This is a genomic window from Runella sp. MFBS21 (genome assembly GCF_029433105.1).
Lineage (GTDB): Bacteria > Bacteroidota > Bacteroidia > Cytophagales > Spirosomataceae > Runella.
In genome coordinates this window covers 173015-230685 of the sequence record NZ_JARNTW010000007.1, presented here as the reverse complement: position 1 = coordinate 230685, position 57671 = coordinate 173015, and the positions used below count along the sequence as shown (strand labels likewise).

The following is a 57671-nucleotide window of genomic DNA, read 5'->3' as shown; positions in this document are numbered from 1 at the left end:
TCGCGGGTCATAAGCGGCCACCATTCCCCCAACTCATGATTAATCATTTTGTCAAATACAAAACGATGAACGTTTTCGTAGGCTTCTAGGTATTTTTCATCTTTCAAAAAGCGATAAGCATCGAGCATTCCGATGAGCATCTCGGCTTGTTGCCAAAACTCTTTTTCGCGGTCATATACCTCACCCGCATGAGAACCTTCTACATACACGCCGCCAAACTCCCAATCAACACCATACTTTAAAGCATGACTGTATGATTTCGTAATTTGCTCACCATAAGTATCATACGGAAGACCTAGAATATCCAAAGCGTGCATCAACAACCACGCAAATTCGGCATTGTGACCATAGCTTGTATTATCTTCAGCGGCGGCTTTTAGACCATCTTCGGTGAAGCGATCCCAGCCCCATACGATGTCAAATTTAATCTGAGGAGCTACGCGCCAATCGGCCCAAAACTGCGGAACACCCGTGCCATACTCAGGATGCATAATACGCGAAACCAGCAACTCAATGATTTCGAGAAGCTTGCGGCGATGAATTTCTTTGCCCGTACACTCATACAAAGTCGTGAATGCCTCCATAAGGTGCATATGCGCATCGAGGGTTTTGCGGTCGCCGCCAGCGGAGCCGGGTCCTTTGAGGGTCCAGTCGCGAGTAAACATCTCAAAATACCCTCCATAGTGGGTATCTACAGCGTATTTTTGTAATAGGTCAAAGCATTTTTCGGCGTATTCTTGGCCCCGTGGGTCGCCAAGGGCGAGGGTGTATTCGCTCAATGAATAAATACAGAAACTCAACCCATAAACGATTTTTTCGTCAATCGTAACTTCTCCCTTGCGGTTGGTCATCCAAAAAAATCCGCCGTATTCATTGTCCCACATTTTATCAATGAGATAATCTACCCCTTGGCGTGCCATCTCTGCGAGGGTGCCGTCGGTATCATAGCCTGCTCGCACCGCCGACGAATACGTAAATACTGACCGAGATTGCGCAATCAAAGATTTTTCGTCTTCGCCCGAATCCTTGCCAAATTGGTCAAAATGAGTAATGAAGCCGCCATTTTCCTTATCAACGGTACGTTGAATCCAAAAAGGAAGTAAGCTACCCGAAAGATACGTCTGAATTTCTTGGCGGAGTGCCGTAAGTTTTTCCGAGGTCATGGTCTAAGATAAATGATATATATTGAATGGTTTGAAAATACGATTCCTTACAAGCGAGCTTTCAAGGCTACTATTTCTTCCAAACAAGCCGTACCCGTTTGGTTTAATTTCTGAACCGTAACGGCAGCGGCATAGTTGGCAATTTGTAAAGCCGCAAAGTCACTACATCTAACGCCCTTTGCCAACGCAAATGCCGCTACTACTGTATCTCCTGCTCCCACAGTATCAAGAGGGCCTTGTAGCGGAATACCTTTTACTTGGCAAGTTTCGTCTTTGTCCACGTACAGTATGCCCTGCTCTCCACGGGTAATAAGCACGGGTGCTTTGGTGATAGCTTGGAGCTGACGACTTTGGGTGATACAGCTTCCTAAATCATTAGAGACGGCGCAAGACAGGATTCGGGCTATTTCGTCGGTATTTACTTTTAAAGTAGCTCCCCTGATACTCCCCCCGAAGTCGCGGGAGTCGGCCAAGATAAAACACTTCGGAAAGCGAGCAATGAGCCTGTTGAGCATCGTCAATCTTTGAGCGTTTAGGAGAGGGTTCGTAAATTGCTGATTGATGATGAGTACGTCAAGCTCAGGAAGACTTGATTCTAAATCACTGACAATCTGTTCGAAATGAGTTTCAGAAAGTTGATTGTTGGTTCCAAAATCAAGGCGATTGGCTTCACCGCTACTCGTCATGGGCTTGGTATAAGTGCAAGTATCCCAGCCTTGTTCGATTATTTGTAAAGCTTGCGTATCTACCCGAAGATTTTGAAAGAGATGCAGCATTTCACGTCCAAAAATATCGTTTCCGATACAACCAAAAACTTTTATCGATTGAGCCCCCAAAGCGGCGATGTTCTGTACTACGTTGCCTGCACCTCCCAAAGAAGCGATAGGTTTTTGAGCCCAAAATACTTCTTTTTGGGTTTCGACCGACAGCTCTCCCGTGTGGGTTTGAAGTTGATAGTAGAAATCTACGGCAAAATCGCCAATCACTCCTACCCGTAAATGTTTGATATGGTTGAAAATAGAAGTTAATTCAGAGAGATTCATGGAAAAGTGGTGCTTCTGCACCGTTAATCGTTATGGGTGTTGTTTTCTGAAACAGGTTGATTTTTTCAGAACGGCCTACCGTCAAAAATTATGATTTGGGTCTAAAGATTTTGATAACGGCATCGTTGGTTTCTAAATACGGTCCCCCAATCAAATCAATGCAATAAGGAATCGCTGGAAAAACAGCATCGAGGCATTGACGAATAGCAGAAGGCTTTCCGGGAAGATTGACAATCAGGGTTTTGTGACGGATACCAGCGGTTTGGCGCGACAAAATCGCCGTGGGTACATATTGCAAACTTACTTGTCGCATGAGTTCACCAAAACCGGGCATCATTTTCTGACAAACAGCTTCGGTAGCTTCAGGAGTGACATCACGCGGGGCAGGGCCTGTACCGCCGCTCGTGACTACCAAGCAGCAGCCTTCTTTGTCGGCCATTTCGACAAGGGCTTGACTGATAAGGTGTTGCTCGTCTGGAATGACTCGATATACGGGTTCCCATTCGCTGATGAGGTACTCTTGAAGGGTAGAAACAATGGCCTTGCCCGGAATATCTTCATAGATACCGGCACTAGCGCGGTCGGAGACGTTGATGATACCAATTTTAATCATAGTAACGCTGAAACGTTGGATTTTAAATTTGATAATTTTGATAACTTGTCGAAAGTCTCGAACTTTCGCGAAGTTTAAAGCATTTTAACAGTAACAGATAACATCTCGAAAGTTAACTGATACCGATTATGAATACATTCGCCAAAGATACACTACGTTTGCACGAATTGCGTCATACTAGCTGTCGTGAAGACATTTTAGATATACTTCATCATCAAGATTCTGCCCTCTCGCACGGTGATTTGGAAAGTGGCTTACAAGAGCGATACGACCGTGTTACGATTTACCGTACCCTCAAAACTTTTGTTGATAAAGGCATCATCCATAAGGTATTAGACGAAGAAGGGCTTCGTTATGCGTTGTGTAAAGACGTATGCCATAGCCATGATCATCACCACGACCATGTACATTTTAAATGTCAAATGTGCGGTAAAACTACTTGTCTGGACGATATACACATTCCGGCCGTCAAGTTACCTCAAGGTTTTTCTTCTACCGAAATGAACTTACTCATTCAAGGTACTTGCCCGCTGTGTAGCAAATAAAAAAAGCGCTTCAAGAGCGCTTTTAATCATTTATCTTTTTCTTGCGTACCAAGGTCGCTTGCTTCGTTCAGGTTTTGGAGCCGAGGAGTCTGCTGCTTGAGGTTTTGGTTTAGAAGGACGGTTACCACGCGCAGGAGTGTTATTACGTGATTTAGAAGCTTCATTTCCGGGGATTTGAGTCAGTGGAAAAGGATGCTCTTCAATGACTGGTATCACCTTCGCAATGAGTTTTTGGATGTCTTTCAAATTGGCTCTTTCTTCCGTATCGCAGAAAGAATAAGCCGTCCCTTTGGCTCCTGCTCTACCCGTCCGACCGATGCGGTGAACATAAGTTTCTGGAATATCGGGTATTTCGAAATTGATAACGTACGCTAATTCTTCTACATCGATACCACGCGCTGCGATGTCGGTAGCCACCAATACACGTGTACTTTTGGTTTTGAAATTGTTCAACGCATTTTGGCGAGCATTCTGGGATTTATTGCCGTGAATAGCCTCCGCTTTGATATTATTTTTCAATAACATTTTCATTACTTTATCAGCGCCGTGCTTGGTACGGGTAAATACCAAAACGGTTTCCATGGCTTTGTCTTGAAGAAGATGCAACAACAAAGCGTTTTTATTTTCTTTATCTACAAAAAATACCGACTGCTGGATAATATCTACCGTAGAAGACACGGGGGTTACCTCTACTTTAGCAGGATTTTGGAGAATAGAATCGGCAAGTTTGGTGATTTCGGGGGGCATGGTCGCCGAAAAAAACAAAGATTGCCGTTCGGGAGGAAGGACGGCGATGATTCTTCGTACGTCATGTACAAAACCCATGTCGAGCATCCGGTCGGCTTCGTCGAGCACAAAAATCTCTAAATGTTTTAAACTCACAAAACGCTGCGCCATGAGGTCGATAAGCCGCCCCGGAGTGGCAATCAAAATATCCACGCCATTTTGGAGGGCGTTGGTCTGCTGATGCTGTTTTACGCCACCAAAAATAACGGTATGCCTAAGGTTAGTATAGCGGCCATAGGCAGCAAAGCTCTCCCCAATCTGTATGGCAAGCTCACGAGTTGGGGTCAAAATCAATGCTTTTATATTGCGTCGTTCGCGTCGTTGGGAAGGCTTTTGAGCCAATAATTGTAAAATCGGAATCGCAAAAGCGGCTGTTTTACCCGTACCTGTTTGGGCACAGCCCAGCAAGTCTTTTCCTTCGAGTACCACCGGAATCGCCTGGGCTTGAATGGGAGTGGGAGTACTATATCCCTCCGCTTGTAGAGCCTTGCGAATGGGGTCAATAAGATTTAATGAATCAAATGTCATAAAATAAAAATAGATATTCTGATTCTTAGCGAATTAGCTTATCTAGCATTAATTAAAATGTTATAAAAAAACCTTCCAATTCGCCAAGAACTGGAAGGTCAAACTCCACCAATGGAGCCTAAAGATACTGCTTTTTTGTGGAGATTAAATTTTTGCGAACCAACTAATCTACAAAGGTTTGATTACTAGGTTTTTCCAATTGACTTTGATGCCTCCTCCGTCGTGGATTTGGAGAGCGATGGAGCCATTTCCGGCACCGATTTTTTCGTCAGTAAGGTCTACCATTTCATGTCCATTGAGCCAAGTTTGCACCCGAGAGCCTTCTGCTCTGATTTTGAGGGTATTCCACTCTCCAAACTTCAAAAACCCTTCTTTATCATCAGGGATTTGAATAAGCCATCCGCGTCCATAAGACTCATAAATACCGCCTGTATCGTGGTTTGGCGGAGCTACTTCTACCTGCCAGCCACTGATTTTGGTGCTACCTTCGGCGATGTTAGAACGGATAAAAACGCCACTGTTACCGTTGGCTCCTTGTTTGAAATCTACGCTAAGTTCAAAGTTTTTATACGTTTTTTCGGTAGCCAAATAGCCGTACCCTTTATCGGGGCCGCTTTCGCATACCAACTCTCCCTTTTCGACATACCACTTTTCGGTACCGTATATTTTCCAGCCTTTCAGGTCTTTGCCATTAAATAGTTTTTCTTTCTTTTGGGCGAAACTTGAAAAGGCAAAAAAAGCACAACAGACAGTAATGAAGAATAGATTGCGTAGTTTGATGGTGTTCATTGCTTTTAAATATGAAAGTGTTTAATTCGACAAATTAAGTAATTCTTAACTATTTTTTACCGTGAAAACTTCTTTTTTTCTTGCATCGGCTCTCCTCATGGGAGGCTTAACGGCTGTCTATTCGCAAGATAGCTCACCTCTATCGCTCACCCAAGTGTGGCAATCTGACACCACTTTGCGCACGCCCGAATCGGTATATTATGATGCTCAAAACAAACGCCTACTGGTGGCTAACATCAACAAGATGAACGCAGACGCCCCGGACGGTGACGGGTTTATTTCGGTACTGACTACCGACGGCAAAATCAAAACCTTGGACTGGACAAAGGGACTCAATGACCCCAAAGGAATGGGTGTAGTGAAAAACTCATTGTTTGTAGCGGATTTGAAAGATTTAGTAGAAATAGATTTGAAGTCAGGAAAAATTATCAAACGACATGCGGCGCCCAATGCCGTCATGCTCAATGATGTAAGTGTAAGTCCAAAGGGAGAAGTATTTGCGAGCGATTCACGTGGGCATAAGTTGTATCGCTATGCAGATGGTAAATTGGAGTTGTTTTTGGATGACCCCAACCTGCAAGCCCCCAACGGAGTTTTTGCCGAGAAAGATTATCTCATAGTAGCTTCAGCAGGCACTGGCAATCTCTGGAAGTTGGATTACAATACCAAAAAATACGAATCTTGGGCCATAACTAATAAAACCGCCGACGGGATTTTGAAACATGGCGACAATTATTTGATTTCGTGCTGGCATGGTGAAATCTATTGCGTATCTCCTTCAGGAAAAACCTGGAAACTCATCGACAGCAAAGAGGCCAAAGTCAACACGGCTGATTTTGGGTACATTCCTCAGCAAAAGAAAGTGCTTGTTCCCAATTTCTACAAGAATATGGTAACTGCGTATGAAATAAAATAAATGATAAATCTCTGAAAGTTAACCATTTAAATCTTATTGATACTTAGTGCCTTAGTGTTTAAAATTTTGGCTTTATTAACGGTTAACAAATAACTGTGCGAAAGCACTTAAGCATGGAGTTTTTTCTAAGTTTATGTCTGGGGATAGGCTTGGCGGCCTGTTCGGGATTTAGGGTATTTGTACCTTTACTACTAAGTAGCATTGCGGTTCATTTTGGCTGGGTCAATGTAGCCACTGGCTTCGAATGGATGGGGACGTGGACGGCCATCACGCTGCTTGGCACGGCTACGGTTCTCGAAATCGGTGGTTATTATATTCCTTGGGTTGACAATCTCCTAGACACTATCGCCATGCCTACGGCCTTTGCAGCAGGTACTTTGTTGACGACCTCTTTTATTGAAATCAATAACCCTATGCTTCAGTGGGGATTGGGACTGATGGTAGGAGGTGGAACGGCGGGTTTTATTCAAGCAGGTACGAGTATGGTGCGGCTTGCTTCTACCAAACTGAGCGGAGGTGTGGCCAATCCTGTGGTGGCTACTGTCGAAAATATAGTATCTATTGGACTTAGTTTTATCACTTTTTGGTTTCCGATTATTGCGTTTTCGTTGGTAGTGATTTTTATTTTTTGGTTGATTCGGAAAATCCTCCAGCGACAAAGTAAGACTAACTCTTAGTTGCCTTTAAGACATTAGAACAAACACTTCATTTTATTACTACCAAAGACTCACCTGTACATGCAAGAAATGAAAACCAATCGCCGTGACTTCGTCAAAAAGCTAGGAGTAGTGACGGCCTCAACGGCTGTAGCGCCCTCTTTTAATATTATCAGAAGTCTTAACGACAACAAAATCCGTATTGCGACCATTGGCATGGGCATACAGGGATTTTCGGATACCAACGCAGCCCTTCGGACAGGTATGTGTGAACTGGTAGCCGTGGCAGATTTGTATGATGGTCGATTGGCTCATGCTAAAGAAGTTTTTGGCAGTCATGTGTTTACTACTCGTGATTATCGTGAGGTACTAGAGCGCAAAGATGTGGATGCGGTTTTGATTGTCACTCCTGACCACTGGCATGATCGTATATCGATTGCCGCTCTCAAAAAGGGCAAGCACGTATATTGTGAAAAACCAATGGTTCAAAACATAGAAGAAGGTGCGGCGGTGATTGCGGCGGCCAAGGCTTCGGGCAAAGTAATGCAAGTAGGAAGTCAGCGTATCAGTGGGGCGGCTTTCAAAGAAGCAAAGAGATTGGTAGAAGCAGGTGATATAGGAATGATTAATTTTATCGAATCTACCAACGACCGCTTCAATGCTATTGGAGCATGGCAGTACTCGATTCCGACGGATGCTTCTCCCAAAACGATTGATTGGGAGACTTTTTTAGGAGATGCTCCCAAACGGGCTTTTGACCCGGTTCGTTTTTTCCGTTGGCGCAATTATCGCGACTACGGTACGGGTGTCGCAGGAGATTTGTTCGTACACTTGATTACGGGAGTTCATTTTGTGACAGGTTCATTGGGGCCCAATCGTATTTTTTCTTCGGGACAACTTGCCTACTGGAAAGACGGGCGCGATGTGCCCGATGTCATGGTAGCTACCATGGAGTACCCTGCGATGGGCAAGTTAGATTCTTTTCAGATGGTATTGAGGGTCAATTTTGCCAATGCAGGTGCCATCAAAAACGTGACGCGTATTGTGGGAAATGAAGGTGAAATCACCTTTGGAGGAAATTCACTGACCTTGACTAAACGCAAGCTATCGGCAGCTCCGGGTTATAGCAACGGAGAGAGTTTTGGAACTTTTACGGAAGCCCAACAAAAAGAATACCTCGCTGCTTATGATGCTAAGTACCCTGCCGATACACGTACGGTAGAGCCAGTACAAGAAATTAAATTTGAAGCGCCTGCCGATGATGATGCACACAAAAACCACTTTGCTAACTTTTTTGAAGGAATACTCACCGGAAAACCCGTGATTGAAGACCCTCTTTTTGGTTTTAGGGCTGCGGCGCCAGTATTGGCTTGCAACAAAAGCTATTTTGAGAAAAAAGTGGTCGCTTGGGATCCGAAAAACCTAAAACTGATGTAACAAACTAGGTGCTGTTACTGATTCTTAGTACTACGACATTGGCGATTGGGGTTAGGATTTTGGTAAACCCTTTATCAAACGTTTTCCAAAAATACCTAACCCAGCGCCAATCCAACCCATTGTTGGTGGTGATGATTACCTACGCGTTACTTAGCGTAGGTTGTGTTGGGTATATTCTCATTCACCCCTTGCCTCAGCTATCGGCTGATTTTTGGTACAATTCACTCATTTTTAATTTATTGGCGGTAACCGGAAACTTCTTTCTTGTCAAATCGCTCCAAGAAGGTGACCTGTCGGTACTAGGCCCTATCAATGCCTATAAGTCATTGGTAAGCTTAGTGTTTGGCATTTTTTTATTAGGTGAGATACCCAACCTTTGGGGGATTATCGGAATGATATTGATTGTGTCAGGAAGTTATTTTGTATTGAGCCAATCGGGTTCTTCTGAGCGGTTTAGTTGGGATATTTTTCAAAAAAAGGAAGTTCAATATCGGTTTTTGGCATTGATTTTTTCGGCGATTGATGCCTTATTTCTCAAAAAAATCATCTTGCTTACCGATGCCAATGTGGCTTTTGTTTCGTGGTGTGTGGGAGGATTTATAATATCTATTTTGCTGCTTCTATTGACTGCACGAAAGCTCCAATTACGACTACAATTAGGCGTCGTCAGAGCCTATAAATGGCATTTTTTTGCCTTAGCCATTTCGACAGGGCTGATGCAATTATCAACCAATTACGCTTTTGAGGGAATTCAGGTGAGTTATGCGTTGGCATTGTTCCAAATCTCGGCATTGGTGAGTGTATTACTAGGGGTACACTTTTTCAAAGAAACTAAGCTTTGGCGCAAACTTGGAGGGGCGGCTATTATGGTGGCAGGAGCTGCTTTGATTATTTTATTCAGATAAAAAATGAGATACAACACAAAAAAGCTGCAAAGAATATTTGCAGCTTTTGCGATATATCATGCAAGATAAAATGCTTCTTGCGCTTATTTTTTGAGCGCTTTAGGCGTTAAAATAATACTCATACGTTTGCCTTCCAATTTAGGCTCTAATTCGATTTTACCTACTTCATCGAGTCCTTTGGCAAAACGCTCAAGCAATTTATAGCCTTGTTCTTTAAATACAATTTCCCGACCAGAAAACTGTACATAAGCTTTCACCTTTGCTCCTTCTTTTAGGAAGTTGAGCGCGTGTTTTAGCTTAAATTCATAATCGTGATCGTCGGTAGTGGGACTAAACCGGATTTCTTTAATGACTACTTTTTGGGCGTTTGCTTTAATCTCTTTTTGCTTTTTCTTTTGTTCGTATTTGAACTTAGAATAATCAATCACTTTGCAAACAGGCGGAACGGCATTAGGAGAAATCTCTACCAAATCAAGGTTTTGCTCTTCAGCCATGCGCAATGCTTGCTGAATATCATAGATGCCAGGAGCAATGTTTTCACCTACGAGGCGTACTTGAGGTACACGGATACGATCATTGATACGGTACGGTTCTTCTTGTCTTACTGGGCGGAAAGGTTTGCGTTGTTGTTGAGCCATTCAGTACTTAAAATTATAGTAACATTTTGTTTACTGCGAAAACTAATCAATAGTTGAGTTTTCTACAAAAAAACGTGGAAAAAAGTTTATTTTTATTTACAAATAACAAAAAAAGAGAGGGTTAGAGGTTCATTTTTGGGTAAAAACTTTTATTTATTTCCCAAAAACAACTCTAATCCTCTCTATCACAGCCATAAAGGAATTATTTGACTTTAAATACCGTAGACCCAATACGGAACCCTTGGCAGTAAAGTTCAATAGTATGTTCGCCTTTTTTGAGTGGTATACCACCTCTTGAATAAATAATAGAGCCTTGTGAGCCTTCGTTGCTATAGTCTAGCGTTTGTTTGGCGGTATAAACAGTCTCTCTGCCTTGATACACAAAAGTACCTGAGCCAGTAGCCATATCAGCCATCACTGCTCCTTCTGGATCCAAGATACGGAGATAAATTTCGCGTTCGCCATTGGGAGAGATAGGGTTGGCGGCTAAGTCAAAATCTACTTTAAGTTTGTCAATACGTTTGGCACGGTAGCTACCACCATCACGTTCTTTCCCTTTAGCCGATACGGCATTTACGGCGATTTTTTCGGCCTTTAAGGCAGAGGCAATCGTAACTTTCTCGGCCAATTCCCGGTTTTTGTTGCTCAAAGTTCCGACCGAATCTTCAAAGCTTTTTTGCAAGGTTTGTTTTTCGCCTTCTAAGCCAGTTACTTTGCTGGCAAGTTCTTGGTTTTGGGCCGTCACAATTCCCAATTCTTCCTTGAGTTTAGCGATATCTTGGTCTTTTTGATTTAAAATCGCTTCATATTCACGAATCTTTTGTTTGTATCTAGAGACATCGACCGAGGCAGCTGTTGAAGCACTTTTAAGGGCCGCTTTATCTCGTTCAATTTGTTGTTTCAAAGCAATAAGAGAATCAACCTGACCACCTAGTTGTTGGATTTCAGCAATTTTAGCATCCAACTGAGCAGAAATAGAATCTAATTTCATCTTGGTAGAGACAAGCTCTTCCGTTTTAGCTGCAATTACTGTTTCTTGTTCTTTATTCTTTTCTCGTTCTTTGTAGAAAAAATAAATTAGCACCACGTTGAGGAGCGCTAAAATAGCCAATGCAGCAAGGAGAAGGCTTTTACGGTCATTCTTTTGTCCTTGATTGTAGTCCATAAGATTTTTATAATTGTTAGGATTAGTTATTAGCCCAAGAAACGCAATCTTAAAAATTTTATTGCGAAATTTAAAAAATATTTCAATGCAAGAAAACAACCCATACTTGACAGAAGAAGATGAAGAGCTTTATGAGCATCATAGAATAGTAGCCGATAAGGGCCAAACCCTTATGCGTATAGACCATTATTTGAAACATCATCTTTCTGGTGTCACTCGTACTAAGCTTCAGAATGCGATTGAGACTGAATCGGTCAAAGTTAATAATAAAGCTATAAAATCAAGCTATAAGGTCAAACCATTTGATGTGATTACGATTTCGCTGCCTCACCCCCCCCGCGAAACTGAGATTATCCCCGAAAATATTCCGCTTGACATTGTCTACGAAGATGAAGAAGTACTTGTCCTCAACAAGCCCGCTGGTATGGTAGTGCATCCTGCCTATGGCAATTGGAGCGGGACGGTCGTCAATGCGCTAGTTTATCATTTTCAGCATTTGCCCACAGGACGCAACGGAGAAGCCCGCCCTGGTTTGATTCATCGTATCGACAAAGATACTTCAGGACTCTTAGTGATTGCCAAAACCGAATATTCTATGGCGCATATTGCACGTCAGTTTTTTGAGCATACTACTGAGCGTACCTATTATGCTTTGGTATGGGGAGAACCAAAAGAAAGCAAAGGAACGATAGTAGGGCACATCGGAAGAAGTGCTCGTGATCGTAAAGTGATGTCGGTGTATGTGGATGGTAGTCAAGGAAAGCATGCCGTAACGCATTACGAAGTATTGCAATCTTACAAGTATGTATCGCTCGTAAAATGTAATTTAGAGACTGGACGAACTCACCAGATTAGGGCGCATTTTCAGCACTTGGGGCATCCGCTGTTTAGTGACTCGGTATACGGTGGTGACAAAATACTCCGTGGAACCACAAGCGGTAGCTATCGGGCTTTTGTTGAAAATTGTTTTGAGCTTATGCCTCGGCAAGCCCTTCATGCTAAGTCGATTGGGTTTCAGCACCCACGCACCAAACAATGGCTTCAGTTCGATTCCGAATTGCCGGTTGACTTTAAAGCTGTCATAGAAAAATGGGAAAAGTACGCATCCTCTTAGGCTAGGACTCGACCACACCCGTAAACAGATAAAGCCATATCAGGCGAGCCATCCGGAAATTGAAAGGAAATAAAAAGATAACAACGGCGATACAAATCCCCAAATTGACAAAATCGAAAGGACTTGCCCCCAACAATAAGGCTGTAACGTAGGCTAGGGCCATTTCGGCGGTAGCCAAGGCATAGCTTACGTACATTGCTCCCCAATAAAACCCTGGCTCTTTGACAAAGTTTTGATGGCAATGCGGACACACATCTTCCATTTTGGTAGGACGAAAGCTGAAGAGATTATTGGTTTTAAAAACTTGTCCCTGATGACATTTAGGACATCTATTGTGAATCATATGATAGAGTGCCATTGCTTTATTGAAAATGTTTACAATGCAAAAATAGGGCCCTATTGCTTGACAAAACAGAGCATTTAGTGCCAAAAAATAGTACTAAACGGACATTAGCGTGTATCATGAAAAATTTCCCTATTTATGGCATAGCCGAATTTGCCGAAGATAGCATGGCTCATGCTTTGTATGCCAATGCGCTTCGGCCACATTTGGAGGAGCATCAATTTGTAAATACCCCTCACAAGCATAGTACTTATATCGCGGTACTTTTTACGAGGGGTAGCGGTACTCATTACATAGATTTTGATACTTATGATGTTCGACCGGGTAGTGTATTTTTGCTGACTCCCGGCCAAGTACATAGCTGGGTGCTTTCTGAAGATGTAGACGGCTATGTATTTTTTCATACCGAAGCCTTCTATAATCAGACTTACCTTTCAAAACGGCTCAGTGATTTTCCTTTTTATTATTTGGAAATAAATTACCCGGCGATATACCTCACTGAAACTCAGCTCCAAGAAATCATCCCTTTGTTCAAAGCTATCTATGACGAATATCAGCAGCTGTTGCCACTCAAATACCCCAAACTCACGTCTTTGATTGATTTGGTTTATATTCATCTGACGCGGATTTATCAGGAAGAAAGGGTACCGTCTTCGCACCTTAATTTTTTGAGAGTGAAAAAATTAGAACGATTGATAGAAGAAAATTTTAGGGTCAAAAAGCTTCCTAAAGATTATGCGGATTTGATGCATATGACTCCCCGACACCTCAACCGTATCTGCCAAGAAATCCAACACCAAACAACTGGTGCATTGATTTTGAAAAGAGTAATGATTGAAGCAAAGCGTTTGTTACTCCAAAAAGAAAACACCATTGCCGAAGTTGCCGAGCAGCTAGGATATGATGATGATGCGTATTTTGTGCGTATTTTCAAAAAACAAGTAGGTCAGTCTCCGAAACAATTTCAGAAGCAGATGACCCAAAATCAACATACTATGCACGTTGTTTTTTAGGGGCTTTAGTCTTCTCTCTCAAAGTTTCGTAGAAAATCATAAAATTCAATTTTGCTTTTTAAGTTGAGTTTTTGATTAATGTTTTTGCGGTGTGTTTCTACAGTATAATAACTAAGGTTTAGTTCGTGGGCTACTTGCTCAGTAGTAATTCCTTTTTTTAGGGCTCTTAAAATATCTATTTCTCGCTTGGTGAGTTTATATTCTGATACTTCTTTGATAGAGCGTTTTTTTTGAAGATTAAGAGATTCATAGATACGTTCATTAGCCATGATTTTTTTTAGTACCTTAATTAACTCAGAAGCAGGAGTAGTTTTGGGGAGATATCCGTCTATGCCCAATTGTTTGAATATGGCGATTTCTTTGGCATCGGCATACATACTGATTACTACTATTTTACCCTTAAAACCTTGCGCTTTGAGGGCATTCACAACGCCTAGCCCGTCCAAATGAGGCATATTGAAATCAACCAATACGAGTTTGGGGTTGAGAGTCTGGCATTGATATACAGCTTGCCTACTATCATATACTTGACCTATTACTTGAAAAAAGGCAGATTCTTTCAAAATCAAGCTTAAACCGTCATTGAAAAGCTGGTGATCGTCAATAATGAGTACTGTTGTGGGCATGGTTTGTTTCGATGATTACACTAGTTCCGTCATTTGTTGAGTCTATCAGAACACGAAGGGAGCTTAATTCGGCTCTTTTATAGATGTTTTGAAGTCCAATCCCCTGATAGGTCTGATTAGTGTCAAACCCCATACCATCGTCTTCGATGCTTACTTGCCATTGAGAATCATTGGCAAAAAACTGAATATGTGCTTCAGTAGCTTGAGCGTGTTTGATGATGTTTGTCATCAATTCTTCGATGATATTATAAACATTTTGCTGGGTTAGCTGAGGAAGTTCATCAATTTTTTTTTCGCTATAATCTTGAAAATAAAAGTTGGTAGTAGAGAAATCATTGAATCGACTTATCAAAGATTCTACTTTTTCGGACAATGGCCGGTCATCATCTTTGACAAGATTATGGCTAATAAACCGCAACTCAGTAAGAGCATTCATTATTTGTGTTTTGGCCGTAGCAACGTTGACTTTTTTCATATTCAAATAGCCAAGTGCTGAGGCTAGGGTATTGCCTACTTGGTCGTGAAGATTGCGCCCAATTGCCTCAATTTCTGATTTTCTCTGCGCTTCAGTATTTTGCCGAAGTTGATCTAAACGCTCCAAAAGATTCTGTTTAAGGATAAGTTCGTTTTTGAGTTCTTCGAGGGCAAGATAGGCTACCAGAAGAATCACAGCTGAGGCGTTGAAAAAGATTTCACTAAATGGAGATGGGGAACTGGAAAACTTAAAATAGCGAAGCGATAACTCTACCAACGGAGGGACAAACACAAAGGCTTCTACAAGCAAATAATAAGAAATATTGGCTCTAATATAAGCTAAATACGCATGATAAAGCGCCCATAACATATTTGCAAGGATAAGTAGCTGAAGTGCATTGGTATATACCAGATTTGCCCATGAGGCATCAGTAGCTACGATCAAAAACATCATAGAAATATTACAACAAGCCAAAAACCACGCCCAAATACGATAACGTCGAAGATTAATGGGGAGGTGAATCATCATTTGATAAGCAAAAGGATGAAACAAGGCGTTGGTCAGAAATATCGAAAAACTGCCTGCGTTAGAAGGCCCTAAGGCCGATTGCGAAGCAAAGGGAAAGGTATCTACAAAGTAGCCACTATTGAGATAAATAATACAAAGCCCGAAAAGAAAGCCACCTAAATAAATCAGTTTTTTTTGGCGAAAGATTCCTCCAACTACCCACATAAAAACAGCGAAGGCAAAAAACCAATAAACTGTAAATGTATTTTTAAGATTTTTGGTAAGGGCATATTCTTTAAATTTTTTTTCGGTCGAAAGTTGTAAATCCAATTCATGAAGTCCAGTAAATCTACTCGAACGAAGTATCACTCCCACAGTATCATGCGGTGGGCTTGATATAGGGAGCGCAAACTCATAGAACGGATAGGGCCGCTCTGATAGAGGAGTAGCACGCTCAATACTTCCCATAAGAGAAGGGATTCCTTTCTGTAATGTATAAATCTGTAGTGCATCGCACCGTAAGTGACTCGCATCTACAACCAGCTTTTGGGACAAGGCCGTAGGATTGATGATTTCAAAATAAATCCATGCTTCGGATTGATGGTAAGATTTACCTAATACAAGTATTTCAGAAGATGATTTTTCTGTAAAATTTTGATTAATAAACTGTTGAGTGTGCTTTTGTCGAAGCAAATGCTCGTTAAAATGAAGGCTATAACGTACATTTAGTCCTATGTTTTGTCGTTCAAATTTTTCTGAAAGTATAATATTTGGAGTATAGGTGACGCTTTTAAAAGAAGGTAGTCTTTGATAAAGTACAAACAGAATGAGGGCGATTGTCCAGAAGAAGCCACGATACTTCTCGCCCCATTTTGTCCAGTTTCTCCATTTGTTTTTCATAATCATTGAGACCTATCAATACACAAAGCAAAGACTAAAATGCATGCCAAAATATACCTGATGTCAGGTATATTTTATTTAGAAAATAATCAATTCCTTTGTGATGTAATATTGATAATCAAAGTTACTTGAAAGACATTTATTGTACTTTGTTAGTAATCAGAGAATTGATAGAATTTTACCCTACTTTAAAAGTTATGATTCCAACGCCCAATTAAAGTCATGTTGCTTTAATTGGGCGTATTAGTATTTCGATAGTATCTCTTCTCCTACTCTTCAATCCTTTGGCAATAAAGTTTTACACATTTTACTTTGCCACTACTACATGTTGGCTCAAACGATAAGCACCCGCTTGCACTTGCAAAACATACATACCTGAGGGCAAAAAATTAGCTTTCAAGAAGCGTTCTTGTTTACCCACATTTACATTGAGGGGCTCTTGCTGAAGTACTCTTCCTGTCAAATCAACCAACGATACAGTCCCTGTCATACTAGTTAGGCTTTCAAACTGATACGTAATTAAGCTGTTTTGAACTGGATTAGGAGCCACTTGAAGATTAGTAAGAGATGGTGGCTTTACCGACGAAATGGTGTTGTATTCAAATTTACATAGAAAAACTTCTCTACCTTTTAGCGTAATCGTTTTTTGCCAGTTTTGGTACGAAAGCTTCAGTTCAGTAACTTGGGTATCGGAGGTGGCATAAGGGTTTTGGGCCGCAATCAAAATTTCATTTCCTTTGATAGCGCCCCGCCATAGAGGTGATTTGGTACGTGCCGACTCCACCGCTGGTTGGGGAATGACTAATTCGTAATTTCCTTCAAAAAATCCTTTAAACTGAGACAAGCGATGCAGTCCCGCAATAAAATGTTCGTAAACTGCATAATTATCTTGGCGGCTTGCCACAGGACCTTCCCAAAGCCATAGTCCTTTGGCTCCTGAGAAAAAAGGAAATATAGCCGTAGCTTCTGCCACAAAGCTAGGTACAAACGGAATAGTAGGATTGAAAGCATCGTGATAACGAAGCCACACAAAGGGAATCACGGGCTTGTCGGACCAAGCACGATTGGCTTCTACCACAAAGAGCAGATAGGATAAATAATCTTTTCCCAAGGGTGAAGTATTGTAATCATAATAATAATAGCAAGAAGGCGTCAGGAAATTGAGCTGATTATAAAACGGCCCTCCTACTTTTCCTGTGATTGTATCGCGCATCACATGGAGTACCAAATTGGGGTCGGTCGTCCAATCTTTCCAAGGAGTGAGCGTCATTCCAAGCCAATTATTAAAACTCCCCCGAATCAATACATCGCTGTAGCTACCCAATTTGGTAGAAGCAGGTGCGAGGGTTCGGAAGTACTCACCTGGTGCAGCATAGAGCTTTTGAATGTCTTTTTTGTACCTATCCACAAACTGATTGTCAGACAGATTTCGATAATTAGCAGGTACACGAGCATTGGTTTTAATGCCTAGTATTTCGCGGTCGGTATCATGGATTCGTTCAATGTCAAAGGCCACAATATCGTAGGCAGGACGGTCAGAGCCTCGTGTATCATTAAAAATATTAGCATAGCCACGTAATTGGCTATTCCACGAGTTTCGGTATTGAGCCAAATCGTTTCCCCAAGGACTTTCTAGGGTACGTTCTGCCCACGGTTGGCTACTGACATCGGTTGCAATATGATACCATGTAATCGCCCTTTTTCCAATGGGCAAGGTGGCTCCTTCATTTCCCGAAAAAGTAGCTAAATGACTAAATCCACGACTCAAAGGCAGCGAGCGACTATCACCGAAGCGGGGGCCTTCATAGACAAGCGTAAAAGGAAGCGAAAATTCAGGAAATTTTTCCCATTCAATAACGTTATTACTTTCAACAGGCTTCCAAGTCAAAGGTGATGGACAATCTTGCGCAAAAGAAGTGGAAAAACACATCAAACCCGCCGCAACCAAGCCACATAAACTATATCGCATATCTAAAAATTTATTGATAACATTAAACAACCTAAGCCCTTATTTATCAGAACCATAAACCACAATCAACGAAAAGATTTACGCTTTTGAATTAAACAATAATCAGAGAAAAGTGCTAAATTTGGTACCAAATATAACCTGTAAATAAAAGCTATGAAAAAACTAATGTCCATTTGTGCGGTATTGCTCGCGTTTGCTTTGGGGGGGTGCAACCGCCAAAGTAGCGACGTTACGCCCACAGATACCGAAACTACGATAAGAGTTTTAACGACCAATCCGTGGAAATTAGACAAAATTACGGATTTGAATGGCAATGTCATCAACCCAAATTTACTTCCACCCGAAGGAAAAAGCTTTTTTGGGGTAAATATCTTATTTAGTGAAGATAAGACCGTTCGCGCTATTGACCCTATCGCCCGCACGGTAGTCAACGGAGGTTCTTGGGATTTCTTGGACGATGCTAAAGCACTTAATATAGACTTAGGAAAAGATTTTAAAGGTAAATACCCTATCAATAAATTGGAACGCTCTACCATGAGTCTCCGCAATACGATGGAATTCAACGGAATAAAGTTTGAAGTAAACCTTGAGCTAGTACCTGCTCTCTAGTTTCCTGAATCACCTCACAAAAATAGGGACGGTCAAAGCGACCGTCCCTATTTTTGTGAAATGTATCTCACCAATAATTAATCTTTCACTTTACTCCACCCAAGCGTAGCGACCATCCAATCGGGCAAATGCGTTTGTTTTTTGCGCTTTTTGAGATTCAAATAAATACCAAATTTTTTTAGGATAGGCACACGGTGGGTTTCTACAAACTCGATCAACGTGCCATCGGGATCTTCTACATACGAAAACCTTCCTGCTGCCTCTCCCATATCAAACGAATCGGCGCTATCGACAGTAAAAGGGAATCCATTTTTTTCACAACGAGTTTTGAGAGCATCCATATCAAGAGCGTCAAAACACAAATGTATGAATCCGGCATCGCCCCAATCACGGTTTTCGAAAATTTTGCGGGGTTTGCGGTCAAGAGCCTGAATTAATTCAATTTCAATTCCTCCCAATAGCTTTCCAAAGGCTCCGTCTTTACCCAAATCTTTACGCAACAACACCCTACGGAAACGTTGCTGATGAGCATTCAAAAATTTGAAATCTTCAAAAGCTCCTGTTTTATCATAAACGATTTGGTCAATCTGCAAGGTATTGGCATAAAACTTTATGGCTTTGTCAATATCACTCACGCCAATTACCGCTCCACATACACCCCCCGTCAAAAAACCGTTGGGTTTAAACCACGACTCGTTGGGCACGATTTGCAGGGGATTGCTGCGGCAGTCGTTTAGCCAAAAATAAGGATGGTTTTCGGGCGAATTCACCAGTGACGATTTGGCCTCAGAAGGCATCAATTGCCCATGAAATTTTGTCACATCAAGACTTTTAATTTTGATTGAAAAAATCCCAAGGTCACCCAATTCAGGCACGAAAGAAGGTTCGACTGGAATGCGATTTTTGTACTGCCAAATTTCTACTCCCCCACCTCCTGCCATATTTAGGGCCATAATGGCATGACGACGGCGTACCTCTCCCGATGTATAGTTGGTCATGAGTTTGGCATCCGCTTCATCATTAAAAATTGGCACATTCAATCCCAGCGTTTTTCGATACCATTTCCACACTTCATTGGCATTCGGTACTCCAATCCCCACTTGCTGGATTCCACTAATTAACTTATTCATAGAGGTTAGATGTAAGAAAGTTTGTTAAGTACAAATTATGTTATTCGATATAAAGAAATATTGTGATTGTTTCGGCACAGCAACCACCTTTCTTTTATTTAAAATCAGAAGACAATTCAGCAGCGTTACTCCCCCATGCGGCATTGGGAGATGATTGCATTTTTAGGATCAACTCGCCTCCTTGTTCTATTTGCTGATGTGAAATATAAGCTTTATCGTACGTTTTTCCATTCAAAATCGCAGATCCAATATAACAATTTTCGGGAGTGTTGTCTAACGCCTTTATTTTAAAGGTTTTGCCTGAGCGAGTTTTAACCGAAACTTCATCAAAACTAGGGCTGCCTATGATATAGTAAGGTTTTCCAGGGCATACTGGATAAAATCCCATCATACTAAATACCAACCATGCCGACATTTGCCCACCGTCTTCGTTGCCACTCAAGCCTCCTGCACCAGTAGTATACTCATCGTTGATGAGCTGTCTTACCCACCGTTGGGTTTTCCAAGGCATGCCCGCAAAAGCATACAAATACACGGTATGATTGCCCGGCTCATTGCCATGCCAATATTTCCCTTGCTCAAACATCGTATCTAGTTTTGCCACAAAACGCTCTTTTCCACCCATTTGCTTCATAAGCCCTGCTACATCATGTGGCACAAACCAAGTGTATTGCGCAGGCGACCCCTCCGTAATGTAAGAAGTACGAAGCGCAAAGGGATCTGAGTTTTGACTCCAACGCCCGTCGGCATACCTACCGCGTGCCCAGCCTGTAGAAGGATTTATTACATTCTGATAATTCAACGCTCTTTTGCTCAACAAAGTATAATCTTGTTTTTTGCCCAGTGCTTTGGCCAACTGTCCCACACAAAAATCATCATAGGCATATTCTAGGGTGCGGGAGGTTTGTTCGCGTTTATGAAACGCCTGCCACACCGAGTCTTCAAGAGGTACATAGTTGTATTTCAAGTAACTATCCAAAGCGCGGCGGCCTTTTCCTGCTTCATAGCTTTTTGGGTCGGGATTAGGCACAAAAGCATTTTTACGAAGATACAAATAAGCTTTTTCTACGTCAAATTTTCTGACTCCTTTCACATATGCATCGGCCATTACGGCACCCACATGATCGCCAATCATAGCAGCTGTATAGTGATTCCAACATGGGAAGATAGGCATCCAACCACCCTGCTCTGCTTTGACTACGAGCGATTGCATAAAACTAGCCGAGCGCTCTGGCTGCAGTAGTACATGTAAAGGCATGGCTGCACGGAAAGTATCCCAAAGACTAAAATCACAATAGTAATCAAAGCCGTTGGTCTTCTGAATTTGGTCATTTTCTGCAAAGCCAGGATAACTCCCATCCACATCCGAAAAGAGGCGGGGAGTTTGTTTGGTATGATAGAGGGCAGTATAAAATTTTACTTTGTCGGCCTCATTTCCTTGCACTGAAATTTTGTCTAACTCCTGATTCCAAGCTTTTTCGGCTCGTTGTTGGGTCGAGCCAAAATCCCAATCTTTTATTTCAGCCATTAGATTTTTCCTTGCTCCTTCAATATGGGCAAAAGAAGAGCCTACTTTCACCTTTACTACCCGATTGGAATTGAGATCTATTTCCACAAAACCACCTACATTTTCACCTTTTTTAGTCCCTTTGGCTACCGTTTGCCCTTTTTTTACATCGTTAGATTTCCAGACACCATATGATTTGAAAGGTTTTTCGAAGGTAATCACATAATACCCACTAAAACCAGCCGATTGGCCATTGCCTTGATAAATACGGTGTACGGGATTAGTAACGATGATTTCTTGGCGCTCTGGATTGATTTCTACAGTTCCTTCTCCTTCATCGCTGTTAGGTTCAATGAGAATATAAGCCGGTTCATTTTTACGAAAAGTAAATTGAAGAAAACCCGTCCGCTGTGCCCCTGTCAATTCTGCTTTGATGTCTAAATCTTGTAATTCGACACTATAATAGGCAGGATTAACTACTTCTTGACTATGCGAATAAGTCGAAGCCCTTTCAGCTGGAGTGACTTGAAGATTGCCAGAAAAAGGCATGATTGTCAGACTACCATAGTCTTGTACACAACTGCCATTGAGCCAATGGGTTCCTCTAAATCCATTGATTTTGGCGTCATTATAATAATAGGGAGCAATGCACTTTGTTTCGGTAGCTCGGGTCTGTGGTGTCCAAGTAGTCATGCCATGAGGCCACCCGATAGCTGGCGAAATTTGGCCTCTTAGCTCACTTGCCGCTTCACTATGTCGGCGAGCACTTTCGGTAGCTGCTGGTGCCGAGCCTATCAGAGGATTGACATATTGAATAGGCGTTTTTTGGGCAAAACAAGGAAGGGTAACAAACAAAAAGTAACAAAAACGGTTCATGAAAATGGCTTTAACCATAAAAACAACAAGATTCGGTTTCTTTACTGCAAAGGAAATCAATTTGAAACATGAATTGTCTCAAATGTAGATGATTCCTCTAAAAACCTTCTAATTTGTATGTAAGTAATGTTTTTTGATTCTCTCCTCTATCAAGCTTAGGTTTGTCGTTTGTTTTTTACAGGGTACTGCCACAAACCTTGAGCCTCTCTAAAGCAGAAAGCAACAATGCTGTTAGTAAAATAATAACTTCGGAGAAGTCAAATTTAGTTTTCGCCTATGGCCTTCATAAAATCTTCTACGTATTGCTCTCCTACTGGAATAATGGCCTCTCCGATATGAATTTTAAGATTACGAACCGATTGGATTTTGTCCAGAGATACAATATATGATTTATGAATCCGCATAAAATCTTGAGAAGGCAATTTTTGTTCTATTCCTTTCAGAGTCATGCGGGTAATCACCGGATGCCTCGCCGACGTCACGTATATCTTCACATAATCTTTAAGACCTTCGATATACATAATTTCATCATATCTAATCTTGACGAGGGCATAATTGGCATTCACAAAAAAATGAGTAGCCGTAACTTCTACCGGGGTTTGTTGACGCAATCTAAACAACTCATAAGCACGATTGGCAGCCTTCAAAAAGCGTTCAAAAGCTACTGGTTTGAGCATATAATCGACCACATCCAAATCAAATCCCTCAATGGCATACTCTTCATAAGCCGTGATGAGAATCACCATAGGAGCGGAAGATTGGCCTTGTAGAGATTTCAAAAATTGAATTCCAGTAATGCCTGGCATTTGGATGTCAAGAAAGAGTAAGTCAACAGTCTGTTCTTGTTCATGAAGCAAATCCATGACTTCAAAAGCATCGTGACAACTACCCACTAATTCCAAAAAAGGAACTTGTCGAATATTATCTTCCAACAGTTCGAGCGCTAAGGGTTCATCATCAACGGCAATACAACGTAGTTTTTGCATAGGTTTACTTCAAAATAATTTCTAAATCAGTTATAAATATACTTTTATCCTTTGATATTTTTAGGGTATGTGTATCAGGATAAAGTAATTCCAAACGCCTCTTGACATTGGCCAGCCCAATCCCTGAGCTATTGTCTTTACTACCGCTAAATTCGCTATTATAGCGGTTTTGCACTCTAAACCGTAATTTTTTTGACTCAGTAGAAAGAGCAATTTGGATAGCAGGCTCTTTGATAAGGCCAGTTCCGTGTTTGAAGGCATTTTCTACAAATGGTATCAGCAGCATGGGCTCTAAAGCCATGCCTTGCAGTAGCGCATCAAAATCCATATCGACTTTCACCTTATTGCCAAAACGCATCTGCTGTAGCTCTACGTAGCTTTTGAGGTAGTTGATTTCTTTGTCGAGAGGGATTTTGGCATCATCAGAATCATAGAGCATATATCGAAGCAAATCCGACATCTTCACAATCATAGGCTCTAGCAAATCCGATTTTTTTCGTGCCAAAGCCGCCAAACTATTCATGAGATTGAACATAAAATGCGGGCTAATTTGCGAACGCAAAAACGAAAGTTCAGACTGAAGACGTGCTTTTTCACGCTCATTTTGAAGTCTATGCTCTCGTTGATAATCGCTTAAAAGCTGAAAACATGTACTGATCCCAATCACCGAAATTAATGAATAAAAAGTAGAATACGTAAACCATGTACGAGGAGCAAAGCCCATCAACCAATACCTAAAAAAATAAGTAATGGTAAGTACCAAAATCAGCGTCACTAAGATGATCAAAAGATAAATTCCTAACCCGTGCTTTTTAAAAACTTTGGGAAGTAAAATTTCGGAATTACAGTAAAACAACAATACCGAAAAAAACTGTCCAAAATAAAAGGTCAATTGCCATATCCGGTCACGCTGCTCAGCCGTAAGCCTAGGTTGGCTATCCACGGAAGGCTGCTGCGACTGTATCAGAATGAATGGCAAAAAAATAAAACAGGCCCAAAAGAAAATATGAGTAACGACCACTAGTACTTGTCGCCATCGGATTTTTCGGGTGGAGGTCGGTAACGAAAGAGTTTGATTAACTAGGCTCTGGGATAACATACTTATTCAATTAAGATAAGGAAGGAGATAAAATACCTGCCTAGAGACATTTTCTAGCAAGTATATATTTTTTAAAATCTTTATTCTATTAATTGAAAGTTAGTAAAAGTTTAAATACCTCTTACCTACGAAGCGACGTTTCGCTTAAATTTTTAGACGAAATTAGCTCTCAGTTATCCCAACTCTACCAATTTCCGCTGATGGGGTTGCTTCATTTTTTCAGGAATCACGGCCAATATTTCGGACTTCATAGCCTCAATGGGCCCACGTCGCAAATGGTGCCGTAACGTGACTAGGCTCACTTCTCTTATCGGTTTAGGGCTATGAAACTGTCTCACTTGCTGAAGTTGGGTTTCTGACAAGTCGGTCAGCGATAGTTCAGGCAGGATTGTGACTCCCCCATATGACTCCACCATGCGCTTGAGGGTTTCGATGCTGCCCGATTCATATTCAAAATTACGATTCGCCGGATTTTGCTTTCTAAGTTCACAAATATTGAGGATTTGCCCTCGAAAACAATGTCCTTCTTCTAAAAGCCATAGACGACTCAAGTCAATATCTTCTGAAAGCAAAAACTCTTTTTGATAAGCAGCCTCATCTTCAGAGACATACGCTACAAACTCCTCATAAAAAAGGGGTTCTTCAAAGACCCGTTCATCATGCAGTGGAGTAGCCACAATACCTACGTCAATCAAATCCTTGTTCAATTTGGCCAATAAGTTTTCGGTCGTTAGTTCTTTGATTTTGACCTTAACGTGCGGATATTTTTGGATAAAATTAGCCAAGAAAAGAGGCAGAAGGTAAGGAGCTAAGGTGGGGATAATCCCTACTCGTATTTCACCTGCTACAATTCCCCGATGCTCATCCACAATCTCACGGGTTTTGAGGGCTTCGCGAAGTAAAATTCGTGCTTGACGAATCACGGCCTCTCCGATTTCGGTAGGAACTACGGGCTGCTTGCTACGGTCAAAAAGTTTTACGCCCAATTCGTCCTCTAACTTTTGGATTTGCATACTAAGCGTGGGCTGCGTTACAAAACAATTTTCGGCTGCCGTGGCAAAATGTCGATAAGTATCTAAGGCTACTAAGTACTCAAGTTGTACAAAAGTCATATTCAATTCTCCTTTATTTCGTCAACTCTTGATAAAGTTGATTATTCAAAACAAAGATAGACATATTCTACATTTGGGGCTCTAAATACTCACTTCTCACCCTGTACGACGCGCACTCTTACCAGTATCCGTAACCTCTAGCTGACTGTTGTACACAAGCTTATCTTACAAATATCCCATAACGAAAACAAAATAATCACTAATTTATCTAATAATTATGCTAAATTTAAACCTTATTGTACCTTTACCCGACAAGAAGTTTTGAGGTTTAAGTAATAATCGTTCATAGGATTTGTAGTAATGATAGACAACGACTATCTAATCAAACAACTTTCAAATGGGTGCGAACAATCGTTCAGATTGCTCTACGAACGCTATTTTGCATGCGTTTATAGAACGGCAAATAAGTACCTTCATTCTGAAAATCTTGCGCAAGATGTAGTCCAAGAAGTATTTACGAAAATATGGCTCAATCGTAGCTCGCTCACTGATATACAAAACCTTGAGAGCTATCTGGTAGTGATGACCAAAAATCATACTTTCCGTGAATTGAAAAAAATAGCCTTCGAACAGCACCAACAACAAACTTACTTATCTCAGCTTGACTTAGACACCAACCTCACAGAAATCACCCTTGACTCCCAACAACTCGACGAGTTGCTGTTGGAAGCAGTCGAGCAGCTCCCTCCCCAACAAAAAACGGTCTTTATTTTAGGCAAAATGCAAAACATGAGCCACGAAGACATCGCTCATCACCTCAACCTATCGCAAGGTACCGTTAAAAACCACATGGTGAGAGCTCTTAAATTTGTTAGAAAACATCTAGCTCCTCATTTGGCTTCTTTTGTTCTCCTTTCATTTTTTTCTAGATAAAAAATCCAGCAGCCGCACAAAGCCACAACACCCTCATTTTCTGACATTTACCCGTTCCTCTTTATTACTAAAAGCAGGATAAATAAAATATTTTAAAAAAAAGGCAAATTCGACTGTCCCTTACGTCCTCCAATATGACTCTAAGGAGTATATTAGAATAACACTAACTATTCTCAATAAAAGTACACACCTGCTTCTACCATATTTAACTTATACCATGATGAAAGAAAGATTTATTTATTTATTAGACAAGCATAAAAACAAAACACTCTCTGAGTCCGAGAAAACGGAACTCATGGAGCTACTAGTAAACAATCAATTTGACGAAATTCTCCAACATGACATTGTCCACACCCTCACAAACGAACTATCTCAACCAGTCTTGAATACTCCCAAAGAGTTTGATTCTGAACGAATAATTCACGAAATCCTGACACAGCACCCTAGCGATTTCCCCCAACCGCTCCCTATTCACAAACGCCTATCATATTTTTGGTGGGCAGCCGCAGCGGCTGTTGTTTTGTGCTTAGGAATATACATCCAAATCCAATCGCCTATTAATCAGCCAATTGCCCAACAAACACCCCCGCCAACACCCCAAAAATTCACTTACACTAATAAAGAATTTATCTATTTACCCGACGGAAGTACCGTACTCCTCAATTCTGAAAGCACCCTTACTTACTTCAACAACTTCAAAAATCAACGTGAAATATTTTTGAGTGGCGAGGCATTTTTTGACATCAAAAAAGATTCTTTACATCCATTTATCATACACACAGGAGATATCACGACCAAAGTTTTAGGAACTGCCTTTAATATCAATTCCCACAATGACAAAGTCATCGTAACCGTGACAAGGGGGATGGTCCAGGTCGAAAAGAAAGATAAAATTCTGGGAATATTAAAACCCAATCAACAAATCTCTGTCAATAAAAAATCGACTGATTTTCAGCAGCAAAATATCCAAGCAGAACAATCCCTCACTTGGAAAGCCACCAGCTTACTCATGGATGACATTACCTTTACGGATGCCATTCATCTTTTGGAGAAACGCTTCAAAACATCTATTAAAATCGAGAACCCCGAAATCAATGATTGCCGTATCCGAGCGTCTTTTCTTAACGACGAAAGCCTAGACGAAATCCTGACGCTAATTTGTGGAGCACGCCAAGCCGAATATGAGAGAGACAAAAATCAAATCATCATTACGGGTGGATATCCTTGTAAGTAACTTTTTATCACTAACCCCTAAAAAATTGCTCACCCTTAAAATCAATTACGTGCCTATGTAAGACCCTAGTATCGTTTTTCTACAAAAAAGGCCATCTGAGGTAGGAGTCAGATGACCTGTGTCATTAAGTAGTCCAAACAACTATTAAAAACAAACAAAGTTATGCATTTATTTTTATCCAAATTCAGGATAGAGACAAATACTCTATGCTCTGAAAAAAAACGAAAAACCCTTCGATTTGTCATGCAGGTAAGTTTAATCAATTTAGCACTCCTGTTGTGTACGATGCAAATGCTCCTGGCATTTGATAGTAAAGGACAAAAGCTGACGGATAGAATCATTCAGTTTGAAGCGCAAAAAGCGAGCCTTTCTCAAGTATTGAAAGATATTGAGAAAAAAACGCAACTTTCGTTCGTATTGCCTGTCGAAGAAGTGGAAGCTATCAGAGACATTACCATTTACAAAGGTGTTCATAATGTACAAGAGATATTGACCACTGCTCTCAAAAATACCAGACTTTCGTTTAGGCAAGTCAACGACAAAATGGTACTCATCTACGTAAAGAGTAAAAATCAATCCAAACGTCTAGAAGAGTCAATCACGGTACCGAGTATTGAAGCAGTCAAATACATAGATATTACCATTAAGGGAAAAGTAACCGACGATAAAGGAGAAGGGTTGCCCGGCGTGAGTATTGTCCAAAAGGGTACTACCAAAGGAACTGTCACAAACCCCTCTGGCGACTACAGCATTTCGGTGCCAGATGGCAATGCCATCTTGGTATTTTCGTACGTAGGGTACCTAACACAGGAAATAGAAGTAGGCAATCGCACGGTATTAAACATCACCTTCAAAGCCGACGAAAAAGCCCTGCAAGAAGTAGTAGTGGTAGGATACGGAACGGCCAAAAAACGAGACGTGACAGGTGCCGTAGTGAGAGCCAATATTGAGTCTTTTAGCGAATCACCCAATGTCAGTATTTTACAATCACTCCAAGGCGCCGTCCCTGGCCTCAACGTCGGTGCTGTGACTCAAGCAGGTAGCGACCCTTCTATCTCTATCAGAGGACGAAACTCCATTTCTGGCGGCACTTCTCCCCTTATCGTTTTGGACGGAATCATTTACCGAGGCAATTTGGTAGATATCAATCCCAACGATATTGCTTCTATCGATGTACTCAAAGATGCTAGTGCGGCGGCCATTTACGGTTCGCAAGCAAGCAATGGCGTGATTTTGATTACTTCCAAAACTGGCAAAAACCAGAAAAAACCGACCATTGAATATAGTACTTCATATTCGATTCAGCAAGTTTCAAACAAAGCCATGCTGCCTGAAGATGGTGCTGGGTTTATCCGTCGTATTGGCGACCGCTTTCTGAACGAGAGCCGCACTGGCACCGACATGCTTACCATGAATCCCAATTGGGATCCTACCAGCAAATTTTTTGGCCCTGATATTTTGACAGGGTATCAAAATGGAGTAGAGACCAATTGGTGGAATTTGCTGACCAACAAAAACCCCTCTATCAAAAACCATAACGTAAGTATCAGTGGCAAAAGCGACTTGAGCTCGTACTTTTTCTCATTAGGCTATACCAACCAAGACAATATAGTCATCAATGATAGCTACAAACGCTACAATTTTCGTATCAATCTTGACACCAAAGTTACGAATTGGATGAAAGTAGGGATACAATCTTTTATGGGAATTAGCAACTACTCCAATGTATCTCCTTCGGTAGGAAATGTCATTCAGCTTCCTCCCCAAATACCTTACTTAGACGCCAACGGGGGATATATTCTCCAACCTTATCGGGGTATATTAAATCCTTTCTTACAAATGGATCAAGACAACCTCGATAAACGCAACAATTTATTTGGGTTGATTTATGCCGATATCAATATCCCTTTTATCAAAGGGCTTAGTTATCGCCTCAATTATTCACAAAACCTAATTGAGGGTAAAACCTATAATTTCAATTCATACGCCCAAAACTTCACGGGAGAAGCGTCGAAGCTCAATTCGTCCCAACATTTAATGACCCTCGACAATATCGTCTCTTATCAAAATACCTTTGGAGACCATGCGCTGAACGGAACCTTTGTGTATGGTATCGAGAAACGTAATTTTGAGAACACTACCGCTACTGCTATCCAATTTGCCAACAATATCCTGGGTTATAACAAACTAGATGCGGGTCAGGCAGGTTTGCAAACTACTACTTCTAGCGCCTGGAAAGAGTCTAGCCTCTACCAAATGCTAAGGTTGAGCTATACTTACAAAAACAACTATATCCTCACAGCCACTGTTCGGAAAGACGGTTTCTCTGGATTTGGTCCCAACAACAAATTTGGAGTCTTTCCCTCAGCAGCTTTTGCATGGTGGCTAAGCGAAGAACGTTTTATGAAAGACAACATCAGGGTACTTGACGAACTCAAACTTCGGGTATCTTATGGAGTCAATGGAAATAGAACCATAGATCGTTATCAAACCTTAGCCAAAATTGGCTCTTCAGTAGCCAACGGCTATTTGTATGGAGATGGTGCCGCTGCTCAGATTGGCCAAAATATGACTAGCCTTGCCAACAGCGACCTTAAATGGGAATCTACTCGTTCTTTCAACATTGGCGCCGATTTTTCTTTGTTTAAAAATCGCCTCTCAGGAAGTTTTGAATATTACAATTCCAATACTCACGACTTGCTATTTAATATCAATATCCCTTCCCTCAATGGTTTTACTTCTACCCCGACTAATATTGGGAAATTAAAAAACAATGGTCAAGAAATCACCCTCACAGGAGTACCTGTGCAGAAAAAGGATTTTCGGTGGGATGTAACGTTCAATTTTGCCCGCAATCGCAACAAAGTAGTGAGTATTTTGGGGCTTGACAACAACAAAGACGGCAAAGAAGATGATTTAATTTCTTCCAAAATCTTCATCAATCATCCTTACGGAGTGGCTTATGATTTCAATATCATAGGTATGTGGCAACTAGCTGATAGAGAAGCAGGGCTTATTCCGAGTGGGTTTACGTATGGCACTTACAAAGTTGAAGACATCAACGGAGATAAAGCCTATACCGCCGCCGCCGACCGCAAAATCCTAGGCTACACCGACCCTTCGTATCGTTTTAGTTTTCTCAATACTCTCAAGTACAAAGATTGGGAATTCAAGTTCTTCATAAATTCAATTCAAGGTGGGAAAAACTATTATTATGGACAACCCGGCTCTTCTCTTGCCAATCCAGATAATATTTATGGTTCCAATTTGTTTAAGTTTGACTATTGGACTCCCGAAAACCCCAATGCACGTTACCGCCAAATCGGATATTATACCGTGGCTTTGGGCGAGACATTCTCACCTTATGTCCAGCGTAGTTTTGTAAGATTGCAAGACGTAACCCTCTCCTATTCAGTACCTAGAGGATGGCTTCAAAAGGTAAAACTCAATAGAGCTAAGTTATTCTTAAATGGCAAAAACTTAGTAACTCTTAGTGATTGGGATGGCTGGGATCCTGAGACTGGCTCTGGGCTTGACGTATCAGCCTATCCTCTTCTTAGAAGCTACACTGTAGGTCTAAACATTGAATTTTAAAATACTTTACTCATGAAAAAAATAGCTTTTTATATATGCATCTTGCTTCTAGGAAGCACGATTTCTTGTAATGAGAAAACATTTCTCGAAGAAGAGCCATTGGATTTTTATACCCCAGGCAACTCACTAGAAAACCGACCACAATTTGAAGCGGCAATCAATTATCTTCACAATCGATTGAGATTTACGCTCTTTGGGGGTATCAACTTAGATGCCAACTTTGCATTTCGCTATGCTACGGATTTTGCAGTCAATGCTACCGATTATAATCCAGCCGTAAAGCTCAATGATTATAAAAACACCATGGTTCCTACTTTCAACGTTCCGCAGTTTATTTGGGAGGCTCTCTACGTCATCATTTCTAATGCCAACGTCGTCATAGACCGCGCTCCCGCTTCTAGCAAACTATCGGATACAGAAAAGAAGTCCTTTAGAGCACAAGCTTTATTTTTTAGAGCATGGTCTTACAAAATACTAGCTAATCTTTTTGGAGGTGTACCTTTGGTAATCGAAGAAATCAAAGTTCCTCGCCGCGACTACGTCAGAGCCACCCGAGAGGCAGTGTATGCCCAATGCAAAACTGATTTGGAAGAAGCCATTGCCAGTTTAGGAAATGTAGACCAAGTAAAAGACGGAGCGGTCAACAAACAAGCCACCCAGCACCTTTTGACTGAAATTTACATTTCTTTAAAACAGTACAATGAGGCCATCAATACCGCCACCCAAGTAATCAATTATTCAGGCGTAAAACTCATGACTGATCGCTTTGGCCGCCATGTCAATCGCCCAGGAGACGTGTATCGTGATCTTTTTGAAGCCAACAACTTCAATCGTAGTAGTGGAAACCGAGAAGGACTGTATGTCATACAGTCTGATTACTTAAATCCAGCATCTACCCAAAGAGACGTGATTCAATGGGCATTGATTCCTAATATGGGAAGCCTCACTATCCGCTCCAAAGTAAATGGAGTCGAACAAAGCGTATCTGCTATCAAAGCATTCAACGACAAGCTAGCCGGCAGAGGAGTAGGCTGGATGCGCCCCACCTCTCACTTTTTGTATACTATTTGGCAAAACAGTAAAAACGATATTCGTAATTCTGAATACAATATCATCAGAGATTTTCAAATCGATGGTGTCGCACCTACTTCTCCAGATTATGGAAAGTGGTATGTCAAAGACGGATACAAAGCCAAGGTGGTTAATTTTGGCGACACTATCCGTAACTGGTTTCCAATTTTGAAAAAAGTGACAATGTCGGAAGGCGATTTCCCGGATCAAGTCGTCAGCAAAGATGCTTCGGGCAATCCTCTCGTTTCTCCATTTGGTGGCAAACTCTTGCTCAATGCTAGTCAAGATATGTTTAGAGATCAATACCTGATGCGGTTGGCCGAAACTTACCTCCTAAGAGCCGAAGCCAATATTTTAAAAGGCGATAATGCCGCCGCAGCAGCCGATATCAATGTGATTAGAGCAAGAGCTAAGACTTCTCTTATTTCGGCAAGCGAGGCTACCCTTGATTTTTTACTGGACGAACGTCTGCGAGAATTGTACGGTGAAGAACTACGCATGGTGACACTCACCCGCATGGGAAAACTTTTTGAACGTACCAAAAAATATAATGAGAAATCAGGCCTGTCCATTGAGGAATATCATAACCTCTGGCCGATTCCGTATTCGGAAATAGAACGGAATGTAAATGGTAAAATCGAACAAAACCCTGGCTATAACTAACACCATTTTGCCCCTGAGGAACAATGTTTTCTCAGGGGGTTTTTCTATTCCTCATACTTTTTTTTATCATGAAGCAAGTTTTATTTTTACTTATATTTTGTATAGGCACTCCTCTATTTGCCCAACAAAACAGCGCCATTTCTATCTCCTCCCAAGACGATAAGCTCTGGTACGACAAACCCGCCGAAGTTTGGACGGAAGCTTTACCTTTAGGCAATAGTTATATGGGCGCGATGGTATTTGGGGGAACCACTCAGGAGCATCTCCAACTCAACGAATCAACGCTCTACTCAGGAGACCCTAAAGGTACTTTTAAAAGCATCAACGTCCGCAAATACTTCAGAACGGTAGATTCACTGCTAAAAAAAGGGCTTTATCTCGAAGCTCAAAATTTGATTCATAAAGAATGGCTTGGCCGCAATCACCAGAGCTATCAGCCAATGGGAGATTTGTGGATAGATTTTGACCATAAAGCCCCCGCAACTGCCTACAAACGCTCGCTTGATCTGGCCACAGCTACTACCTTCGTGGAGTACCAATACAAGGGGACGCGCTTTACGCGTGAATATTTCATGAGCTATCCTGACCATGCTCTTGTGATGAAATTGAACGCGCAAGGTCCCGAAAAAATAAATGGGAAAGTGTATTTTTCGACGCCTCACACTCCTACTACTACCTTCAAAACAGCCTCTCAACAGTTGATTATGAATGGTAAAGTACCTGGTTTTGTCGTTAGGCGTACTTTACCCCAAATCCAAAAAGAAGGCGACCAATATAAATATCCCGAAATCTTTGATAAAGATAACGCCCCCTATCCCAATGCCGACCGCATCTTGTACGGAGCAGACGCCAATGGCTTAGGAATGAGCTTTGATACCCGATTAAAAATTCTTAAATGTGACGGAAAAATCACCTTTGAAAAAGAGCATATCCAAATTTCAAATGCTACTGAAGTGGTGATAGTATTGAGTGCAGCCTCTAGTTATAATGGCTTCGACAAAAGCCCCGCTACAGAAGGTCTCGATGCTTCCAAATTAGCAAATGGCTATTTAAACAAAGCGACAAGCAAAAGTTTTACAATCTTAAAACAAACACATCTCGCTGATTATCAGCGCTTATTCAATCGAGTTAAAATTCAACTTGAAAAACCCACGGCACAGTCAGCCCTTACTACTGACCAACGTATTCTGCTCTTTAAAAATGGCCAAGACCCTTCTTTGGCAGCTTTGCATTTTCAGTTTGGAAGGTACCTGATGATAGCCGGCTCTCGTCCGGGGGGGCAGCCACTCAATTTGCAAGGTATCTGGAACGACCAAATCATTCCACCTTGGAATGGTGCCTATACAACCAATATCAACGCCCAGATGAATTATTGGCCTGCCGAGCTTACCAATCTTTCCGAATGTCAGGAGCCTTTTTTTAGAGCTATCAAAGAACTCTCTATCAACGGCAGCAAAACTGCCCGAACTATGTATGGCAATGAAGGATGGGTAGGGCATCACAATATGGATATTTGGCGTCATGCTGAGCCGATTGACATTTGCAATTGTTCATTTTGGCCGATGGCCACAGGCTGGTTTGTGAGTCATTTGTGGGAACATTATCTTTTTACGGGCAATGTTCAGTTTTTACGCAACGAAACTTTTCCCCTCTTGAAAGGTGCTGTCCTTTTTTACAAAGATTGGCTAGTACCCAATGCCCAAGGGTATTTGGTAACTCCGATGGGGCATTCACCCGAGCACAACTTCAAATACGACGGCGACAAAATTGCGACCTTTAGTCAAGGCCCCACAATGGATATGGCTATCATACGAGAGTCGTTTGAGCGCTATCTCGAAGCCACTAAAATCCTAAATATTCAAGACCCTCTCGCCCTCGAAATAGCCGACAAACTAAAGCGCCTCCTTCCTTATCAAATCGGCGAATACGGCCATCTACAAGAGTGGTCGGTAGATTTTGAAGATAGCGAAAAAGAACACCGGCATATCTCACACCTTTATGCTTTCCATCCAAGCAATCAAATCAATCCTATCACTACGCCCGAACTAGCCGCTGCGGTGAGTCGTACCATGGAGCGGCGCGGCGATAAGGCTACTGGCTGGTCGATGGGCTGGAAACTCAATGTACAAGCACGGCTTTATAATGGAGACAAAGCCTATACCCTTCTCTCTAACTTATTGACCCTTATCAAAGAAAATGACCGTCAAAATTTCAATGGCAGCACCTATCCCAACCTTTTTGATTCGTGTCCTCCTTTCCAAATTGACGGAAACTTCGGTGCCACCGCTGGCATCGCCGAAATGCTCGTACAAAGCCATGCAGGCGAAATACATTTACTGCCCGCATTACCGAAAGTTTGGAACACAGGTAAAATAACGGGGCTGAAAGCACGAGGAGGATTTATCATAGATTTGGAATGGGAAAAGGGACTGCTCAAAACGGCCAAAATCACTTCTACTCTAGGAGGTAATTGTCGAATCCGAACTTCAAGCAAGGCGATAGTCTCAGTTCCAGCAACTGTTGTGGACAAGACTTCCAACCCCAATACCCTGTTCAACTTTATTAATCCCGGAAAACCGCTCATTGTCAATGCGTCGTCACAAGCACCTATACTTGCGGTAGATGGCATCGTGCAAGAGTTCAAAACCGAAGTAGGAAAAAGCTACACCATACATTTATAACGAATTAGGCGAGGTTTCATGAAGCCTCGCCTAATTCGTTATTTCTATTTTAGAGTAAAATCTCAGATAAATACGATATCAGTGATAAGTTCATAGCCAAACTCCCGATTGAGTGAATCGATAAGTTTGCGTTTAGCAATGACAAGTTCGTTGGCCAAAGGAGCCGAAGTAAGACGCAAAAAGAGGACTTTGTCTTTTACATATATTTCGCTGGTACGGGTCGATATTTCTTTTCCCACCAATTTTTCCCAATATACCTTCACCGCCGATTCGTCAAATTGCGAACGGAGACGATAACTTTCAAGCATTTTATTGATCGCTTCGCCGACGGTAGTTACTCCAGGGCGGCGAGCAGCATTTTCTTTTTTGAATCTATAAATCATAACCAACAGGGCAAAGTATTAACTTTACAAATTTACAAATATCCCCCTAAGCATAGACTAGCCGATAGACTTTTTTAGAAATAATTTTGGATTAAGCTCATTGCGCCGTAATATTGCATTATCAAGTCAGTTGCTTCTCATTCGCACAGCGATTGATTTATAAAGAAGAGGGGAGAGAATAGGCTCCGCGAACCTCTGGCAACCTGTTTTATCATACACAAAATAAGGTGCTAATTCCTACCTAGCTATAAATGACTAGGGAATATGAATCCAAACACTCATGTTAAGATTTTTCTAAGTTGGCATTCTCTATTTTCAAATACCCCTATACTTTCTCCTTGGAGTTAGGCGGCGAATTGGCAGGCTTTCAATTGGCCTATACGACGCACGGCACTCGCAATGCCGATAGCAGCAATGTACTCTGGATTTGTCATGCTCTCACGGGCAGCTCCGACCCCATCGATTGGTGGGATGGTCTGGTGGGACCTGGACTTCATTATGATCCTAAAGATTGGTTTATCATCTGTGCCAATGTCATCGGGTCACATTATGGCTCTACCAATGCCTTGAGTATCAACCCTCAAACCGGCACTCCTTATTTTCAGGCTTTTCCTGAGGTTTCGATACGTGACAATATCGCCGCCTTTGAACTACTTCGGGAAGAACTGGAAATCACTCAAATTCATACACTTGTGGGGGGGTCGTTGGGCGGACAACAAGCCCTCGAATGGGCAATTATCAAACCCGACTTAATCAAAAATCTTGTACTGATTGCCACCAATGCACTGCACTCACCTTGGGGCATTGCTTTCAACGAATCCCAAAGGATGGCTATCAAAGCCGACCCTACTTGGAAAGAAGCACGCCCAGATGCGGGTATAGAAGGTATGAAAGTCGCTCGTTCTATTGCGTTGCTTTCCTATCGCAACTACGATACGTACGATTTTACCCAAGCCAGAGATAGCAACGAGCAAACTGAAAATTTTCGGGCTGCTACCTACCAACAATACCAAGGTGATAAGCTTGCCAATCGTTTCAATGCTTTCTCGTATTGGAGCCTATCGAGAATGATGGATTTACACAATGTAGGCCGCAACCGTCCTAGCGTAGTACATGCTTTATCCCAAATCAAAGCCCATACGCTTGTCATTGGGATTAGCTCAGATATTTTATTCCAACCTAGCGAACAAAAGTTTTTGGCTAAACACATCCCTGATGCCGAATATCAAGAGATTGATTCGCTTTATGGGCATGACGGTTTTTTGATTGAATACAAGCAATTGAAGCAAATTCTAACCTCTTGGGAAACGAAACAAAATGTTCAAGTAGCTAAATAAAAAAGGGACGCAAAGTGCCACACTTTTTTCTGAAACTTAGCAGCCGATATGGTCCGAAAAATCTTGTTAGGTATTCTATTAATGCTGATTGCTGTTGGTATTTTTTACCGCGACTTGGTCAGCTATGGATATATGCAAGCCAAAGGACAAATTCAGATTTTGTGGAATACAAAACCTGTCACGGAAGTACTCCAAGACCCTACCCTACCCGACTCTCTCAAACAACGTCTCCAACTCATCGGTGAAATTAAAAAATTTGCGGTCGACTCTCTAGGGCTAGATTCTTCAGAAAGTTATACCACATTTTATGACCAAAAAGGCAAGCCTATTTTGTGGGTACTTACCGCTTGTGAAAGATTTCAAATGAAACCTAAAGAATGGCGTTTTCCCGTCATCGGAACCTTTGCCTACAAAGGTTTTTTTGATAATGCTCGCGCCCAAGCCGAAGAAAAAGCATTTATCGACCAAGGATTTGACACCCAAATCAATGAAGTATCGGCATGGAGTACGCTGGGTTTTTTCAAAGATCCTATTTTATCTTCTATGCTGTATCGTGGAGAAGGGAGCTTAGCCAATCTTATCATCCACGAAATGACCCACGGTACGCTATTTGTGAAAGACAACCTCGAACTCAACGAGAATTTGGCAAGTTTTGTAGGAGATTATGGTGCTATACGATTTCTAACAGCGAAGTACGGCAAAGACTCTCCGCAACTTGAAAAGTATGAATTCAGGAAACAATATAACGACGCCCTAAGCCAGCATATCGTAAGAGGAGCCCATCAACTTGATAGTCTGTACAAAAACTTTCCTTCTTCATTGACCACCACCCAAAAAGATACCCTCAAAATGGCTACTATCAAGCACATAGTCATCAGTTCGGATACTTTGTTGGGAGGAGTAATTGGCAAAAAATACCCGTGGCGTGGCAAGAAACTTCCCAACAATGCGTTTTTCATAGGATATTTAACGTATCATTCCCAACAAAATCAGTTTCAAAAAGAATTTCAAACGCAGTTTAAAGGAGACTTTCGAAAATATCTTTCTCATTTAAAAGCAAAGTATCCTACCTCATTTTGAGGGAGTTATTTGAACTTCTGACCGTTTTTTCTTGTATTTTTAAAAGTAAAAACAGAACTTTCGCCAAGTTAAAAGCATCAGAATATTGAATACAAATCGTATATATTACGAAATCACTGCCTTGACAACAAATAAAAAGTAAGTATGCTACGACGTTTTGCCATCGTCTTCATAGTATTGTTATTGTCAGCCTTTCACACCAAAGACTCTTACCGGCGTGTTCCACAGACGAGCTTTGGTATAGGAGAGCATTTTGAGTATCGTGTTCATTACGGTATTTTCAATGCGGCTGATGCAGTAGTGGATGTAAGTCCACAAATACAGTACGTGAATGGGCGTCCGTGTTATAAAATCAATATTGTTGGTACCACTTTAGGGGCATTTAGTTGGTTTGCCAAAGTGAGAGACGAATGGCAATCATGGATGGATACCTCGGCGATTGTATCCCAAAAGTTTTATCGGAATATACGAGAAAACAACTACCGAAAAGTAGAAACGACGATTTTTAATCATGCCACCGACGACGCCACCGTCACTGACGAAAATGGCACCAAGAAGTTTGATGTTCCAGATCATATTCAAGATGCTATCAGTGGGTATTTTTATCTCCGTACCGTAGATTTTAATAAATTACAGCCCAATGATGTAATTGATGTGCCTACTTTTTTTGAGAATGAAGTTTATAAACTGAAAGTCAAATACCGAGGAAAAGACAATGTAAAAACGAAGTTTGGCAAAATAAAAGCGATTAAACTAACGCCCATTATGCCCAACAATCAGCTTTTCAAGGGCGAAAACTCAATCCGTATTTGGGTCTCCGACGACGCCAACAAAGTCCCCATTAAGGTGGAGGTTGACCTCTGGGTGGGTGCTTTGGTGATGGAAGTGAAGTCTTTCAGAGGAGTCCGCAACACCTTCGATTGGTACTGATTCTTGTAAAGAAACAGCCCACCAAAATTGCGAATCTTCATCCTTAGCAGCCCATTCTCTAAATGATTCGTTAAATGTTTTGAGGTTGAGACACATGGTTCTAATGCGATGATAGTTGACCCTAAATGACTTGCTATTATAAAACAAATCATTTGCACAAAACATTCAGAACAAATAGTTCTTAAAAAGGTGGCTCTTCAGAAGGATTAGGCGGCGGGAAATTCATACCTCCTAAGTCGTTAGCTTTACTTTTGAATGTGCCTCCTACGGGCGGAGAAGTGTCAAAAGAAGAAGAGGGAGGCATTTTGGCATCATTTCCAAAGGTAGCTGCGTTTGCGCCACTAGGTGTAGTAGAAGGGTTTGGAGAATAATACCCGTCCAAATCCGCAAATTTGGTATATTTTCCAATAAACCTCAATTGAATCGTATCTAGCGAGCCGCTTCGGTTTTTAGCAATAATCACTTCGCCCACGCCCTGCACTGAATTCCCAGCATCATCTTGTGTAAAGCCATAGTATTCAGGGCGATACAAAAACGCCACCATATCAGCATCTTGCTCAATGGAGCCCGACTCCCTCAAATCTGAAAGTTGAGGACGCTTGTCACCACCACGAGTTTCTACCGCACGACTTAGCTGAGAAAGGGCAATAACGGGTACATTCAGTTCTTTTGCGAGATTTTTGAGGGCTCTCGAAATCGAGGCAATTTCTTGCTCGCGGTTTCCTCCACCTTTACCACCGTCACCTTGCATCAGCTGCAAGTAATCAATCACAATCATCTGAATGTCGTGTTGTTGTTTTAGACGACGGCACTTAGCTCTCAGCTCCAAAATTGATAAAGCTGGCGTATCATCAATATAAATAGGTGCTCGCATCAAGCGGTCGATCCGCTGATGAAGCTGCGTCCATTCATGAGGGGCAAGGTTTCCTTTTTTAAGCTTCTCACTATCCAATTCGGCTTCCGCCGAAATCATCCTATTTACGAGCTGCACCGCCGACATCTCTAGCGAAAATATTGCCACCGGCATACCAAAATCAACGGCAGCATTGCGCAAAGAAGAAACGACAAAGGCCGTTTTTCCCATTGCAGGCCGAGCCGCCAAAATGATAAGTTCGGTAGGTTGCCATCCTGAAGTAAGGCGGTCGAGTTGGGTAAATCCAGAAGGTACTCCTGTTAAGCCATCTTTTTGTTCACGCCGGCGCTCCAATTCTCTCAAAGCTTCCGTCATGATAGCGCTCATATCCGCATAGTTTTTACGGATATTAGATTCAGAAATTTTAAAGAGGGACTGTTCTACCGTATCTAAAAGTGTAAAGACATCAGTAGTATCTTCAAAAGCATCTTGCAAGATTTTGGAAGCTACCGAAATCATTTCACGCTTCATGGCCGACTGCGCCACTACGCGTGCGTGATATTCGATGTTAGCTGCCGAGTTGATTTTAGTGGTCAGGGTAGTGACGTACTGCGCTCCACCTACCATTTCTAGCTCACCCAACTGCCGTAGCTGATTGGTGACGGTCAGCAAGTCTATGGGTTCTGAATTGGTAAAAAGCGTAATGATAGCATTATATATTCGCTGATGCGATTCTTTATAAAAACTCTCAGCCTTCAAAATATCGATAACTGAGTTGAGTGCATCTTTTTCAATCATCAATGCCCCCAAAACTGCCTCTTCCAAATCAATCGCTTGAGGGGGGAGTTTTCCCATAGAAGCTCCTCCATTTTCTAGCCAACGATTGCTAGAATTGGGGCGAGCCGAACCTCCAGGAAGATTCTTTCTTAAAAAATTATGGGATTTGTCGTTTTCCATGTGTTAAAATCAACCACAATGATACGCCTATTTTTAGGATTCTGAAAGTGTCTTATACAACAAAAATCAACCACGGCAGATAACTACCTGATAACAAATATACTACATACTAAGCGTTTTTTCCTGACTTCCGGTCATTAATGTTTCGAGCTGCGTCTGTACTATTTGATAGTCAAGTTCAGCACAAGTTTTATTTATCTCTGAAATAATAATAGCATTCTTTCCATTCTGATACGTTCCAGAATAGGGCATATAATGGTCAAAATTGTTGAGCTTACCAAAAAGCAATATTCCAAACGTCCCTACCGCATTCGCTAAATGTGCCGGCCCACTATCAATCCCAATAAAATAAGCAGCATGCTTAATAATTTCGGCGGTTTGTAGAATCGTAAACTTCCCACATAAATCTAGGTACTTAGGGTTTTCGATGATGTTTATGGCCTTAAGACCTATTTGGGCTACATAGTATCCTTTTTCGTCAATCAACCAATCTACCAGTTTTTGCCAGTTCTCCACCGACCAGTCTTTGGCGGGATAGTTAGAGCTACAATGAATCACTACTAGGTTGGGAGGGAGTCTCAGGGATTTTATTTTTGCTTCATCAGCCTTCGAAATTAGGAGCTGAGGAGCATCATCTCGGATTGGCAAATCAGCACACAACTGAAAAATAGTGAGCAAATTACCCTTTTCAAAGTAATTAAAAACCGTGATATCTTTTTGAGCCGCAACTTCATTTTTGTGCACTTGCCCACTGACCAAATCGAAGTTACTTTGCCAAAATTCGAGGTTATAAATCTTATCAAAAACCCCCGACTTACATACCAGCAATCTCCTTAAAACAGAAGGCTGCGCCCAAGCCTCATCCACTGCGGGGTGGTGCGTTACAAGTTCTTTAAATACGGGTTTTACCATCCACACTACATAGTCGTTGGGATGAATCTCTCTTATTTGTCTAGCAAGCGGCTCAGCCGCTACAATATCACCAAAATGTTCGGTGCGGATGATGGCTATCAGCTTACGTTTTCCAAAAAATGAGATTTTAAGTAATAAAAAACGGATTATCTCCCCCACCGCCCCTAAACATTCTTTGGCTATGTATGAATATTTCCGATAACGATGTTTCCAAAGTGCAATGGTCGCAGCAATACTCATCTTAAAACGGGTAAATCTAAGTTTTGGTAAGTTTGTTAGAATGAATCGACAAAAAAGAAAAATGAATTTCCCTCATTTATCTTATTTCGACACTTTCAATCTTACAAAATTAGGTTAAAAACCTTTTTTGGGCATGCTAATCTCTCTTTATTATTGTTGTTACTTTTTTAAAGGTATGATTTCCTATCTCAAATTATTCTAACCTCAGGCTAATACGGTATGGACGAAAGTGCCTATTTTTGAGTTTTTCTAAGGTTTTTAACCAAGCAATCATAACCATGACAAATAAACTTTTTCTTCAAGCAGGCGCTATTTTAGGATTATTAGGAGTCGCTCTTGGTGCTTTTGGTGCTCATGCGCTCAAGCCTTCACTCGAAGCTTCAGGACGATTTGACACTTTCGAAACCGCCGTCAAGTATCAATTTTATCACGCCTTAGCTTTGATTCTGATTAGCATTTTACTGCAAAATGCTTCTGTGTCCGCAGCCAAGTGGTACAATTGGGCCGGCTATGCCACGCTCGGAGGTGTTATTATTTTTTCGGGTGCTTTATATACCATTTGTTTTACGGGTATCAAAGCGTTTGGAGCAGTGGCTCCTATCGGAGGTACATTGATGATTGTAGGCTGGCTATTGCTTTTCTTGGGGGCTACGAAATCATAAATTTAGCTGTGCATAAAAAAAAGGGTAGCGAGAGAATCTCACTACCCTTTTTTATTTTTCTTTCTGAAAGACTATCCCCCCAACACAGTCATATACTGCTGTAGAAGTGTTTCGTATTTTTTCGCCATTGCTTCTTGCTTACCTTCCCTACACGCATTGGCGATAGTTTGCAAGATATAAAGCTGAATGTTAGTATCATTATTTACATGATGCTGAACATTGTATTTCAACATTTCTTCGGCACGTGCGCCCATCACCGTCGCAATCTCAATCGCTTTTTTGTTTTCTCCCAAAATGAAAAGATAATTGACATAGTTTGCCGATATCTGGTCATAAGGGATAGTCTTATCAGGCATTTTTGCCAATATAAAATTCAAGGCTTCTTTGGCTTTGTCATTTTTACCTTCCCGAATGAGCTGATCCACCAGTCTCATAAAAGCAATACGAGCCGAAAACGCAGGCGAGCCTTTGTAAGTACCATCGTAGTATGTATTTGGATTATCCAACTCGCGCCAGAAGGTTTTCTTCATGAGGTTGTTAGCCATTACATCCGTATTGACATAGCCATCTGTAGCACCTGGTACACGTACAGGAAGCAATCGATACGCATAACCTTCGAGCTGCATAAACTCTTTCAGGTTCAAGTAATTGTCGTTGGTAAGGGTTCCTGAGAAGTAAATCGGGCGTTTCCAGTCATTAGTTGCAATCATATCAAGCATGATTAAATCTGACTTATAAAGGTCACGCTTACCCATGGTCCACTGCATAGTATCTTTTACAAACGAAGCTAGCTCAGGTTTAAGAATTTTCATTTTCTTCACTTCATCTGAGTTAATCCCCAATACTAGCACCGAAGAAGGCAAAATACTGGTCATTTCGCCGCTGGTAAGTGGGACTTGAATCGCGGCATTGTTTTGTTTTACCAATGCAATATACTCTTTAAGATTAATACCATTTTTTACAGCAGGCATTTCATAAAAAGGTACAATGTCATTTTTGCCAGCGGCAAAATTTGCATAATCCAACGAAATTGGCAGTGGATCAGACTCATATGTTTTACGTTTCATCTGGCCAATGTACCAATCCGTTCCTAATAAACTTAAGTTACATACTCGTACATCTGTACGGAAGCCTTCTACCTCCTGCACATACCATAAAGGGAAGGTGTCGTTATCTCCACCCGTAAACAAAATGGCGTTTGGAGCACAAGAATTTAAGAGGTTTTTGGCAAAATCAACCGAGTGATATCGATTACTTCTATCGTGATTGTCCCACCCTTTGGCTCCCATCAGGATAGGCGCCGCCAAACCAAGTACTGTAGCCAAACCTGCACGCGTACTAGCCGAAGGAAGGACCTTTGATAAGAAATCATAGATAAATACTACTCCTAATCCAATCCAGAAAGCAAAGATGTAAAACGAACCTACATAAATATAATCTCGCTCACGAGGCTCTACAGGAGGGGAGTTGAGGTAAACTACCAGCGCTATACCCATCATCATAAACAGTAACCCCGTAACGAGTAAATCATTTTTACGACGGAAAGCTTGACCAAGTATACCCAAAAGACCCAATAAAAATGGAATCATATAATAATTGTCACGTCCGGGATTGTTGGCCATTGGGGCAGGCAACCCAGCAGAAGTCTCCCAAGGGCGCAAACCGCCTGCACCTTCTTCATCACTTTCACGGCCCACAAAATTCCACAAGAAATAGCGCCAATACATATGGCCTAATTGATGAGAAAAGAAAAACGAAAGGTTATCGCCCATAGAGGGTTTTTGTCCTTCTGCTAAACCTAGTTTTTCACGGTACAACTGAGGGTGATTCATCTGATTGCTGTGCACCCGTGGAAATAGCATTTGTTGGTTTTTCTCGTAGACATACTCAGGGCGATAATCTGCAATCACATAACGCCCATTGGCTTTGCGATACATCGGCTCTCCTTTTTCTGAACTTACAGGACGTGCCGTAAACACAGGCCCAAACAACAACGGACGACTACCATATTGCTCCCGTTTGAGGTAAGACACATAGCTAATGACATCACTAGGGTCATTTTCGTTGATAGGAGGATTGAAGTTTGAACGCACCAATACTAAGAAATAAGAAGAATAACCTATCACTACAAAAGCAAAAGCCAAAAGTGCCGTGTTCCACAGTACTTTTTCTTTTTTAGCAGTATATATGATTCCCCATACTAGCGCCCCAATAAATAAAACTAGGAAAAATAAAATACCCATCGAATAGGGCGCACCTAAAGTATTTACAAAAAAGATTTCAAACTTACCAGCCATGGAAGGGAGCCATACAATTACCCCCGAATTGATAATTACTAATACTACCAATCCTCCCAAGAAAGCAGCAACCCCGCCCCAAAGTGTAGGTTGTTTGTATTTTTTGAAATAATAAACCAGTGCCAAAGCAGGTATCGTCACAAGATTGAGCAAGTGAACACCTATCGAAAGCCCTACCAAATAGAAAGTAAAAATAAGCCAACGATTGGCGGCTGCTTCGTCTTCGATGCGCTCCCATTTGAATACCGCCCAAATCACAATGGCAGTAAAAAACGACGAAAGTCCATATACTTCTGCTTCAACTGCCGAAAACCAAAAAGAATCAGAGAAAGTATATGCCAAAGCACCTACCATACCAGCACCTAATACCGCAAAAGTCTCTCCTTGCGTAAGTTCATCGTCTTTTTTACCAATGACTTTGCGGGCTAAAAGGGAGATTGTCCAGAATAGAAACAAGATAGTAAAAGCACTTGATACTACCGAAACCATATTAATCCAATAGGCCACTTTGGTCACATCTCCAAAGGAGAGCAACGAAAACATCCGACCTATCAAAAGAAATAAAGGAGCACCAGGTGGGTGGGGCACTTGTAGTTTGTAAGCGCAGGCGATAAATTCGCCACAGTCCCAAAAACTAGCGGTACGCTCCACAGTAAGCACATAAGTTACCAGCGCTACTGCAAATACGAGCCAGCCGGTGATGTTGTTAATTCGATTGAATTTTGACATTTTAGAGATGATATATTTTCGATTTTGGGTTGGTGTTGTTCCTAAATTGTGAAATATAAAATTGCAAACGACAGAAGTGAAAATGCCCCAATGCTGTCACTAAAACATTGGCTACAATCTATATTCAACAATCCAACGTAACCAAAGGCGTGCCAAAAATAGCAAATTCGACCTAAAGGGTAAGGAAGAAAGCTCTTAAAAGTTGTTAAAACAGATTTTAATTTCGAAGAACTGTCAGCAATTCGCTTATCATCATGGCAGTAGCACCCCATACTTTGTGACCTTGAATATCATAAAAAGGAGCATCGACCGTCACTCCACGGACTTCCAGCTGCGTCGCTCCAATGATACTTTCATCCTTCAACTCCTCTAGCGACACCTCAACTATCGCCTCTACTTCTCGCGGGTCTGGATAAAAATCAGGTTTGTAGGCTAATTTGCCTATGACTGGTAAAACAAAAAAATTGCTAGGAGGAATAAAAAGCTCCGTTAAAGTTCCCAATACTTTAACATCCGCCGCTTTGATACCTATTTCTTCTTGAGCTTCACGAAGCGCCGTACGAATAAGATTTTCGTCGGTTTTCTCATAACGCCCTCCCGGAAATGCCATCTGTCCAGCATGAACACCGTCGTATTTAGGACGTAATATGAGGGGAAGGTATATTTCTTGCCGGAAAGGATAAAACAAAATCAAAACTGCTGAGCGGCGTGTTTTTTCATTTGGTTGCATTTTTAAGCGCAACCTCGACGCTGAAGCCATTTTAAGATGGGCGTCTAGCCCGGGAAGTGGCTTCTGGAGTTGGACTTGGACAATATCAATAAATTCGCTAAAAAGCATCCGTCTGGTATATGAACTAATTGTTAAGGGTCTTTGAAGCTAAAGTAGCTGTTAGTTTCTAAACTAACCATTTTTTTTACAACAATTTATCTAACGTTTGCTATTATCATACAGCTAAACAACTCAAATTTTGAGTTATTTAGCTGTAGCCTATAGGCTTTAGACGCACTAAACTTAGTTTGTAAAAAAGATCTATTTATCACAAAGTCCTTAACTCATGGTCTCAACTCTACCCATATTTCCGCACACAGCAATGAGGGGCGTCTATATGCCTAACTTTGATATTGCTTCAAAAGCTGCTCCACTACAAAAGTACCATCCAAAGCCGCCGACATAATCCCCCCTGCATATCCCGCTCCTTCACCACACGGATACAATCGTCTGACGGTCAAATGCTCCGCAGTATTCTTATCGCGAGGAATACGGACTGGAGAAGACGTACGACTCTCCACTCCAATCAACTGTGCCTCGTTTGAAACATACCCGTGCATCTTTTTGCCAAAGTCCTGTAAGCCTTGACGAAGAGGTTCGGCTATGTGGTCAGGCAAGTATTCCCGCAAATCCATTGATTGAAGCCCTGGTTGATAAGACGTTTCCAATAATTCAGGTGAGTTTTTCTTTTTTACAAAATCCAGTACTCGTTGGGCGGGTGCTGTTTGACGCCCTCTTACCAACATACTTGCGCGCTGCTCAATTTTTTTCTGAAGTTCTAAGCCTGCTAAAGCTCCAAATTTCGCAAATGGCTTCGTATCAATGGCCTCAATACTAACCACCATACCAGAATTGGCAAAGCGAGAATCGCGCCTTGAAGGCGACATACCATTGACAACCAACTCTCCAGGGGCGGTTGCGGCAGGTACAATAAAACCTCCCGGACACATACAAAACGAAAACACCCCTCTTTGTACATTTTGATGATAGGTCTGGGTAACCAAGCTATAAGATGCGGCGGGCAAATAAGCACCTCTATCACTACAATGGTACTGAAGTGAATCTATCAGCTGTTGTTGGTGCTCAATCCTTACCCCTATGGCAAAAGGTTTGTTTTCAATCAAAACTCCTCTCAACTGACACAATTCAAAGATATCACGTGCCGAATGCCCCGTTGCCAAAATTACCCCTATCCCTATAAACTCACGTCCGTCGGAAGTCACCACTCCTCTTATTTCTTTTTCGAAAGGTGGTTCCAATATTTTTTGGTTACTAAAAATAAAATCCTGAACTCTGGTTTCAAAATGTATTTCTCCCCCTGCATTCAATATGCTCGCCCGCATATCTGCAATGAGCGGAGGAAGTCTGTTGGTACCGATATGGGGATGAGCATCATACAAAATTTGCTCAGTAGCACCGTGGGCTACCATAATTTCAAGAATACGTCTTACATCTCCTCTTTTGCTAGAGCGTGTATAAAGCTTCCCGTCCGAATAAGTACCTGCGCCTCCTTCTCCAAAACAATAATTTGAATCAGGGTCTACGAGATGGTCTTTGTTGATAGCCGCCAAGTCACGACGGCGTTTACGCACATCTTTACCACGTTCTAAAACAAGGGGCTTGTAGCCCAACTCCACCGCACGTAGAGCCGCAAACAAACCCGCAGGGCCAGCCCCTACTATAACGACTGCCGGTTTTTGCGAAACATTAGGATAATCTTTTTGATAAGAAATCACAGGAGTAGGCGGCTCTCCCACAAAAATCTCCGCCTGAAGGCTCACTTTTACCTGTTTAGAACGAGCGTCTATCGACTGTTTTATTTTCCGAACCACCAGTTCGTGGTCATCAGTGATACGGAGGTGCTGGATTATGTAATGCCGCAAAGCGACATCATCTAGTGCCGTTTGGGGCGGCAGAGTAAGTTGGAGTATTTGGTGCATCAGAAAGGGATTTAGCCTTTAATAGCGCAAAAATACGTCAAAATAGAAGTCAAATAGCCGCTTTAGAAGAAAAATAAAGCACTATTTCAAATACCTCGCCAATTCACTGTTATTTTTTACGTAAAAAGAAGGATTTTTACCCATAAACTCCGTAAACTCTTTGATGAAGTGAGATTGATCATAGTAGCCACTTTGATAAATCAAATCTTGCCAATCTTTAATCTGCCATCCTTGTTGCGCCAATACGTTGCACAAGAAGCCGACACGACGAATACGAGCATAATATTTAGGGCTTACTCCTACTTTTTGCAAGAATTTACGCTCAAGTTGTCTCCTACTCATACACACTTCATCTATCAGTTCATTAATGTTGAAGATTCCTTTTTCATCCACAATCAAATTTGCTGCATAATCTATAGCATCAGGAGTAGGGATTTTACGAAGAAACTGAAAATTTAAAAATTGTTCGAGCAATACTATACGTTCGTCGCAGGAAGCCGCTTCTTCTATTTTATCATACAATTCATCAATATTCTTCCCCAACACGTCCCGTAGATTGATACGCTCATCCGAAAATTCGTACATAGGCAAGCCAAATAAACTACATAAACCCGCAGGCCGAAATACAATCCCAACCATACCTATCTTACCTGATAAATGAAGGTGATAACTTTTAGTGGCCTGCCCAGTCAGAAAGGTTTTAGGAGCAATGCCTCCATTAAGTTTTTGTGAAACTACTCGGTAGGGATTTCCATAATTAAAAACCATAGAAGCAAATCCATTGGGTGGGGATTCTATAGGTAGCTGTGTGGTGAGAATTTCACTACACTCCCACACATAAAAACATTCAACATACGGCCTCAAGTGAAGCGCAGGGACGTACTTTCGGTAAAACATACATTTCAATTTTACCGAAAGTACTTATTTATAAAAAAACATACAAAATATCCCTAATTAAATTTAGCAAACGGTTTGGGATAATTAATTACCACTAAGTTGAGCTACAAAACTCTCGTGATTCCAATTGATAGTAAGAGATGTAATTTTGTCATTTTCGTCAAATTTGAACACAAAAATATGCTCACTATTAAACTTCAATCCTTTGCTTGGAAGCCCCATAAACTCTTTTTCTTGGGTTCCGAAAATCACAACCTTACAAATGATTGAGTCTCCTTCGGCATACATACTATCTATGGTATTGTCGATATCAGGAAAACAATCCATCAACAATTCCCAAACAGCCTTACCAAACTCTTTAAATAAGCCTTTTCCGCCTTCTCCCAGTGGTTCGAACCATACAGTAGCGTCAGGGGTAGCAAGACTAATCATGCGATTTGTATCAAGTTCTTGATAAGCAGAGAAAAACTCCACACACGTACCTTTTCTGGTCAATTCAGCAATCGACGATGATATTTTTGTAGTTTCCATTGTTTGTGGTACGGACGTCCCGTCCGTAAGGATAAAGTAGTTAAATCAAATAAAACTCCCGTCCGTAAGGATAAAGTAGTATAAGTCAAATAAAAGCCCCGTCCGTAAGGATAAAATAAAAAGCACCCCATATTTATAGAAATGAATGAATCATTGAGGAAAATTAGGATTAGCCTTAATCCTTCTAATCTGTCTCAAATGCCTATCCACATGCCCATAATGGACGATATAAATCTGAGCCAAGTCCCTATGTCTATCGTTAACGCCCGGTCTAACAAACATTCTAAAGTTCAGCTTTGATTTTTCAATCGCCATAATAATTTCGTCATATTTGCTATTGAAAATTTTCAGATTAGCCTCATCTTTAACTAGCCCCATTGGGATTGTATGGTCAGGAGACACATGTGGATTTGTTTCATAAATAAAAGAAGTATTTACACTATCAGAAGCAACCATATTCGACAACTCTGGATTTTCGCCCAACATAACCACATACCGAGCATCATGCTGAGTCAGAAGTGACCACATATTTAAGTGTTCAATCACTTGCGCAATATTCCATTGAGCAGGGCCTTCTTTAAAATTCCACTGAGCAGGAGTCAAACTAGCTGTTTCAGAATTAACTTCCGTTTTTGTACGTATATATTGTTTCACCAATGAGGCCTTTTCCTCAGTAGACCATGTCTTTTGGGCATTCCCTCCTTTCCACAGCAATGCCAAATACAAGAAAAATAATAACTTAGGTTTCATGGAATATCACAGTTTGTTATGACAAAATTATTCTCATATTGAAGAAAATTATTGTAAAAATGCGGCATTTTAGTCCTACCCAATCAAGATTAAAATCTCAAAAATGATAAAGTTTCACTACTTTGCTTTAACAAAAACCTCTCTCAACTTACCCTCCCACCCTTCTTGGATAAGTTTTCCATTTTTGAATGTAATCTTATGAGTTTCACTCTTACCACGACGACTCATATCCCAAGACCACAATTCATTAGTTTCAGTTAAGGTTTTACCGTCAAATTGATAACGGCAAACTCCACCTCCATCAAATTTTTTATTAACACGATCATAATAAGCATAAACTGTATAAGGATATGCGTATATTTTCATCATCACAAAACCTTGATATTTACCTTCTCCAAAGCGGCTTGTTCCTCCCCAATATCCCTCTTGCATTAGCCAAACTCCCTCTAAGCCCTCATTTTTCAGAGGTTCATCTACCTTTACTCGCTCAAAAATTTCATTTATTTCATAGTTTGGATATTTAGCTGTATTTATTTTACCCGACTGTTTAAATTCATTTACAGACATTTTGTAATCATATGCCACCGTATTTCCCACACCAGTAGAATCCCAAGAATAAAAATCTTTGTGTTCGTTATACTTACCATCTTTGAGAGTATAAGGTCCACCACCCATGCCTCCAAACTCTTTATTTCCTTTTTTAAGTTTTGCGACCATCCAATATCCATCCTTAAATACTTTAATACTGAATCGTTCGTCGGCCACCACCCAATCTTTATCATTCTGATATTTCAGTTGACTCAATCTAAAAGCACCATTGATACTGTTTACTGATTCATCACTTACAAACCCAAATGACCCAATTAATATCAGTAAAAAAAGTAGTTTTTGCATCTTCGTAAAAGTTTTGATTTACGATTCAAAACTACTTTCCTTCCACTTCTCAAGATTGTAAAATTGCGACATTCTGTAGCACGGACGGCCCGTCCGTGAATAATTCATCTAATCTCTTCTCCGTGAATAACTCATCTACCCCTCCTCTATGAGTACCCTAACCTCCCACTGTAAGCAACCTAATTTAAAATTTCCTTTTGAAAATTTTTCACAAAAGTGACTTACTCACACCTACTCCGTCTTGTAATCAGTAGATTAACATCCTGAAGACATGAAACAATTCAAACCCGAATACTACCGGTACCTCCCTCACTTCCAACCCAAAGACGGCACTTTTTTTGTGACCGCACGGTTGCATCACAGTCTTCCTAAAGAAGTACTGGAACGATTAAAAGAAGAAAAACAACAAGCTTATAGACATATTTTAGCTACTTCTACAAGCGAAGAAGAAAGGAAAATAGCGATACGAAATCTACACAAACGCCATTTTGCCAATTGGGATAAATACTTAGACCAAAATCAAAATGATCCACAATGGCTCAAACAGCCGGAAATTGCTCAAATTGTTGTAGAAGCATTGCATTTTTGGGATAAGAAATCTTATGAACTCGTTTGTTATACCCTAATGCCCAATCACTTTCATTTGGTTATTGACACTTATGAGTACCCAAAACCCCTCTATAGAATCATGCACAGTCTAAAAAGTTATACTGCTAAGTTAGCCAACAAACTATTGAATCGAACAGGGGCTTTTTGGCAAGAAGAAAGTTATGACCACGTCGTACGTAATGGTCAAGAATTGTATAATATCAATAAGTATATTTTAGACAACCCCGTCAAAGCAGGCCTTATCAACAACTGGGAAGATTACCCTTTTTCTTATTTAAACCCCAAATACCTTGAATAACCCTGTATCACGGACGTGACGTCCGTGATACAAGGATTATACTTTAAATCTCGCTCATCACAAATTTGAATGACCCTGTGGCACGGACGTCACGTCCGTAATAATAGACAAAACTATAGTATTAGAGAGACGGACGGGGGACGTCCGTGATACAAGGATTATACTTTAAGGGCTGTTTCGTGTTTGATTTCGCTCATCACAAATTTGAATGACCCTGTGGCACAGACGTCACGTCCGTAATAATAGACAAAACTATAGTATTAGAGAGACGGACGGGGGACGTCCGTGATACAAGGATTATACTTTAAGGACTGTCTCGTGTTTGATTTCGCTCATCACAAATTTGAATGACCCTGTGGCACGGACGTCACGTCCGTAATAATAGACAAAACTATGGTATTAGAAAGACGGACGGGGGACGTCCGTGATACAAGGATTATACTTTAAATCTCGCTCATCACAAATTTGAATGACCCTGTGGCACGGACGTCACCTCCGTAATAATAGACAAAACTATGGTATTAGAAAGACGGACGGGGGACGTCCGTGATACAAGGATTATACTTTAAATCTCGCTCATCACAAATTTGAATGACCCTGTGGCACGGACGTCACCTCCGTAATAATAGACAAAACTATGGTATTAGAAAGACGGACGGGGGACGTCCGTGCCACAAGGATTATACTTTAAGGGCTGTCTCGTGTTTGATTTCGCTCATCACAAAAATGCTATGCGTATTCCCAATACTATCCAAAGCCCCTAATTTTTCCATTAAAAATCGTTGATATTCGGGCATATCATTTACCACTACTTTTAGCATAAAATCATATTCTCCCGAGATATTATAGCATTCCATTACCTCTTCAAATGTCATAACAGCCGATACAAATTTTTCACCGTTGGCCCGACTATGCTCTTTCAAAGAAACATTACAAAAGGCTACTAAATTTTTGCCAATGCCTTCCCTATCAACCAAAGCAACATATTTCTTTATAACTCCTTCCCGCTCCAACTTACGAACCCTCTCATATACAGGAGTGTATGACAAATTCAATTGGGCTGCAAGTTCTTTAGTCGTTAAAAGTGCGTTTTGTTGCAGATAGCGTAAAATCCCTTTATCTGTAATATCCAACTTTATCATATAGGCTTATTGTATGGTTTATAAGATATAAAATCTTAATAAAGGTAATAATATTTAAATTTTTATCTAAAAAATGTCAAAATATTAAACAAATCAACAAAACCCCTTCTCAACTTAATATTACCACCCCAGTTTGAGCAAAATTTTCTACACAAAATATTTTCCACCTCACTCAAGTGGCAGCCAAACAAAACACAACAAACTAATTATCAACAAATTACAAAACATTCAAATACATAAGGTATGCTTTTTTAGTGTCTAACATTAAATCAAATTTCAAAAAACATGAAGACGCTAACCAAGTATATAGTTTTAGGTTATGTCACTTTGATAGCCACCTCTGTACCCGAGGTTGCATTTTCCCAACAGTCTACTAAGAAAAAAAATACAACGACCAAAACCAATAAGACAAAGCTCAAAAGATCTCAAAAGGGCGCTTTGATTGGGGCAGGTGCTGGAGCTATTGTTGGAGGAATTATTGGAAAAAACAATCAAAACACTGCCATTGGAGCCATCATTGGAGCTACCGTAGGAGGTGCCGCAGGGGCGGTGATTGGGCAGCACATGGACAAGCAAGCTGAAAGGCTGAAAGAAGATTTAGGTAAAACTGCAAAAGTAGAACGCGTAGGTGAAGGTGTAAAGCTTACTTTCGACAACGCCCTATTGTTTGATTTTGGTTCTTCATCACTACGTCCTGAAACCCAAGAAAGTCTCCGAAAGATGGCTAATACCCTCAAACAAGAACAAAAGACTGAGCTTCTTGTAGAAGGACACACTGATAATGTAGGTTCTGAAACTTTTAACAGAGACTTGTCCAACAAACGCGCTCAAGCAGTTGCCAATTTTTTGATTGGAGAAGGAGTTTCCACTAGTCGTTTCAAAGTCATTGGCCAAGGCGAAGCCAATCCTGTTGCTTCCAACAATACCGAAAGCGGACGTCAACAAAATCGCCGGGTAGAAATTGGACTTTATGCCAGTGAAGAAATGAAAAAAGCCGCCCAAAACGGCGCTATCAGTCTTAGATAATCAATCATCAACAGTGCTACGAAAACTAATAATTTTTGTAGCACTCTAATTCCCCACAACAATGAAAAAGTTAAACGTATTCCTCATCACATTAGTCTCTTTCTTATCTATTTCTGCTGCATACTCGCAAGATTACCGTACAGGTATTGGTCTTAGAGCAGGGAGCACCAATGGCCTCACTATCAAGCACTATACCAAGCCTCGCGTAGCTGTCGAGGGTATTATTTCCTCGCGCTGGAGAGGACTTGGATTCACGGGTTTAATTGAAGGACATACCCGCGCTTTTGATGTAAATCGCCTTAATTTTTACTACGGTGCAGGTGCTCATATTTACTTTTGGGGTGAAGGAAGACGCGGCTCATCACCTTTTCCAGAACGTAATAGCGTAGTGGGACTTGATGGTATCTTAGGGCTAGAATATAACTTCCGCGAAATCCCTATCAATTTGAGTATTGACTGGAAACCTACCTTCAATTTCAACGTAGCTGACAATTTTTGGGGTGATGATGCCGCCCTTTCTATTCGCTATATATTTTAATACAATTTTTCTAACCACTCGCTAAAAATATCATAGAGCCATGAAATTCAAATCAATAGCCCTTATTTCAGGATTGAGTATTTTACTTTTTCAAGCAAATCTTAAGACTTATGCTCAAGATGCCTCGGCCCGTACAGGTATAAGAGGGGGACTCAATGTATCCAATCTTTATATCAAAGACGTAACCGACCGTAATCCCCGTTATGGGTTTCATGTGGGTCTTTTTACGCAAGTTCCCCTTATCAAAGGTATGCTTTATTTACAACCTGAGGTGGGATATTCTACCAAAGGCGTCACGGCTCAATACAATTTACTCAATGGCACCTTCAGAGGACAAAATACCTTCAAAATGGATTATTTTGAGATTCCTGTATTAGCAACGCTTAAGGTGGGCAACTTTGTTGATATTCACGGTGGGCTTTATGGGGGTTTTTTGGTAAATGCTTCCACTGAAAGTAAAAGTGATGCAGGTTTTAACGCTACCGTCCTCAACCGCGACAATTTCAACAATTTTGACTATGGTCTTGTCGCTGGTTTAAGCATCTATTTTGGAAAAATAATGGTAGGTACTCGCTACAATTACGGCCTACGCCCTGTAGCGTCAAGTACCGCAGCCAAAGTATTCCTAGACAATGCCAAAAATTCTGCCGCTCAGCTAAGCATAGGATATACATTTTAACATCCATTACACCTACTCTATACAATCCCGTTTGGCGTAAGTCAAATGGGATTTTTTATGCGCCACTGCATTAGACAAAATATCTATATTCTTTGATTGTCACCTCTCACATTTGTTTAACCCTTCTTCTTATACGTATTTATTTACACAAATTATCTATTTTTATATTCATATATAGAATATTCATCTAAAAAAAAAGCTATCCGTATCTTTCTGTGTAAATTTGTAGCTTGTTAAAGTGCATGCTACAAACCTACTTTTAAGTTTGTATTATAGGCCTCGTTCCTGAATAAATTATAATTTGTAAAAATGCAAAACCCAGACATTCAAGAAATCCTTAAATCACGAATCCTCGTACTCGATGGTGCGATGGGTTCGATGATTCAGCGTTATAAATTGACCGATGCCGATTATAGAGGCGAACGTTTTAAAGATTTCCCCCACGAACTCAAAGGCAACAATGACCTACTGTCGTTGACGCGCCCCGATGTGATTCAGGAAATTCACGAAGCTTACCTAGAAGCAGGTGCGGATATTATCGAAACCAATACTTTTAGTGGTACCACTATCGCTATGGCCGATTATCACATGGAAGACTTGGTATATGAGCTTAATTTTGAATCAGCTCAACTTGCCCGTCAAGCTTGTGACAAATATAATGCCGTCAATCCCAACAAACCACGCTTTGTAGCGGGGTCTATTGGGCCTACCAACCGTACCGCGTCGCTTTCTCCCGATGTAAACGACCCTGGCTACCGTGCCGTTACTTTTGATGAATTGGTAGATGCTTATTATGAACAAGTGCAAGCCTTGGTAGATGGTGGTTCGGACATATTATTGGTCGAAACCATTTTTGATACTTTGAATGCCAAAGCCGCTTTGTACGCGATTGATTTGTACTTTGATGACGTCAAAAAAGGAACGATTCGTGCTATCAATGGAGCATTTACGCCTCAAGCTATAAATACTACGAAAACGCAATTGCCTATCATGGTGTCGGGAACGATTACGGATGCCTCCGGCCGTACGCTTTCAGGACAGACTACGGAAGCTTTCTTGACGTCAGTATCGCATATGCCCCTGCTCTCCGTGGGTCTCAACTGCGCCCTTGGTGCTGACTTAATGCGCCCTTATGTCCAAACCCTCGCCAATCAAGCGCCTTTTTATACCTCAGCTCACCCCAACGCAGGCTTACCCAACGAAATGGGTGAATATGACCAAAGCCCCGAACAAATGGCGGTGATTATTGACGACTTCTTAAAAAATCGTTTTATCAATATCATCGGCGGATGCTGCGGTACTACCCCACCCCATATCAAAGCCATTGCCGAAGTAGCAGCCAAATACGAGCCTCGTGATATTCCTGAAAACGACCATGTCCAAAAACTATCTGGGCTAGAGCCGCTCAAAATCACGAAGGAAACCAACTTTGTCAATATCGGGGAGCGGTGTAATGTAACGGGTTCCAAAAAATTTGCACGCCTCGTCCGCGAAGGCAACTATGATGCCGCTATTGCAGTGGCACGTGAGCAGGTAGATTCAGGGGCGCAAGTCCTCGACATCAACATGGATGAAGGGATGATTGACGGTGTGCAAGCCATGACTAAGTTTTGCAATTTATTGATGGCCGAGCCCGACATTGCCCGTGTTCC

49 protein-coding genes and 1 riboswitch (2 of these 50 running past the window's edge) are annotated in these 57671 nt (G+C 41.3%); of the genes, 22 read left to right on the top strand and 27 right to left on the bottom strand.

What is annotated here, in order from left to right:
- From P1X15_RS16490 to mog, 3 genes are all read right to left on the bottom strand, one after another.
- A protein-coding gene (locus tag P1X15_RS16490) for an AGE family epimerase/isomerase (RefSeq protein ID WP_277339232.1) crosses the window boundary here: on the bottom strand, positions 1 to 1163 show its 5' portion. It extends 112 nt beyond the left edge of the window; 1163 of the gene's 1275 nt are visible here — the first part of the coding sequence; its start codon is at positions 1161 to 1163; its stop codon lies off the left edge, out of view.
- Between the two features lie 47 nt (positions 1164 to 1210).
- Positions 1211 to 2206 (bottom strand): bifunctional heptose 7-phosphate kinase/heptose 1-phosphate adenyltransferase, encoded by a 996-nt coding sequence (locus P1X15_RS16485; RefSeq protein ID WP_277339231.1) that lies wholly within the window; start codon positions 2204 to 2206, stop codon positions 1211 to 1213.
- A gap of 88 nt (positions 2207 to 2294) precedes the next feature.
- Complete coding sequence (mog, locus tag P1X15_RS16480; RefSeq protein WP_277339230.1) at positions 2295 to 2819, bottom strand: molybdopterin adenylyltransferase; 525 nt, start codon at positions 2817 to 2819, stop codon at positions 2295 to 2297.
- A 128-nt stretch (positions 2820 to 2947) separates the two neighbouring features.
- Between mog and P1X15_RS16475 the strand changes: the two genes are divergently transcribed.
- Positions 2948 to 3364: a Fur family transcriptional regulator gene (locus tag P1X15_RS16475; protein ID WP_277339229.1), complete on the top strand. Its 417-nt coding sequence runs from the start codon at positions 2948 to 2950 to the stop codon at positions 3362 to 3364.
- Between the two features lie 30 nt (positions 3365 to 3394).
- Here P1X15_RS16475 and P1X15_RS16470 read toward each other — a convergent pair whose 3' ends face one another.
- Complete coding sequence (locus tag P1X15_RS16470; RefSeq protein WP_277339228.1) at positions 3395 to 4678, bottom strand: DEAD/DEAH box helicase; 1284 nt, start codon at positions 4676 to 4678, stop codon at positions 3395 to 3397.
- Between the two features lie 168 nt (positions 4679 to 4846).
- Positions 4847 to 5467: a DUF1080 domain-containing protein gene (locus tag P1X15_RS16465; RefSeq protein ID WP_277339227.1), complete on the bottom strand. Its 621-nt coding sequence runs from the start codon at positions 5465 to 5467 to the stop codon at positions 4847 to 4849.
- Positions 5468 to 5528: 61 nt separating this feature from the next.
- On the opposite strand from P1X15_RS16465, the gene P1X15_RS16460 reads away from it, so the two are divergent.
- The 4 genes from P1X15_RS16460 (at position 5529) to P1X15_RS16445 (ending at position 9381) form a co-directional block, all read left to right on the top strand.
- The gene (locus P1X15_RS16460) at positions 5529 to 6383 is read left to right on the top strand and encodes an SMP-30/gluconolactonase/LRE family protein (RefSeq protein ID WP_277339226.1); all 855 of its coding nucleotides are present in this window, start codon (positions 5529 to 5531) and stop codon (positions 6381 to 6383) included.
- A gap of 113 nt (positions 6384 to 6496) precedes the next feature.
- The gene (locus P1X15_RS16455) at positions 6497 to 7060 is read left to right on the top strand and encodes a DUF4126 domain-containing protein (RefSeq protein ID WP_277339225.1); all 564 of its coding nucleotides are present in this window, start codon (positions 6497 to 6499) and stop codon (positions 7058 to 7060) included.
- Between the two features lie 69 nt (positions 7061 to 7129).
- On the top strand, positions 7130 to 8476 hold the full coding sequence (locus P1X15_RS16450; RefSeq protein ID WP_277339224.1) for a Gfo/Idh/MocA family protein: 1347 nt from the start codon (positions 7130 to 7132) through the stop codon (positions 8474 to 8476).
- A gap of 8 nt (positions 8477 to 8484) precedes the next feature.
- Complete coding sequence (locus P1X15_RS16445; protein WP_277339223.1) at positions 8485 to 9381, top strand: EamA family transporter; 897 nt, start codon at positions 8485 to 8487, stop codon at positions 9379 to 9381.
- Positions 9382 to 9464: 83 nt separating this feature from the next.
- Here the strand turns inward: P1X15_RS16445 and infC are convergent, their stop codons facing one another.
- Entirely contained in the window at positions 9465 to 10019 is a 555-nt protein-coding gene (gene infC, locus P1X15_RS16440; protein WP_277339222.1) for a translation initiation factor IF-3, read from the bottom strand.
- 202 nt (positions 10020 to 10221) lie between these two features.
- Positions 10222 to 11184 (bottom strand): hypothetical protein, encoded by a 963-nt coding sequence (locus P1X15_RS16435; protein ID WP_277339221.1) that lies wholly within the window; start codon positions 11182 to 11184, stop codon positions 10222 to 10224.
- Positions 11185 to 11269: 85 nt separating this feature from the next.
- Between P1X15_RS16435 and P1X15_RS16430 the strand changes: the two genes are divergently transcribed.
- Positions 11270 to 12298 (top strand): RluA family pseudouridine synthase, encoded by a 1029-nt coding sequence (locus P1X15_RS16430; RefSeq protein ID WP_277339220.1) that lies wholly within the window; start codon positions 11270 to 11272, stop codon positions 12296 to 12298.
- Position 12299: 1 nt separating this feature from the next.
- Here P1X15_RS16430 and P1X15_RS16425 read toward each other — a convergent pair whose 3' ends face one another.
- Entirely contained in the window at positions 12300 to 12656 is a 357-nt protein-coding gene (locus P1X15_RS16425; RefSeq protein ID WP_277339219.1) for a DUF983 domain-containing protein, read from the bottom strand.
- Between the two features lie 104 nt (positions 12657 to 12760).
- Here P1X15_RS16425 and P1X15_RS16420 point away from each other — a divergent pair, with 104 nt between their 5' ends.
- Entirely contained in the window at positions 12761 to 13654 is an 894-nt protein-coding gene (locus tag P1X15_RS16420) for an AraC family transcriptional regulator (protein WP_277339218.1), read from the top strand.
- A gap of 5 nt (positions 13655 to 13659) precedes the next feature.
- Here P1X15_RS16420 and P1X15_RS16415 read toward each other — a convergent pair whose 3' ends face one another.
- The 3 genes from P1X15_RS16415 to P1X15_RS16405 form a co-directional block, all read right to left on the bottom strand.
- Entirely contained in the window at positions 13660 to 14280 is a 621-nt protein-coding gene (locus tag P1X15_RS16415; protein WP_277339217.1) for a response regulator transcription factor, read from the bottom strand.
- Entirely contained in the window at positions 14255 to 16162 is a 1908-nt protein-coding gene (locus tag P1X15_RS16410) for a sensor histidine kinase (RefSeq protein ID WP_277339216.1), read from the bottom strand. The genes P1X15_RS16415 and P1X15_RS16410 overlap by 26 nt, the downstream gene beginning before the upstream one ends.
- Positions 16163 to 16469: 307 nt before the next feature.
- Complete coding sequence (locus P1X15_RS16405; protein WP_277339214.1) at positions 16470 to 18131, bottom strand: T9SS type A sorting domain-containing protein; 1662 nt, start codon at positions 18129 to 18131, stop codon at positions 16470 to 16472.
- A gap of 153 nt (positions 18132 to 18284) precedes the next feature.
- Between P1X15_RS16405 and P1X15_RS16400 the strand changes: the two genes are divergently transcribed.
- Positions 18285 to 18740 (top strand): hypothetical protein, encoded by a 456-nt coding sequence (locus tag P1X15_RS16400; protein WP_277339213.1) that lies wholly within the window; start codon positions 18285 to 18287, stop codon positions 18738 to 18740.
- A 77-nt stretch (positions 18741 to 18817) separates the two neighbouring features.
- Here P1X15_RS16400 and P1X15_RS16395 read toward each other — a convergent pair whose 3' ends face one another.
- From P1X15_RS16395 to P1X15_RS16375, 5 genes are all read right to left on the bottom strand, one after another.
- Positions 18818 to 19870 (bottom strand): VOC family protein, encoded by a 1053-nt coding sequence (locus P1X15_RS16395; protein WP_277339212.1) that lies wholly within the window; start codon positions 19868 to 19870, stop codon positions 18818 to 18820.
- Between the two features lie 94 nt (positions 19871 to 19964).
- Positions 19965 to 22253 carry a GH92 family glycosyl hydrolase gene (locus P1X15_RS16390; RefSeq protein WP_277339211.1) on the bottom strand — a complete coding sequence of 763 codons (2289 nt, stop codon included), beginning with the start codon at positions 22251 to 22253 and terminating at the stop codon, positions 19965 to 19967.
- A 263-nt stretch (positions 22254 to 22516) separates the two neighbouring features.
- Complete coding sequence (locus P1X15_RS16385) at positions 22517 to 23239, bottom strand: LytTR family DNA-binding domain-containing protein (protein WP_277339210.1); 723 nt, start codon at positions 23237 to 23239, stop codon at positions 22517 to 22519.
- A gap of 4 nt (positions 23240 to 23243) precedes the next feature.
- Positions 23244 to 24338 (bottom strand): sensor histidine kinase, encoded by a 1095-nt coding sequence (locus P1X15_RS16380; RefSeq protein ID WP_277339209.1) that lies wholly within the window; start codon positions 24336 to 24338, stop codon positions 23244 to 23246.
- Between the two features lie 173 nt (positions 24339 to 24511).
- The gene (locus tag P1X15_RS16375) at positions 24512 to 25450 is read right to left on the bottom strand and encodes a hydrogen peroxide-inducible genes activator (protein ID WP_277339208.1); all 939 of its coding nucleotides are present in this window, start codon (positions 25448 to 25450) and stop codon (positions 24512 to 24514) included.
- 300 nt (positions 25451 to 25750) lie between these two features.
- Between P1X15_RS16375 and P1X15_RS16370 the strand changes: the two genes are divergently transcribed.
- The 5 genes from P1X15_RS16370 to P1X15_RS16350 all read left to right on the top strand — a co-directional run bounded on the left by P1X15_RS16370 (position 25751) and on the right by P1X15_RS16350 (position 35566).
- Complete coding sequence (locus tag P1X15_RS16370; protein ID WP_277339207.1) at positions 25751 to 26323, top strand: RNA polymerase sigma factor; 573 nt, start codon at positions 25751 to 25753, stop codon at positions 26321 to 26323.
- Positions 26324 to 26540: 217 nt separating this feature from the next.
- Positions 26541 to 27557: a FecR family protein gene (locus P1X15_RS16365; protein WP_277339206.1), complete on the top strand. Its 1017-nt coding sequence runs from the start codon at positions 26541 to 26543 to the stop codon at positions 27555 to 27557.
- A 243-nt stretch (positions 27558 to 27800) separates the two neighbouring features.
- A complete protein-coding gene (locus P1X15_RS16360; RefSeq protein WP_277339205.1) occupies positions 27801 to 31151 on the top strand; it encodes a TonB-dependent receptor in 3351 nt (1116 codons plus the stop codon).
- Between the two features lie 12 nt (positions 31152 to 31163).
- A complete protein-coding gene (locus P1X15_RS16355; RefSeq protein WP_277339204.1) occupies positions 31164 to 32885 on the top strand; it encodes a RagB/SusD family nutrient uptake outer membrane protein in 1722 nt (573 codons plus the stop codon).
- 68 nt (positions 32886 to 32953) lie between these two features.
- Entirely contained in the window at positions 32954 to 35566 is a 2613-nt protein-coding gene (locus tag P1X15_RS16350; RefSeq protein WP_277339203.1) for a glycoside hydrolase family 95 protein, read from the top strand.
- 62 nt (positions 35567 to 35628) lie between these two features.
- On the opposite strand, the gene P1X15_RS16345 is transcribed toward P1X15_RS16350, so the two are convergent.
- Positions 35629 to 35949, bottom strand: a complete 321-nt coding sequence (locus P1X15_RS16345) for a DUF721 domain-containing protein (protein WP_277339202.1) — start codon at positions 35947 to 35949, stop codon at positions 35629 to 35631.
- 154 nt (positions 35950 to 36103) lie between these two features.
- Positions 36104 to 36220: riboswitch (SAM riboswitch) on the top strand.
- 28 nt (positions 36221 to 36248) lie between these two features.
- Between P1X15_RS16345 and metX the strand changes: the two genes are divergently transcribed.
- The 3 genes from metX (at position 36249) to P1X15_RS16330 (ending at position 39296) form a co-directional block, all read left to right on the top strand.
- The gene (gene metX, locus P1X15_RS16340; RefSeq protein WP_277339201.1) at positions 36249 to 37286 is read left to right on the top strand and encodes a homoserine O-acetyltransferase; all 1038 of its coding nucleotides are present in this window, start codon (positions 36249 to 36251) and stop codon (positions 37284 to 37286) included.
- A 48-nt stretch (positions 37287 to 37334) separates the two neighbouring features.
- Positions 37335 to 38366: an aminopeptidase gene (locus tag P1X15_RS16335; protein ID WP_277339200.1), complete on the top strand. Its 1032-nt coding sequence runs from the start codon at positions 37335 to 37337 to the stop codon at positions 38364 to 38366.
- Positions 38367 to 38510: 144 nt separating this feature from the next.
- Positions 38511 to 39296, top strand: coding sequence for a DUF3108 domain-containing protein (locus P1X15_RS16330; RefSeq protein WP_277339199.1), 786 nt, complete (start codon positions 38511 to 38513; stop codon positions 39294 to 39296).
- Positions 39297 to 39477: 181 nt separating this feature from the next.
- On the opposite strand, the gene dnaB is transcribed toward P1X15_RS16330, so the two are convergent.
- Together dnaB and P1X15_RS16320 are read right to left on the bottom strand one after the other, a co-directional pair.
- Entirely contained in the window at positions 39478 to 41106 is a 1629-nt protein-coding gene (gene dnaB, locus P1X15_RS16325; protein ID WP_277339198.1) for a replicative DNA helicase, read from the bottom strand.
- A gap of 102 nt (positions 41107 to 41208) precedes the next feature.
- Entirely contained in the window at positions 41209 to 42258 is a 1050-nt protein-coding gene (locus tag P1X15_RS16320) for a glycosyltransferase family 9 protein (RefSeq protein WP_277339197.1), read from the bottom strand.
- 278 nt (positions 42259 to 42536) lie between these two features.
- Here P1X15_RS16320 and P1X15_RS16315 point away from each other — a divergent pair, with 278 nt between their 5' ends.
- Positions 42537 to 42920, top strand: coding sequence for a DUF423 domain-containing protein (locus P1X15_RS16315; protein ID WP_028666198.1), 384 nt, complete (start codon positions 42537 to 42539; stop codon positions 42918 to 42920).
- 71 nt (positions 42921 to 42991) lie between these two features.
- Here the strand turns inward: P1X15_RS16315 and P1X15_RS16310 are convergent, their stop codons facing one another.
- The 7 genes from P1X15_RS16310 to P1X15_RS16280 all read right to left on the bottom strand — a co-directional run bounded on the left by P1X15_RS16310 (position 42992) and on the right by P1X15_RS16280 (position 51727).
- Positions 42992 to 45946: a DUF2723 domain-containing protein gene (locus P1X15_RS16310; protein ID WP_277339196.1), complete on the bottom strand. Its 2955-nt coding sequence runs from the start codon at positions 45944 to 45946 to the stop codon at positions 42992 to 42994.
- 217 nt (positions 45947 to 46163) lie between these two features.
- Positions 46164 to 46784, bottom strand: a complete 621-nt coding sequence (locus P1X15_RS16305) for a CoA pyrophosphatase (protein ID WP_277339195.1) — start codon at positions 46782 to 46784, stop codon at positions 46164 to 46166.
- Between the two features lie 272 nt (positions 46785 to 47056).
- On the bottom strand, positions 47057 to 48655 hold the full coding sequence (locus P1X15_RS16300; protein WP_277339194.1) for an NAD(P)/FAD-dependent oxidoreductase: 1599 nt from the start codon (positions 48653 to 48655) through the stop codon (positions 47057 to 47059).
- Positions 48656 to 48736: 81 nt separating this feature from the next.
- Complete coding sequence (locus P1X15_RS16295; protein WP_277339193.1) at positions 48737 to 49552, bottom strand: helix-turn-helix domain-containing protein; 816 nt, start codon at positions 49550 to 49552, stop codon at positions 48737 to 48739.
- 84 nt (positions 49553 to 49636) lie between these two features.
- Positions 49637 to 50083 carry an ester cyclase gene (locus P1X15_RS16290; protein ID WP_277339192.1) on the bottom strand — a complete coding sequence of 149 codons (447 nt, stop codon included), beginning with the start codon at positions 50081 to 50083 and terminating at the stop codon, positions 49637 to 49639.
- A gap of 150 nt (positions 50084 to 50233) precedes the next feature.
- Complete coding sequence (locus tag P1X15_RS16285; RefSeq protein WP_277339191.1) at positions 50234 to 50833, bottom strand: DinB family protein; 600 nt, start codon at positions 50831 to 50833, stop codon at positions 50234 to 50236.
- A 117-nt stretch (positions 50834 to 50950) separates the two neighbouring features.
- Positions 50951 to 51727 carry a hypothetical protein gene (locus P1X15_RS16280; protein WP_277339190.1) on the bottom strand — a complete coding sequence of 259 codons (777 nt, stop codon included), beginning with the start codon at positions 51725 to 51727 and terminating at the stop codon, positions 50951 to 50953.
- 271 nt (positions 51728 to 51998) lie between these two features.
- Between P1X15_RS16280 and P1X15_RS16275 the strand changes: the two genes are divergently transcribed.
- Positions 51999 to 52634, top strand: coding sequence for a transposase (locus tag P1X15_RS16275; protein ID WP_277339189.1), 636 nt, complete (start codon positions 51999 to 52001; stop codon positions 52632 to 52634).
- A gap of 680 nt (positions 52635 to 53314) precedes the next feature.
- Here P1X15_RS16275 and P1X15_RS16270 read toward each other — a convergent pair.
- Positions 53315 to 53776, bottom strand: a complete 462-nt coding sequence (locus P1X15_RS16270; RefSeq protein WP_028666206.1) for an Lrp/AsnC family transcriptional regulator — start codon at positions 53774 to 53776, stop codon at positions 53315 to 53317.
- 285 nt (positions 53777 to 54061) lie between these two features.
- On the opposite strand from P1X15_RS16270, the gene P1X15_RS16265 reads away from it, so the two are divergent.
- The 4 genes from P1X15_RS16265 to metH form a co-directional block, all read left to right on the top strand.
- Positions 54062 to 54802 carry an OmpA family protein gene (locus P1X15_RS16265; RefSeq protein WP_277339188.1) on the top strand — a complete coding sequence of 247 codons (741 nt, stop codon included), beginning with the start codon at positions 54062 to 54064 and terminating at the stop codon, positions 54800 to 54802.
- Between the two features lie 61 nt (positions 54803 to 54863).
- Positions 54864 to 55340 (top strand): hypothetical protein, encoded by a 477-nt coding sequence (locus P1X15_RS16260; protein ID WP_277339187.1) that lies wholly within the window; start codon positions 54864 to 54866, stop codon positions 55338 to 55340.
- A gap of 40 nt (positions 55341 to 55380) precedes the next feature.
- Positions 55381 to 56019, top strand: coding sequence for a porin family protein (locus tag P1X15_RS16255; RefSeq protein ID WP_277339186.1), 639 nt, complete (start codon positions 55381 to 55383; stop codon positions 56017 to 56019).
- Between the two features lie 309 nt (positions 56020 to 56328).
- On the top strand, positions 56329 to 57671 hold the 5' end (the start) of the coding sequence (gene metH / locus P1X15_RS16250; protein WP_277339185.1) for a methionine synthase. 2467 nt of this gene lie beyond the right edge of the window; only the first 1343 of its 3810 coding nucleotides appear in the window; it begins with the start codon at positions 56329 to 56331; the stop codon falls past the right edge of the window.

Excerpts from the sequence above, each read along its gene's own strand:
- P1X15_RS16315 (WP_028666198.1), top strand. The coding sequence starts at position 42,537 with ATGACAAATAAACTTTTTCTTCAAGCAGGCGCTATTTTAGGATTATTA.
- P1X15_RS16295 (WP_277339193.1), bottom strand. The coding sequence starts at position 49,552 with ATGTTTTACCGAAAGTACGTCCCTGCGCTTCACTTGAGGCCGTATGTT.
- P1X15_RS16365 (WP_277339206.1), top strand. The coding sequence starts at position 26,541 with ATGATGAAAGAAAGATTTATTTATTTATTAGACAAGCATAAAAACAAA.
- P1X15_RS16380 (WP_277339209.1), bottom strand. The coding sequence starts at position 24,338 with ATGTTATCCCAGAGCCTAGTTAATCAAACTCTTTCGTTACCGACCTCC.
- P1X15_RS16425 (WP_277339219.1), bottom strand. The coding sequence starts at position 12,656 with ATGGCACTCTATCATATGATTCACAATAGATGTCCTAAATGTCATCAG.
- P1X15_RS16310 (WP_277339196.1), bottom strand. The coding sequence starts at position 45,946 with ATGTCAAAATTCAATCGAATTAACAACATCACCGGCTGGCTCGTATTT.
- P1X15_RS16370 (WP_277339207.1), top strand. The coding sequence starts at position 25,751 with ATGATAGACAACGACTATCTAATCAAACAACTTTCAAATGGGTGCGAA.
- mog (WP_277339230.1), bottom strand. The coding sequence starts at position 2,819 with ATGATTAAAATTGGTATCATCAACGTCTCCGACCGCGCTAGTGCCGGT.
- P1X15_RS16305 (WP_277339195.1), bottom strand. The coding sequence starts at position 46,784 with ATGCTTTTTAGCGAATTTATTGATATTGTCCAAGTCCAACTCCAGAAG.
- P1X15_RS16255 (WP_277339186.1), top strand. The coding sequence starts at position 55,381 with ATGAAATTCAAATCAATAGCCCTTATTTCAGGATTGAGTATTTTACTT.
- P1X15_RS16435 (WP_277339221.1), bottom strand. The coding sequence starts at position 11,184 with ATGGACTACAATCAAGGACAAAAGAATGACCGTAAAAGCCTTCTCCTT.
- P1X15_RS16285 (WP_277339191.1), bottom strand. The coding sequence starts at position 50,833 with ATGAAACCTAAGTTATTATTTTTCTTGTATTTGGCATTGCTGTGGAAA.
- P1X15_RS16270 (WP_028666206.1), bottom strand. The coding sequence starts at position 53,776 with ATGATAAAGTTGGATATTACAGATAAAGGGATTTTACGCTATCTGCAA.
- P1X15_RS16335 (WP_277339200.1), top strand. The coding sequence starts at position 37,335 with ATGGTCCGAAAAATCTTGTTAGGTATTCTATTAATGCTGATTGCTGTT.
- P1X15_RS16395 (WP_277339212.1), bottom strand. The coding sequence starts at position 19,870 with ATGAATAAGTTAATTAGTGGAATCCAGCAAGTGGGGATTGGAGTACCG.
- P1X15_RS16470 (WP_277339228.1), bottom strand. The coding sequence starts at position 4,678 with ATGACATTTGATTCATTAAATCTTATTGACCCCATTCGCAAGGCTCTA.
- P1X15_RS16320 (WP_277339197.1), bottom strand. The coding sequence starts at position 42,258 with ATGAGTATTGCTGCGACCATTGCACTTTGGAAACATCGTTATCGGAAA.
- P1X15_RS16420 (WP_277339218.1), top strand. The coding sequence starts at position 12,761 with ATGAAAAATTTCCCTATTTATGGCATAGCCGAATTTGCCGAAGATAGC.
- P1X15_RS16355 (WP_277339204.1), top strand. The coding sequence starts at position 31,164 with ATGAAAAAAATAGCTTTTTATATATGCATCTTGCTTCTAGGAAGCACG.
- P1X15_RS16280 (WP_277339190.1), bottom strand. The coding sequence starts at position 51,727 with ATGCAAAAACTACTTTTTTTACTGATATTAATTGGGTCATTTGGGTTT.
- P1X15_RS16290 (WP_277339192.1), bottom strand. The coding sequence starts at position 50,083 with ATGGAAACTACAAAAATATCATCGTCGATTGCTGAATTGACCAGAAAA.
- dnaB (WP_277339198.1), bottom strand. The coding sequence starts at position 41,106 with ATGGAAAACGACAAATCCCATAATTTTTTAAGAAAGAATCTTCCTGGA.
- P1X15_RS16405 (WP_277339214.1), bottom strand. The coding sequence starts at position 18,131 with ATGCGATATAGTTTATGTGGCTTGGTTGCGGCGGGTTTGATGTGTTTT.
- P1X15_RS16430 (WP_277339220.1), top strand. The coding sequence starts at position 11,270 with ATGCAAGAAAACAACCCATACTTGACAGAAGAAGATGAAGAGCTTTAT.
- P1X15_RS16410 (WP_277339216.1), bottom strand. The coding sequence starts at position 16,162 with ATGAAAAACAAATGGAGAAACTGGACAAAATGGGGCGAGAAGTATCGT.
- P1X15_RS16465 (WP_277339227.1), bottom strand. The coding sequence starts at position 5,467 with ATGAACACCATCAAACTACGCAATCTATTCTTCATTACTGTCTGTTGT.
- P1X15_RS16390 (WP_277339211.1), bottom strand. The coding sequence starts at position 22,253 with ATGAACCGTTTTTGTTACTTTTTGTTTGTTACCCTTCCTTGTTTTGCC.
- P1X15_RS16275 (WP_277339189.1), top strand. The coding sequence starts at position 51,999 with ATGAAACAATTCAAACCCGAATACTACCGGTACCTCCCTCACTTCCAA.
- P1X15_RS16360 (WP_277339205.1), top strand. The coding sequence starts at position 27,801 with ATGCAGGTAAGTTTAATCAATTTAGCACTCCTGTTGTGTACGATGCAA.
- P1X15_RS16330 (WP_277339199.1), top strand. The coding sequence starts at position 38,511 with ATGCTACGACGTTTTGCCATCGTCTTCATAGTATTGTTATTGTCAGCC.
- P1X15_RS16485 (WP_277339231.1), bottom strand. The coding sequence starts at position 2,206 with ATGAATCTCTCTGAATTAACTTCTATTTTCAACCATATCAAACATTTA.
- infC (WP_277339222.1), bottom strand. The coding sequence starts at position 10,019 with ATGGCTCAACAACAACGCAAACCTTTCCGCCCAGTAAGACAAGAAGAA.
- P1X15_RS16260 (WP_277339187.1), top strand. The coding sequence starts at position 54,864 with ATGAAAAAGTTAAACGTATTCCTCATCACATTAGTCTCTTTCTTATCT.
- P1X15_RS16415 (WP_277339217.1), bottom strand. The coding sequence starts at position 14,280 with ATGCCCACAACAGTACTCATTATTGACGATCACCAGCTTTTCAATGAC.
- P1X15_RS16385 (WP_277339210.1), bottom strand. The coding sequence starts at position 23,239 with ATGCAAAAACTACGTTGTATTGCCGTTGATGATGAACCCTTAGCGCTC.
- P1X15_RS16455 (WP_277339225.1), top strand. The coding sequence starts at position 6,497 with ATGGAGTTTTTTCTAAGTTTATGTCTGGGGATAGGCTTGGCGGCCTGT.
- P1X15_RS16265 (WP_277339188.1), top strand. The coding sequence starts at position 54,062 with ATGAAGACGCTAACCAAGTATATAGTTTTAGGTTATGTCACTTTGATA.
- P1X15_RS16300 (WP_277339194.1), bottom strand. The coding sequence starts at position 48,655 with ATGCACCAAATACTCCAACTTACTCTGCCGCCCCAAACGGCACTAGAT.
- P1X15_RS16450 (WP_277339224.1), top strand. The coding sequence starts at position 7,130 with ATGAAAACCAATCGCCGTGACTTCGTCAAAAAGCTAGGAGTAGTGACG.
- P1X15_RS16475 (WP_277339229.1), top strand. The coding sequence starts at position 2,948 with ATGAATACATTCGCCAAAGATACACTACGTTTGCACGAATTGCGTCAT.
- P1X15_RS16400 (WP_277339213.1), top strand. The coding sequence starts at position 18,285 with ATGAAAAAACTAATGTCCATTTGTGCGGTATTGCTCGCGTTTGCTTTG.
- P1X15_RS16375 (WP_277339208.1), bottom strand. The coding sequence starts at position 25,450 with ATGACTTTTGTACAACTTGAGTACTTAGTAGCCTTAGATACTTATCGA.
- P1X15_RS16350 (WP_277339203.1), top strand. The coding sequence starts at position 32,954 with ATGAAGCAAGTTTTATTTTTACTTATATTTTGTATAGGCACTCCTCTA.
- P1X15_RS16345 (WP_277339202.1), bottom strand. The coding sequence starts at position 35,949 with ATGATTTATAGATTCAAAAAAGAAAATGCTGCTCGCCGCCCTGGAGTA.